Raw genomic sequence first — 57,671 nt, forward strand, 5'->3', positions numbered from 1 at the left:
ACACAGAGGGCAGAGAGGGCGCCGAGAGCGCCGAGAGCACTGAGAGCACTGAGGGGGGCTACGGTTCGGCGGCTGCGCCGGAGCGGGGGTCGGGGGATCAGCCTGGGGGCAGGGTGTCCCTGGGGAAGCGGGAACCGGACCCGTGGGCGGCTCCGGCGGAGACGGGCCCGCGGGACGCCGTGCCGGGGGATGCGGAACAGGGGGAGGCCGGGCCGGTTGCTCCGGCGCCGGTGAGCCCGTTCGCGCCGCCGTCCCACGCCGAAACCCAGGTGGACCCCTTCGCCGCGCCCTCCGCACCCACCTCGCCCAGCGAGCCGTACAACCCGTTCGCCCCGCCCTCCCCGGGCGCCGCGACGGCCCCCGGCCGCTGGTCACAACAGCCGCAACAGCCGCAACAGCCACACCAACCGCAACACCCGCACGCCCAGCCGCCGGGTGGCCCCTACGGCATGCCCCCCGGCTATCCGGCGGCGCAGGCCGGGGCCCCCTGGGCACCGGGGGCCAACCCCTTCGCGCCGCCCGGTGAGCCCGTGCCCCCGCCGCCCGTCTCGCCCGACGGGCCGGGGCAGATGCAGTACGGCTACCCGGCCGCCCCGTACGGCTACAACTACGGCTACGGTCGGCACGCGGCGACCGGCCCGGCCTCGATGGCCCACGGTGTTCCCGGCTACGGCTGGCCCGGGATGCAGCCGCAACCCGCCAACGGCATGGGCGTCGCCGCTCTGACGCTCGGGATCATCTCGGCCGCCGCCTTCATCCTGTGGCCGATCGCGATCATCGTCGGCGTCCTCGCCATCATCTTCGGCGCGATCGGCCGCGCGAAGGCGAGCCGGGGCGAGGCCACCAACCGTGGCCAGGCCCTGGCCGGACTGATCTGCGGCATCGCCGGTCTGGTGCTCGCGCTGGTCATGATGTTCTTCGTCATCGCATCCAGCGACTCGTCGAGCGGCAGCGACAGCAGTGACGACAGCGGCTACTCCGCCGCCCTGTAGGACACCGACAACGGGGGCCGGGCCGTCAGGCCCGGTCCGCCAGCCGCTCACGCGCCGCCATCAGCGCGAACCCCAGCAGATTGGGGCCACGCCACCGTCTCGGATCGGCGGCCGCCTCCGCGTCGGCCGCGAGACCGATGCCCCACACGCGGTCGAGCGGGCTGGCCTCGACCAGGACTCTCCCCCCACCCTTCGGCCGGGGGACCCCCCTCTCGCTTCGCTCGCCCGTCCCGAGCAGGAACTCCCGCAGATCCGCGTGCGCCGCGAACTTGTGCACGCTGCCCTCGACGACGATCCCGAACCGCTCGCGCGCCCAGACGTCCTCGTCGAAGCCGCGCACGAGGCGCCCCGCCTTCTTGGCCTGCGAGGGATGCGCCGCCCCGACGGCTCTGCGCTCGGCCTCGGCGTCACCGAACAGCCGGGCCTTCGCGGCCATCATCCAGTGCTCGGCCGTCGCGTACTCGACCCCGTCCACCGTGAACGGCGCGACCCACCACTGACTGAGGCAGCCCGCCCCGACCGTGCCGTCGGCCCGCGGCGTGTGCCCCCAGAAGTACAGGTACTTGACCTGTACACCCGCCTCCACCGCCCTGACCAGCGAGTCCTGATCGTGGATGGCCGCGGCCCCCTCAAGCTTGTCGATCTTCCCCATGCACGCGAGTCTGGCACGCACCACGGACACTCCGTCCTTGGTTTTTCTGGGGGACTCGACACCTGGTCGACAGATTCCGTCGCGTAACCAAAAGGCAACAACGGAATCACTTGTTGCGGTACATCGCCTCTGTCAGGATCGGCACTCAAATCGAGCTGGAGCTACGCCGGCCCCGCGGGACGGGGCTCCGGCGGAGGAGAGCGATAATGCACAACCCTGGCAACAGCACCCGCTTCCAGGCCCAGGACCGGTTCGCCGAAGGCGCCCAGTACATCGCGGGCCGCCTCACCAAGGGCACATCGGGCCGCACCCACGCAGTCGTCGACCCGGCCACCGGCCAGGACGTCTACACGTACGAGCTGGCCGGCACCGAAGACGTCGACGCCGCCGTGGCCGCGGCCCGCGAGGCCTTCCCCGGCTGGGCCGGCGCCACGCCGGGCGAGCGCTCCGACGCGATGCACCGCTTCGCGGGCGTCCTGGCCGAGCGCGCCGAGGACCTCGCCCAGGCCGAGTCCCTGCAGTGCGGCAAGCCCCTCAAGCTGAGCCGCGAGTTCGACGTCCCCGGGACCGTCGACAACACCGCGTTCTTCGCGGGCGCCGCCCGGCACCTCCAGGGCCAGTCCGCCGGCGAGTACAGCGGCGACCACACCTCGTACGTGCGGCGCGAGCCCATCGGTGTCGTCGGGTCCATCGCTCCCTGGAACTACCCGCTCCAGATGGCCGCCTGGAAGGTCCTTCCGGCGATCGCCGCGGGCAACACCATCGTGCTCAAGCCCGCCGAGCTGACCCCGCTCACCTCCCTCCTGTTCGCGCAGGCCGCGACCGAGGCGGGCATCCCCGACGGTGTCGTCAACATCGTCACGGGCGCGGGCAGGGACGCCGGCGAGCACCTTGTCGGACACCCCGACGTCGCCATGACCTCCTTCACCGGGTCGACGGGCGTCGGCAAGCGCGTCGCCGAGATCGCCACCTCCACCGTGAAGCGGCTGCATCTGGAGCTCGGCGGCAAGGCGCCGTTCGTCGTGTTCGACGACGCCGACCTGGAGGCCGCCGTGCACGGCGCGGTCGCGGGCGCCCTGATCAACACCGGCCAGGACTGCACCGCCGCCACGCGCGCGTACGTGCAGCGTCCCCTCTACGACGCCTTCGTGCAGGGCGTGGCGGACCTCATGGAGAGCGTCCGGGTCGGCGACCCGTTCGCGCCGGACACCGACCTCGGCCCGCTGATCTCGCACGCCCAGCGCGACCGCGTCGCCGGATTCGTCGACCGGGCCCGCTCCTACGCGCGCGTGGTCGCCGGCGGCGTCATCCCCCGGGGTGACCTCGAGCAGGGCGCGTACTACCGGCCGACCCTCGTCGCGGACGCCGCCCAGGACAGCGAGATCGTCCAGGCCGAGATCTTCGGCCCGGTGCTCGTGGTCCTGCCCTTCGACAGCGACGACGAGGGCATCCGCCTCGCCAACGACACCCCCTACGGCCTGGCCGCGTCGGCCTGGACCAGGGACGTGTTCCGTGCCAACCGCGCCACCCGCGACATCAAGGCGGGCTGTGTCTGGGTCAACGACCACATCCCGATCCTCAGCGAGATGCCGCACGGCGGATACAAGGCGTCCGGCTTCGGCAAGGACATGTCTGCCTACTCCTTCGAGGAGTACACGCAGATCAAGCACGTCATGTTCGACAACACCGCGGTCGCCCGAAAGGCCTGGCACCGCACGATCTTCGGGGACCGACCCTAGCCATCTGCGGCTGCCGCCGCGGGCAGCCGGCCGGCCGCCCGCGAGGGCGGCCATCTCTCCCGAAAGGGCACCCACGCGCATGGAGCAGTACGAGCCCGAAAGCCTGTCCTCGGCACAACTCGCCGCCATGCGGCGCAGTTTCCGCAACGGCAGGGCGGCCATGACCCGCCGCTCGCTGCTGCGCGCCTCCGCGGGCGGCGCGCTGGCCGTCGGCGGGATCGGGTCGCTGAGCGCCTGCGGCATTCCCGCGGCGAGCAAGGGCCAGGGCGACGTCTCGTCGGAGGACCACTCGGCCAAGGAGAAGGTCGTCAACTTCTCCAACTGGACGGAGTACATCGACCTCAGCGACGACGAGAAGCACCGGCCCTCCCTGGACGCGTTCACCAAGCGCACCGGGATCAGGGTCAAGTACACCGAGGACATCAACGACAACGTCGAGTTCTTCGGCAAGATCAAGCCGCAGCTCGCGGCGGGCCAGGACACCGGCCGGGACATCATCGTCCTCACCGACTGGCTGGCCTCGCGGCTGATCCGCTTCGGCTGGGTGCAGAAGCTCGACCCGGCCAACCTGCCCCATGCGTACGCGAATCTGTCCGCCCAGTTCCGCAGCCCCGACTGGGACCCGGGCCGTGCCTACTCGTACCCGTGGCAGGGCATCGCCACGGTCATCGCGTACAACGCCAAGGCCACGAACGGCAGGGAGGTCACCTCCGTCTCGCAGCTGCTCGACGACCCCAAGCTCAAGGGCAAGGTCGGCCTGCTCTCCGAGATGCGCGACAGCGTCGGCATGACCCTGCTCGACATGGGCAAGGACCCGGGCACCTTCACGTCCGACGACTTCGACGCGGCGATAGCCCGGATGCAGAAGGGCGTCGACAGCAAGCAGGTCCGCCGTTTCACCGGCAACGACTACATCGCCGACCTGAGCAAGGGGGACCTCGCGGCCTGTCTCGCCTGGGCGGGCGACATCGTCCAGCTCCAGGCGGACAACCCGGACGTCAAGTTCCATATCCCCGACGCCGGTTACATCTCGTCGACGGACAACATGCTGATCCCCAACAGGGCCCGTCACAAGACGAACGCCGAGAAGCTCATGGACTACTACTACGAGCTGCCGGTCGCCGCCGAACTCGCCGCCTGGATCAACTACGTGACGCCCGTCGACGGAGTGAAGCCCGAACTGGCCAAGATCGACAAGAGCATCGCGAACGACCCGCTGATCGTTCCCGACAAGACCATGGGTGCCAAGGCGCACGGTTTCCGCTCTCTCACCTCCAAGGAAGAGAAGGCGTTCGAAGAGAAGTTCGCCCAGCTCACCGGCGCGTGAGACCCGCAGCACCGAGCCCCCTGCCCCCTCGACTCCTTGGACTGCACCATGACGACAGAAAACGGCGGCGACGTCCGCCTTGCCGGGATCAGCAAGACCTACGGTTCCTTCACCGCCGTCCAGCCGCTGGACCTGACCGTGCCGCAGGGCTCCTTCTTCGCCCTTCTCGGCGCCTCGGGCTGCGGCAAGACCACGACCCTGCGGATGATCGCCGGGCTCGAGGAGCCCAGCTCCGGCACGGTCCTGCTCGGCGACCAGGACGTCACCGCGCTGCCTCCCTACAAGCGCCCGGTGAACACCGTCTTCCAGTCGTACGCGCTCTTCCCGCACCTCGACATCTTCGAGAACGTCGCCTTCGGCCTGCGCCGTCGCGGCATCAAGTCCGTGAAGAAGCAGGTCGGGGAGATGCTCGACCTGGTCCAGCTCGGCGAGCAGGCCCGCAAGAAGCCGCACCAGCTCTCCGGCGGCCAGCAGCAGCGCGTCGCCGTGGCGCGCGCCCTGATCAACCACCCGAAGGTGCTGCTCCTCGACGAGCCGCTCGGCGCCCTCGACCTCAAGCTGCGCCGCCAGATGCAGCTCGAACTCAAGCGCATCCAGACCGAGGTGGGCATCACGTTCATCCACGTCACGCACGACCAGGAGGAGGCCATGACCATGGCCGACACGGTCGCCGTGATGAACGCGGGCCGCGTCGAACAGCTGGGCGCTCCGGCGGACCTGTACGAGAACCCGGGGTCCACGTTCGTCGCCAACTTCCTCGGCACGTCCAACTTCATCGAGGCCGAGGTCGCCGGCCGCAGCGGCGAGGACCTCACCCTGAAGGCCGGCGACGGCAAGCTCGTGCTGCCCGCCGCCCGCTGTACGGCCGGCACCACCACCGGCGGGAAGGTCCTCGTCGGTGTGCGCCCCGAGAAGATCTCCCTCACCCACGCCGATGACGCGGGCTCCATACCCGACGGCCGCAACCGCATCACCGGCCGCGTCGCCGACAGCAGCTTCATCGGCGTCTCCACGCAGTACGTCGTGGACAGCCCGCTCTGCGACGCCTTCGAGGTCTACGCCCAGAACATCGAACGCGACACCCGGCTCACCCCCGGCGCCGAGGTCGTCCTGCACTGGAACCCCGCGCACACGTTCGGCCTCGACGCCGCCCAGGACATCGAGGCGGGCGCCGCGAAGGTCGAGGAGGACGCCGCCGCATGACGACCGTCACCGACACCCCCGCGGCGCCGCCGGCCGTCAAGACCGCGCGCCCGCCGCGCAAGCGCGGCCGCCTCGTCCCGTACTGGCTGCTGCTGCCCGGCCTGCTGTGGCTGGTCGTCTTCTTCGCCCTGCCGATGGTCTACCAGGCGTCCACGTCGATCCAGACGGGTTCCCTGGAGGACGGCTTCAAGGTCACCTGGCACTTCGCGACCTACTGGGACGCGCTCGCCGACTACTGGCCGCAGTTCCTGCGCTCGGTGCTCTACGCGGGCGCCGCCACGATCCTGTGCCTGGCGCTCGGCTACCCGCTGGCCTACCTCATCGCCTTCCGCGCGGGACGCTGGCGCAACGTCGTCCTCATCCTCGTCATCGCGCCGTTCTTCACCAGCTTCCTGATCCGCACGCTGGCCTGGAAGACGATCCTTTCCGACAGCGGCCCGGTCGTCAGCACGCTGAACGCCCTGCACATCCTGGACGTCACGAGCTGGATCGGCATGACGGACGGCGACCGCGTCCTCGCGACCCCGCTCGCCGTGATCTGCGGACTCACGTACAACTTCCTGCCGTTCATGATCCTGCCGCTCTACACCTCGCTGGAGCGCATCGACGGCCGGCTGCACGAGGCGGCGGGCGACCTGTACGCCTCGCCCGCCACCACCTTCCGCAAGGTGACGTTCCCGCTCTCCATGCCGGGTGTCGTCTCCGGCACGCTGCTCACCTTCATCCCCGCCGCCGGTGACTACGTCAACGCGGACCTGCTCGGCTCCACCGACACCCGCATGGTCGGCAACGTCATCCAGACGCAGTTCCTGCGCATCCTGGACTACCCGACGGCGGCGGCGCTCTCCTTCATCCTGATGGCCGCGATCCTGATCATGGTCACCGTCTATATCCGCCGGTCCGGAACGGAGGACTTGGTCTGATGCCCTTCGTACGCTGGCTGCGCCGCAATCTCGTCGTCATCGCGGGTCTGGTCACCCTCGGCTATCTGCTCCTGCCCAACGTCATCGTGACGGTGTTCTCCTTCAACAAGCCGAAGGGGCGCTTCAACTACGAGTGGCAGCAGTTCTCCCTCGACGCGTGGACGAACCCGTGCGGCGTCGCCGACATGTGCGGCTCGCTGTCCCTGAGCCTCCAGATCGCCCTGTGGGCGACGATCGGCGCCACCGTCCTCGGCACGATGATCGCCTTCGCCCTGGTGCGCTACCGCTTCCGGGCCCGCGGCGCCGTGAACTCGCTGATCTTCCTGCCGATGGCGATGCCCGAGGTCGTCATGGCCGCCTCGCTGCTCACGCTCTTCCTCAACATGGGCGCGCAGCTCGGCTTCTGGACGATCCTCATCGCCCACATCATGTTCTGCCTCAGCTTCGTCGTGACGGCCGTCAAGGCGCGCGTCATGTCGATGGACCCGCGCCTCGAACAGGCCGCCCAGGACCTCTACGCCGGTCCCGTCCAGACCTTCGTACGGGTCACCCTGCCGATCGCCGCGCCGGGCATCGCCGCGGGCGCGCTGCTCGCCTTCGCGCTCTCCTTCGACGACTTCATCATCACCAACTTCAACGCGGGCTCGACCGTGACCTTCCCCATGTTCGTCTGGGGATCGGCGCAGCGCGGTACGCCCGTTCAGATCAATGTCATCGGTACGGCGATGTTCATCGTCGCCGTGCTGCTGGTCCTTGCCGCAATGCTGATCGGCAAGCGAAAGAACAAGGCAGTTTGAGGGAGTTGAAATCATGGCCGCACGTGCCATGAACCGTGGTACCGACTGGATCAAGTCACTGGCGGACGCCAAGCCGCTGTCCTACTGGCTGGACGACCCCGGCAAGCCGCAGGCCCAGCCGGCGCTGACCGGCGACGAACGCTGCGACCTGCTCGTCGTCGGCGGCGGCTACAGCGGCCTGTGGACCGCGCTCCTCGCCAAGGAGCGCGACCCCGGGCGCGACGTGGTCCTGCTCGAAGGGCAGGAGGTGGGCTGGGCGGCCTCCGGCCGCAACGGAGGATTCTGCGCCGCCTCCCTGACGCACGGCGTCGCGAACGGGCTGGCCCGCTGGCCCGGCGAGATCGCGAAGCTGGAGGAGCTCGGCAACCGCAACCTCGACGCGATCGAGGAGGCGGTCGCCCGCTACTCCATCGACTGCGACTTCGAGCGCACCGGCGAACTGGACGTGGCCACCGAGCCGCATCAGGCCACCGAACTCCAGGAATTCCACCAGGAGTTGACCGAGGCGGGCCTCGCGGACGGCACCGAGCTGCTCGACGCCGACGCGACCCGCGAACAGGTCGACTCGCCGACCTTCCTCGGCGCCCTGTACGACCGGCGCGGTGTCGCGATGCTGCACCCCGCCAAGCTCGCCTGGGGCCTCAAGCAGGCCTGCCTCGACCTCGGAGTGCGCTTCTACGAGCACACTCCGGCGCTCGAACTCTCCTCGTCCGGCGCCGGGACCGCGGTCCGCACCCCCTACGGGCGCGTCTTCGCCCAGCACGTCGCGCTCGGCACGAACGTCTTCCCGTCCCTGGTCAAGCGCGTGCGCTCGTACACCGTCCCGGTCTACGACTACGCGCTGATGACCGAGCCCCTGACCGACGACCAGCTGGCCTCCATCGGCTGGAAGAACCGCCAGGGCCTCGGCGACTCGGCCAACCAGTTCCACTACTTCCGGCTCTCCGCGGACAACCGGATCCTGTGGGGCGGCTACGACGCGATCTATCCCTACGGCGGCCGGGTGCGCGCCGAGTACGACCACAGGCCCGAGACGTACGCGAAGCTCGCCGGCCAGTTCTTCACCTGCTTCCCGCAGCTGGAGGGGGCGCGCTTCAGCCACGCGTGGGGCGGCGCCATCGACACGTGCTCCCGCTTCTCCGCGTTCTTCGGCACGGCCCACAAGGGTCGCGTCGCGTACGCCGCCGGGTACACCGGCCTCGGCGTGGGCGCGACCCGCTTCGGCGCGGACGTGATGCTCGACCTGCTCTCCGGCGAGCGCACGGAGCGTACAGAACTGGAGATGGTCCGCACGAAGCCGCTGCCCTTCCCGCCCGAGCCGTTCGCCTACACCGGGATCGCGCTCACCAAGTGGTCCCTGGCGCGCGCCGACGACAACGGCGGCCGGCGCAACCTGTGGCTGAAGGCCATGGACAAGGCGGGCCTCGGCTTCGACAGCTGACAAGTCCCGAACCACCGGTCCGGATCGGCAAGTCCGGAACAACTCGTGGGCAGAACCCGCGTAATGCTCGCGGCCCGGCCTCCTCTCCCTGGTGACACGCACAGCTTTCGGCAACTGCGTACCAGGAAGAGGAGGTCCCGCCATGACTGGCTCGGGGGCGAAGTCGGCGGTCGAGTGGCTGGCGTCCGTGGCACCTGATCCGGACGCCTGCCGCTGGGAATGGGAGCGCAACCCCCTCGGGGTCGCGCTCCTTCCCGCGGGCAGGCTCTGGGACGTACTGATACTGCCCGGCGAGCTGGGGTATCCGACGCTCGACGTGCTCACCCGTGTCATCGACCGGCCGGGCCCCGTGCTCGCCGACTTCGGTGACGCCCGCATGGGCTTCTTCGTGCCCTCCGGCACGGCCACCCGCTGGCTCGGCACGGGGGTGCGCGGCGCGGGCCGTGGCACCTGGATCGTCGTGCCGCATCCCCTTCCCGGCCGCGCCGCCGGCGGAGTCCGCTGGCTGATCCCGCCCGACGGCTCGGGCACCCTCACCGACCCGACCGTCCTGGAACTGGCGATGCACGAGGCAGCCGCGCAGCTCGCCCGGGACGACATCCACGAGTAGCCCGAGGGGCCGGCCGGGTCAGCCGCGGGGCGCCCGGCCCGCCCACACCGCGCACATGACGTACAGCAGGACCACCGAGAGGCACCAGCCGCCGACGACGTCCAGCGGCCAGTGGTAGCCGCGCCGCATCAGACCGAGGCCGACGGCCGCGTTCAGGACCGTGTAGCCGATGACGAGTTCGCGGCGCGCGTAGGCGCCACGCACGTACGGCAGCAGGAGGAGCAGGCACGCTCCGTACGCGACCGCCGCCGTCGTCGCGTGGCCCGACGGGTAGAAGCCGGTGCCGGGGCCCATCACGGCCGGGCCCGTCCGGGCGACGGTCTCCTTGACCGGGACGACCAGGAGCGGGACGGCGGCCATCGTCAGCGCGGCGGTGACGGGGGGCTTCCACCAGCGGGGCACGCCGTCGCGACGGGCGCGCCAGGCGGCGTAGCCGAGGACGGCGGCGAGGACCGGGAGCGCGACGGCGATGTTGCCGAGGTCGGCGAGGAGTTCGGCGGCCCGGTTCGGCAGGCGGCTGGATCCGATCGCGTCACCGAGGCGTTCGTCCGCGCGGCGCAGCGCACCGCCGACGGCGATCTGCCAGGTGAGGAAGAGGAAGAGCAGGGCGCTCAGAACGGCGGCCCAGCGGAAAATGGTCGGCCGCCCCGGAACAGGGGGGGTAGTTCCGAGGCGGCCGATCTGATCGGTTTGCCGCACGCCCCGGGGGGTTTGGGGCGGGCGGCCATCCGATCGGTGAGGAGTTCCGGAGCCAGAAGCTCCGGGTGTGTGCGCGAGGGCACGACCAGGGCGGGGCTGGGGAGGCTCCGTCCCGGTTTCGCCCACAGTCCCCTGTGGGCGGGGTGTTTCTCTCATCTGCAGAAACCGTACGGCAGGGCGTGGGTGTCCGACAGCGGGAACAGCAACCCGTCATCGGCCCCGCACACGTTCTTCACACGCCCTGACCCTTGCCTGAAGTCGCCGGAGCGGCTCAGACGCCCGCGAACGCGGTCTCGATGATGTCCAGGCCCTCGTTGAGCAGGTCGTCACCGATGACGAGCGGGGGAAGGAAACGCAGCACGTTGCCGTAGGTGCCACAGGTGAGGACCAGCAGACCCTCGGCGTGGCAGGCCTTGGCGAGCCCGGCGGCGGCGGCCGGGTGCGGCTCCTTGGTGGCCTTGTCCTTGACGAGCTCGATGGCGATCATCGCGCCGCGGCCACGGATGTCGCCGATGATGTCGAACTTCTCGGCCATGGTGGCGAGGCGGGCCTTCATGATGGCCTCGATGTTCTTCGCCTTGGCGTTGAGGTCGAGCTCCTTCATGGTCTCGATGGCGCCGAGCGCACCGGCGCAGGCCACCGGGTTGCCGCCGTAGGTGCCGCCGAGGCCGCCCGCGTGCGCGGCGTCCATGATCTCGGCGCGGCCCGTCACGGCGGCGAGCGGCAGACCGCCCGCGATGCCCTTGGCGGTCGTGATCAGGTCCGGGACGATGCCCTCGTCCTCGCACGCGAACCACTGGCCGGTGCGGCAGAAGCCGGACTGGATCTCGTCCGCGACGAAGACGATGCCGTTGTCCGCGGCGAACTGGCGGATCGCGGGCAGGAAGCCCTTCGCCGGCTCGATGAAGCCGCCCTCGCCGAGGACCGGCTCGATGATGATCGCGGCGACGTTGTCGGCGCCGATCTGCTTGGTGATCTGGTCGATCGCCTGGGCGGAGGCCTCGGCGCCCGCGTTCTCCGCGCCGGTCAGCCAGCGGTAGCCGTAGGCCACCGGCACGCGGTAGACCTCGGGCGCGAACGGGCCGAAGCCGTTCTTGTACGGCATGTTCTTGCTGGTCAGCGCCATCGTCAGGTTCGTACGGCCGTGGTAGCCGTGGTCGAAGACGACGACGGCCTGGCGCTTGGTGTACGCACGGGCGATCTTGACGGCGTTCTCGACGGCCTCGGCGCCCGAGTTGAACAGCGCGGACTTCTTGGCGTGGTCACCCGGCGTCAGCTCGGCCAGCGCCTCGGCGACGGCGACGTAGCCCTCGTACGGCGTGACCATGAAACAGGTGTGGGTGAAGTCCTGCAGCTGGGCGGAGGCGCGGCGCACGACGGCCTCGGCGGAGGCGCCGACCGAGGTCACGGCGATGCCGGAACCGAAGTCGATCAGGCGGTTGCCGTCGACGTCCTCGATGATGCCGCCGCCCGCGCGGGCGGTGAAGACCGGCAGCGTGGAGCCCACGCCGGCCGCGACCACGGCGGTACGTCGGGCCTGCAGCTCCTGCGACTTCGGACCGGGGATGGCGGTGACGACGCGGCGCTCCTGCGGGACTGCGCTCATGCGGGGCTCCTGGGGGTGTTTCGGGTGCTTTCTTCGCAGGTTAGGGGCGAGGGGCGGGGTGGGGCATGCTCCATCCGGGCGCGGTTCGCGGTTTGCGTTGTCCGTCGTGGACATACAGCCGCTCCACGGGGATCGCCGCAGGTCCGGGCGCGTAACCGGTGAACTCCCCATGCAGGGGCACTAGATTGACCCGCGGACACGCAGACCGGCAGGTCAGGGGGCAGGGGCAATGGACACCGACGGCACGCAGGGCGCTGGCGGCACGCACGACGCTCGCGGCACACACGCCACACCGGTGCCGCGCCCTGCGGGGCCACCGAATCCTCCGGCGGTGTCGGCCGACCGGGGAGCGCGCAGCGGTTCGCCCGCGCGCGCCGGCACCCCGCCGCCCCGCCCCACGCACGCCCCCGGCGCCGCCGGAGCGTCCGCCGGGGCCGCCGGGGCCGCCTTCCTCGGGTGGCTGCGGGCCCCGCGGCCCGCCGCCGAGCCGGGCATCTGGCGGTTCGCGCACCGGCCGAGGCCCGCGCAGGAGCCCGAGGTCGTCCCGGCCCGGCAGCTGCTCAGCGGAGCGGTGATCGCGTTCCTGGTGGGGTGGCTCGTCTGGTCCCTGCTCTGGAACGGCTACCTCGGCGGCTGGTGGCTGCTCCCGCTGTACGCGATGGTCCCCGACTCCTGGGCCCAGCCGCACTCCGTCGGCTCGGTCGTCGTGGTCTACCTGTACTACGCCGTGTTCGCCGTCGGCATCATGATCGCCGTCGGCCGGCTCGGCCGTTGGGGTGAGGTCTGGCGCCGCTTCGGGCTGCCGGCCTGGCGCAAGGCCGTACCCGTGGCCCAGGAGCGCCCGCCCGCGCCCGAGGAGGACCCCGCGCGCTGGCCCCAGCTGCGGGCCGCGGGCGCCGCCGACGCCGCCGACCGGCTCGCCGCCGACGCCCGCGCCGGGCTGATGTGCGACGTCGACCAGGCCCGGATCGCCCGCGCCTGGCAGGGCGTGCGCCGAGGCAGCCACCCCCTCGCCTCGTTCAGCGCGGCCGTCGTGAAGGACGGCGCCGGCGCCTGCCTGCACCCCTCCGGCGCGCGCGACCTCCCCGCCCGCGCCGCCCGCCACGACCTCGCCACCGCCCAGGTCAGGATCGGCACGACCGCCGACGACGTCCGCAACCCCTACGCCTACCGCGGGACGGGCCTCGCCTTCGGGCCCGATCTGCTCGGCACCTCGCTGGTCGCCGTCGGCCCCGCGGGCGCCGGCAAGACCGGCAGCGTCGTCTGGCCGATCGCCGAGTCCCTGTGCCTGGGCGCGTTGGCCGGCCGCGCCGTCGTCGTGGTCGTCGGCCCCGCCGGGGCAGGCCTCGGCGCCGCCGACGGCTATGACGTCGTCATCCGCATCGGTCACCCGGAGTCCGTCCACGACCTGGACCTGTACGGCGGCACGAGCGACCCCGACGAGGCCGCCGCGGTGCTCGCCGAGGCACTCGTCGGGGACCTCGCCGACCCGCACCCCGGCGGCGACAGCCGGCGCTCCACCACCGTCATCGCCCAGCTCATCGGGCCGTACCACGCCGTCCACGGCCGCTTCCCCTCCGTGCCCGAGCTGCGCCGCCTCCTGGACGGCGCCCCGGAGCCGCTCGCCGCGCTGCGTCAGGCGCTCACCGACTCGGGCCACGAGGCGATGCTCCGCGAACTCGACGCGCGCGAGCGGCAGTTGGGGCACCCTGGGGACGTGGGTGCGGTCCTCGCCGACCGGGTGGCCCTCCTCGACCGGCCCGCCTTCGCCTCGTTCTTCGACACGACGGGCCGGGGCAGGCCGTTCTCGCTGCGCGCCCTCGACCGCCCCGTACGCGTCCGCATCGACCTGCCCGAACGCGGGCACGCCGACGCGTCGCGGATCCTCGCGCGTCTCGTGCTCGCCCAGTTCGTCGCCGGCGCGTCCGTCCGCGACGACCGCTCGCTCTTCGCCTGCCTGATCCTGGACGACGCGACCGGCGCCGTGACCCCGCAGGCCGTGCGCGGCATCCAGCGGCTGCGCTCCGCGAACGCGGGCGCCGTCCTGACCCTGCGCACCCTCGACGACGTGCCGCGGCCCCTGCGCGGACCGCTCCTCGGGGCCGTCGGCTGCCGCATGGCCCTGTCCGGCCTCACCCCGTGGGACGGCCAGGACTTCGCCGAGGTGTGGGGCAAGGAGTGGACCGAGACACGGGACGTCACCGACCGGCAGATCATCGCGGAGACCCCGCTCGGCAAGACCGTCCACATGCTGCGCCGCGTCATCACCGGCAACGCGCCCACCGCACGGGCTGTCACCGTGCGCCAGGTCGAGCGCGAGCGCTGGTCCGCCTCCGAACTGGCGCACGCCGTGCCGCCCGGCCACGCCGTCCTGTCCCTGACGACGGTGCGCGGCGAGCACGCGCCCCCGCTCCTGGTGGACCTGCGCGACTGAGGCGGCCCGGTGTGCGGGGAGGCCGCGGACGTACGTACGGTGAGGCAGAATCGACACTGGTCGTTCATACGTACCGGCCAAAAGATCCACAGGATCCACCCCGCACCCGAGCACCACCTGTCGCACACCTGAAGGCCTCATGCCGCCCACGCTCGCCTCCCTCGTCCATCACTCCGCGCTCAAGCTGACCGTGCGCGCCGGGGAGGAACGGCTGGACACCGCCGTGCGCTGGGCCCACGTCAGTGAGCTCGCCGACCCCGTGCCGTACATGGAGGGCGGCGAGCTGCTCCTGTTCACCGCGCTGAAGCTGGACGCGGAGGACCCGGAGGCGATGCGCCGCTATGTGAAGCGGCTCGCGGGCGCCGGAGTCGTCGGGCTCGGCTTCGCCGTCGGCGTCAACTACGACGCCGTCCCGCAGGCCCTCGTCGACGCGGCGCGCGAGGAGGAGTTCCCGCTCCTCGAAGTGCCGCGCCGCACCCCCTTCATCGCCATCAGCAAGGCCGTCTCCGCCGCCATCGCCGCCGACCAGTACCGCGCCGTCACCGCCGGGTTCGCCGCCCAGCGCGAGCTGACCAAGCAGGCGCTGAGCGGCGGGCCCGAGGGGCTGCTCGGCGCGCTCGCCGGTCAGGTCGACGGCTGGGCCGCGCTGTACGACGCCTCGGGCGCCGTGGTCGCGGCCGCGCCGGAGTGGGCCGGGCGCCGGGCGGCCCGGCTGGTCGGCGACGTCGAGCGGCTGCGCGAGCGGCCCGCCCCGGCCAGCGCGGTCGTCGGCGGCAGCGAACAGCACGGCGGCGGGGACGAGGACCGCGTCGAGCTGCACTCGCTCGGCACCGGGCGCAGGCCCCGCGCCGCCCTCGCCGTGGGCACCGCCGCGGCCCTCGGCACCGCCGAGCGTTACGCGCTGCACTCCGCCATCGCCCTGCTCACCCTCACCACCGAGCGCTCCCGCTCGCTGCACGCGGCCGAGCAGCGCATCGGCGCGGCGGTCCTGCGGATGCTGCTCGCGGGGGAGCCCGAGCACGCCAGGACCGTCGCCGGTGACCTGTACGGAGGGCTGCTCGACGCGCCCTTCCGGATGATCGTCGCCGAGGTCGCGTCCGCGTCGGCGGGCCGCGCGCACGCCGACGGGCACGCGCGCGTGGCCCTCGACAAGCCGGAGCGGCCCGCGCCGGGCACGGGGGCGGCGGCCGTCGCCGCCTCCGGGGACCCGCTCACCGGGCTCGCCGACGTCGTGGAGGCCGCCGCGGCCCGCTCCGGGGAGGCCGTCCTCGTGGTGCCCGACGGGGACCGGCTCGTGCTGCTCGCCGCCGACGGCGGCGCGGCGACGGGCGCCTGCACCCAGTACGCCGAGGCCCTGGAGACCGCCCGCCTGACGCAGCGCGAGCAGGGCGGCGCGGGTGAGGACGACGAACTCGTGGTGGGCCTGTCCGCACCGGCCGGGCCGATCGCCGCCGCGACCGCCTACAAGCAGGCCGAACAGGCCCTCTCCGTCGCCCGGCGGCGCGGGCGCTCTCTCGTCGAGCACGAGGAGGTCGCGGCGGGCTCCGTCGTGCCGCTGCTCGCCGACGACGCCGTACGCGCCTTCGCGGACGGTCTCCTGCGGGCTCTGAAGGACCACGACGCGACCGGCCGCGGAGACCTCGTGGCGTCGCTGCGCGCCTGGCTGTCGCGGCACGGCCAGTGGGACGCGGCCGCCGCCGACCTCGGCGTGCACCGCCACACCCTGCGCTACCGGATGCGGCGCGTCGAGGAGATCCTCGGCCGCTCGCTCGACGATCCGGACGTGCGCATGGAGCTGTGGCTGGCCCTCAAGGCGACGAGCGCGGGCGGCGAATAGGCCCACCGGGCCGCCCTTCCGGACAGAACCCGCGCCCGCCTCTGCCAAAGCGGCGCGCCGCACTCACGGACTCCGACACGTCGGACAAACACGGCTCCGCCCCCGCCCGCCTACCGTTGGTCCGGAAAGACCCCAGTACACACCCACTGCGGAAGGGCCGGGACCGACTATGACCGCCACTCACGCCTTCTGGCTCGCGGGCCGCGAGGCCACCGGTGACGCCACCTTCGACGTCACCAACTCCTACGACGGTCGGCTGGTCGGCAAGGTCAGCGTGCCCACGGACGCGCAGGTCGAGGAGGCCGTCGCCGCCGCGTACGCCGTCCGCGACGAGTTCGCCGCCACCCCCGCCCACGTACGGGCCAAGGCCCTCAACCACGTGGCCGACCGGCTGACCGAGCGCACCGAGGAGATCGCCCAGCTGATCTCCGCCGAGAACGGCAAGCCCATCAAGTGGGCGCGCGGCGAGGTCGGCCGTGCCGTCTCCGTCTTCCGCTTCTCCGCCGAGGAGGCCCGCCGCTTCAACGGCGGCGAGGCCCAGCGCCTCGACACCGACGCGGGCGGCACCGGCCGGCTCGCCCTGACCCGCCGCATTCCGCACGGCGTGGTCCTCGGCATCGCGCCGTTCAACTTCCCGCTGAACCTCAGCGCCCACAAGGTCGCACCGGCCATCGCCGTCGGCGCCCCGATCATCCTGAAGCCGGCCCCGGCCACGCCGATCTCCTCGCTGATCCTCGGCGAGCTGCTCGCCGAGACCGACCTCCCGGCCGGCTCATGGTCCGTCCTCACGGTCCCGAACGACCGCATGCCCGCCCTGGTCCAGGACGAGCGCCTGCCGGTCATCTCCTTCACCGGCTCGGGCCCCGTCGGCTACGCGATCATGGACAGCGTGCCGCGCAAGCACTGCACGCTGGAGCTCGGCGGCAACGGCGCGGCCGTCGTCCTCGGTGACTGGGCCTCCGACGAGGACCTGGACTGGGCGGCGACCCGTATCGCCACCTTCTCCAACTACCAGGGCGGCCAGTCCTGCATCTCCGTGCAGCGCGTCATCGCCGACGCCTCCCTGTACGAGCGGCTCCTGCCGAAGATCGTCGCGGCCGTCGAGGCGCAGGTCACGGGTGACCCCGCGGACGACGCCACCGACGTCGGCCCGCTGGTCAGCGAGGACGCCGCCAAGCGCGTGGAGTCCTGGGTCGACGAGGCCGTCGCCGCGGGCGCCTCGCTGCTCGCGGGCGGCAAGCGCGAGGGCGCCACGTACGCCCCGACCGTCCTCGCCGACGTGCCGGCCGACGTGACGATCTCCTGCGAGGAGGTCTTCGGACCGGTCCTCACGGTCAAGAAGGTCGACGGCGAGGCCGAGGCCTTCGCCGCGGTCAACGACTCCAAGTACGGCCTCCAGGCGGGCGTGTTCACGCACGACCTGCAGACCGCCTTCCGCGCCCACCGCGCCCTCGAGGTCGGCGGCGTGGTCATCGGCGACGTCCCGTCCTACCGCGCGGACCAGATGCCGTACGGCGGCGCCAAGCAGTCCGGCGTGGGCCGCGAGGGCGTGCGCTACGCGATGGACGACTACACGTACGAGCGCGTCCTCGTCCTGACGGGCCTCGCCCTCTAGGACCGGCAAGACCCCGGCGTACGCCTGATCCGTACGCCGGCCATGGACGGCCGGAGCCCACTGTGCGGGGGCTCCGGCCGTCCGCGTTCCCGGGCCCACCATTTGACGGCAGGCCCGGCGGACCCTTGTCCCCCGAATGCCGGTACGGATGACCCGATCGGTGCGCGAGGGGTGGTCGGGTTGCCGGTTTTCGGGTACATACGACCGAGTAGCACCCGTCGGTAGCCGATGCCGAACGGCCCCTACTCGCGTCGAGGTGAGCCCCCATGGCGGCCCCAACTTCCCAGCAGCCATCCGTATCGGAACGCGAGGCCCGGCAGGTCGCCGAGGCCGCGCGCGAACAGGGCTGGCGCAAGCCGAGCTTCGCCAAGGAGCTCTTCCTCGGGCGCTTCAGGCTGGACCTGATCCACCCGCATCCCCAGCCGGCGGGCGAGGACGTCCGGCGCGGCGAGGAGTTCCTCGCCAAGTTGCGCGACTTCTGCGAGACACGCATCGACCCGGCCCGCATCGAGCGCGAGGCGCAGATCCCCGACGAGGTGATCAACGGGCTCAAGGAGCTCGGCGCCCTCGGTATGAAGATCGACACCAAGTACGGCGGCCTCGGCCTCACGCAGGTCTACTACAACAAGGCCCTGGCCCTGGTCGGCACCGTGAACCCCGCGATCGGCGCCCTCCTGTCGGCCCACCAGTCCATCGGTGTGCCGCAGCCGCTGAAGATCTTCGGGACGCAGGAGCAGAAGGACACCTTCCTGCCGCGCTGCGCCAGCACCGACATCACCGCGTTCCTGCTGACCGAACCCGACGTCGGCTCGGACCCGGCGCGCCTCGCCACGACCGCGGTGCCCGACGGGGACTCGTACATCCTCGACGGCGTGAAGCTGTGGACGACGAACGGCGTCGTCGCCGATCTGCTCGTCGTCATGGCGCGGGTGCCGAAGGCGGAGGGGCGCAAGGGCGGCATCACGGCCTTCGTCGTGGAGGCCGACTCCGAAGGGATCACGGTCGAGAACCGCAACGCCTTCATGGGCCTGCGCGGCCTGGAGAACGGCGTGACCCGTTTCCACCAGGTCAGGGTCCCGGCCGCGAACCGCATCGGCCCCGAGGGCGCCGGCCTCAAGATCGCCCTCACCACCCTCAACACGGGCCGGCTCTCGCTGCCCGCGATGTGCGTGGGCGCGGGCAAGTGGTGCCTGAAGATCGCCCGCGAGTGGTCGGGCGCCCGCGAGCAGTGGGGCAAGCCGGTCGCGTTCCACGAGGCGGTCGGCCAGAAGATCTCGTTCATCGCGGCGACGACCTTCGCGCTCGAAGCCGTCGTCGACCTGTCCTCGCAGATGGCGGACGAGGACCGCAACGACATCCGCATCGAGGCCGCCCTCGCCAAGCTCTTCGGCTCCGAGATGGGCTGTCTGATGGCGGACGAGCTGGTCCAGATCCGCGGCGGCCGCGGCTTCGAGACCGCCGAGTCCCTCGCCGCGCGCGGCGAACGCGCCGTCCCCGCCGAGCAGCTCCTGCGCGATCTGCGCATCAACCGCATCTTCGAGGGCTCGACGGAGATCATGCACCTCCTCATCGCCCGCGAGGCCGTGGACGCGCACCTGTCCGTCGCCGGTGACCTGATCGACCCCGACAAGTCCCTGTCCGACAAGGCGAAGGCGGGCGCGAAGGCCGGCGGCTTCTACGCGCGCTGGCTGCCGAAGCTCGTCGCCGGACCCGGCCAGCTCCCCAACTCCTACAGCGAGTTCCACCCCGCGGGCCACGCCGACCTCTCCGGCCATCTGCGCTTCGCGGAGCGCTCGGCGCGCAAGCTGGCCCGCTCCACCTTCTACGCCATGTCCCGCTGGCAGGGAAAGATGGAGACCAAGCAGGGCTTCCTCGGCCGGATCGTCGACATCGGCGCCGAACTCTTCGCGATGAGCGCGGCCTGCGTACGGGCCGAGCACCTGCGCGGCGCCGGCGAACACGGCCGCGAGGCCTACCAGCTCGCCGACGTGTTCTGCAGCCAGTCCCGGGTCCGCGTCGACGAACTCTTCGGGCGCCTGTGGCACAACACCGACGAACTGGACCGCAAGGTCACCAAGGGCGTCCTCGGCGGTTCCTACACCTGGCTGGAGGAGGGCGTCATCGACCCCAGCGGCGACGGCGCGTGGATCGCGGACGCGACCCCCGGCCCCTCGAAGCGGGAGAACGTCCGGCGCCCCATCCGCTGAACCGCGCCCCGGGGCCCGCGGGTATCTTGCTCACCGCAAGTCCCACAGGCCCCGGGGGAGATGGCAGTCATGCGCGACGAGCGCAAGTACCGCAACGACCTGGAACGACGGTTCCGCGACAACGCGCTGAAGATGCGCACCCGCGGCTTCTGGCTGCTCGTCCTCTCCGCGCTGCTGTGGCTGTACGTCCTGGCCCGGCTCCTGCTGCCGCCGGGCTTCCTCCTCGCGTCCGGCGACGAACACGGCGCCGGCTGCGACGACGGGCTCCTCTTCGAGGAGATCCGCAGGAGCTACGACGACGGCATCTCCAACACCTGCGTCCTGGAGCCCTGGCCGATGATCTTCGCCGTCCTCGCGCTCTCGCTCCCCATCGGGATGGCCGGCGCGATCCTCTACGTGCGCGGCGTCCTCAGCGCCAACCTCAGTCACTACATCCGGTCCATGACCGGGCAGTGAACGGGCCCGCCTCCTTGCCTCAAAGGGCAACGAGGCGGACATTGGGTACAGGGGGGAGGCTCCTGTGCCGGGTACCGGGTTCGACCACATCACTTCCAGGATCATGCGCGCAGGCGAAGGCAGGATCCTGCACAAGCTCCAGCGCATCGCCGACCAGGTCAACTCCGTCGAGGAGGACTTCCTGGCGCTCACCGACGCCGAGCTCCAGGCCCTCACCGCCGAGTTCCGGCAGCGCCTCACCGAAGGTGAGAGCCTGGACGACCTCATGCCCGAGGCCTTCGCCGCGATCCGCGAGGCCGCGCGCCGCACGCTCGGCATGCGCCACTTCGACGTACAGCTGATGGGCGGCGCCGCGCTCCACCTCGGCAACATCGCCGAGATGCAGACCGGCGAGGGCAAGACCCTGGCCGCGACCCTGCCCGTCTACCTCAACGCGCTGGCCGGCAAAGGCGTCCACCTCGTCACCGTCAACGACTACCTCGCCGAGCGCGACGCCGCCTGGATGGGCCGGGCCTACCGGTTCATGGGCCTCACCGTCGGCGTCGTCAGGACCGACATGGACCCGGCCGACCGGCGCATCGCCTACGCCTGCGACATCACGTACGGCACCAACACCGAGTTCGGCTTCGACTACCTGCGCGACAACATGGCGTGGTCGAAGGACGAACTGGTGCAGCGCGGCCACCACTTCGCGATCGTCGACGAGGCGGACTCGATCCTCATCGACGAGGCCCGCACACCGCTGATCATCTCCGGCCCGGCCGACCAGCCCACCCACTGGTACGGCGTCTTCGCGGGACTGGTCCGGAACATGAAGGGCGTCCCGGTCCAGGACGAGCACTTCACCACCCAGGCCGACAAGGACCGGCTCGCCGAGCTGCGGGCCACGTACGACTACGAGTACGACCTGAAGAAGCAGACCGTGGCGATCCTGGACCGTGGGGTCTCCTACCTGGAGGACCAGCTCGGCATCGAGAACTTCTACGAGGCGGCCCACACCCCGCTCATCGGGCACCTGAACAACGCGCTCAAGGCCAAGGAGCACTTCAGGAACGACAAGGACTACGTCGTCATCGACGGCGAGGTCCTCATCGTCGACGAGCACACCGGCCGCATCCTCGCGGGCCGGCGCTACAACGAGGGCCTGCACCAGGCCATCGAGGCCAAGGAAGGGGTGGACATCAAGGACGAGAACCAGACGCTCGCCACGATCACCCTGCAGAACTTCTTCCGCCTCTACGCCAAGCTCGGCGGCATGACCGGCACCGCCATGACCGAGGCCGCCGAGTTCCACCAGATCTACAAGCTGCACGTCGTGCCCATCCCCACCAACCGGCCGATGATCCGCCGTGACGACCCCGACCTGATCTACCGCACCGCGAGCGCCAAGTTCGACGCGATCGTCGAGGACATCGCCGAGAAGCACGCCGCCGGGCAGCCCGTCCTCGTAGGCACCACCTCCGTGGAGAAGTCCGAGCTCCTGTCCGAACAGCTCCGCAGGCGCGGCATCCGGCACGAGGTCCTCAACGCCAAGAACCACCGCCGCGAGGCCCAGATCGTCGCCCAGGCGGGCCGCAAGGGCGCCGTCACCGTCGCCACGAACATGGCGGGCCGCGGCACCGACATCATGCTCGGCGGCAACCCCGAGGCGATGACCGCCGCCGCACTGGAAGAACGCGGCCCCGCCGAGGACGACGACTCCGACCGGCGCCACGCCGTCGAGGAGCGCGTCACCGCGTCCGCCGCCGCCGAGCACGACGAGGTGAAGGAGCTCGGCGGGCTCTACGTCCTTGGCACCGAACGGCACGAGTCCCGGCGCATCGACAACCAGCTGCGTGGCCGCTCGGGACGCCAGGGCGACCCCGGGGCGTCCCGCTTCTACCTGTCCCTGGAGGACGACCTGATGCGCCTGTTCCGCGCCCAGGCCGTCGACCGGGTCATGGCCATGGCGAACCTCCCCGAGTCCGTGCCCATCGAGAACAAGATGGTCACCCGCGCCATCGCCTCCGCCCAGTCCCAGGTCGAGCAGCAGCACTTCGAGACCCGCAAGGAAGTCCTCAAGTTCGACGAGGTACTCAACCGGCAGCGCACCCTCATCTACCGCGAACGCCGCCGCGTCCTGGAGGGCGAGGACATGCGCGCCCAGGTACTCCGCTTCATGGACGACACCGTCGGGGCGTACATCGCCAATGAGACCGCCGAGGGCTACCCGGAGGAGTGGGACCTCGACGTGCTCTGGGCCGCCTTCCACGAGCTCTACCCGTGCGGCATCACCGCCGACGAGCTCGACGAGGCGGCCGGCGGGCGCGCCGAGCTGACCGCCGGCCTCCTCGTCGACGCCGTCACCGAGGACATCCACGCCCGCTACGAGGAGCGCGAGAGCGAGCTCGGCGCCGAAGCCCTGCGCGACCTGGAACGCCTCGTCGTCCTCGCCGTCCTCGACCGCAAATGGCGCGAACACCTCTACGAGATGGACTACCTCCGCGACGGCATCGGCCTGCGCTACACCCTGGGCCGCGAGCCGATCTTCGAGTACGAACGCGAGGGGTTCGACCTGTTCACGGCCATGATGGACGCCATCAAGGAGGAGTCGGTCGGCTACGTCTTCAACCTCGACACCACTACCGACGCGCCGCCCTCCGACGCCCTCGACGCGGCCCGGCGCCCCGACCGTCTCCACTTCAGCGCGCCCACCCTGGACACCGCCGGGGGCAGACAGGAAGGCGACTTCGATGCCGCCCCCGACGAGGACGCACCGCGCGACGCGGAGCCGCCCGGGTCCTCCCCGCGGCCGTCCGCCTGAACGAAGGGCCGCCGCCGGCGCAGGCGATGACGAACCGCCGGGGGACGCGCTGTCCGAGGCGCCCGGAGGCCACGCCACAATGGGGGGTATGAGCGACAGCGCATCCCCCCTCGCGGACCCGCACCTCGTCTACGATCCCGCCGGCACGGACGGCCCGCGGGACGTCGTCATCCTCGGCTCCACGGGCTCGATCGGCACCCAGGCCATCGACCTTGTGCTGCGCAACCCCGACCGCTTCACGGTCACGGCGCTGTCGGCCGCCGGCGGCCGGGTCGGCCTGCTGGCCGAACAGGCCAGGCAGCTGCGCGTACGGACCGTCGCGGTCGCCCGCGAGGACGTCGTGCCCGCCCTGCGCGAGGCACTGAGCGCACAGTACGCCGACGGCGAGCCGCTCCCCGAGATCCTTGCCGGACCCGACGCGGCCACCCAGCTCGCCGCCTCCCCCTGCCACACGGTGCTCAACGGCATCACCGGATCCATCGGCCTCGCCCCGACGCTCGCTGCCTTGGAGGCCGGGCGCACCCTCGCCCTCGCCAACAAGGAGTCGCTCATCGTCGGCGGCCCCCTCGTCAAGGCGCTCGCGAAGCCGGGCCAGATCATCCCGGTCGACTCCGAGCACGCGGCGCTCTTCCAGGCCCTCGCGGCCGGCAAGCGCGCGGACGTCCGCAAGCTCGTCGTCACCGCGTCCGGCGGCCCCTTCCGGGGACGGACGAAGGCGGACCTCGCACACGTCACACCCGAGGACGCGCTCGCGCACCCGACCTGGGCGATGGGCCCGGTCATCACCGTCAACTCCGCGACTCTCGTCAACAAGGGCCTGGAGGTGATCGAGGCGCACCTCCTCTACGACATTCCGTTCGAGCGGATCGAGGTCGTCGTGCACCCGCAGTCCTACGTGCACTCCATGGTCGAGTTCACGGACGGCTCCACCCTCGCCCAGGCCACGCCGCCCGACATGCGCGGACCCATCGCCATCGGCCTGGGCTGGCCCGAGCGGATCCCCGACGCGGCGCCCGCGTTCGACTGGACGAAGGCGTCGAGCTGGGAGTTCTTCCCCCTCGACACCGAGGCCTTCCCCTCGGTCGGGCTCGCCCGGCACGTGGGCAAGCTCGCGGGGACGGCCCCGGCAGTGTTCAATGCCGCAAACGAGGAGTGCGTGGACGCGTTCCTGAACGGCGCGCTGCCGTTCAACGGCATCATGGACACCGTTACGAAGGTCGTCGAGGAACACGGCGCGCCTTCGGCAGCGGCGGCGGGAACTTCCCTGACCGTCGCGGACGTCCTCGAAGCGGAGACCTGGGCACGCGCCCGGACCCGTGAACTGACGGCACAGGCGACATCGACCGCGGAGGCTCGTGCATGACGACCCTGATGATGATCCTCGGCATAGTCGTCTTCGCGATCGGACTGCTCGTCTCGATCGCCTGGCACGAGCTGGGGCATCTCTCGACCGCGAAGCTCTTCAAGATCCGCGTGCCGCAGTACATGGTCGGCTTCGGCCCGACCGTCTGGTCGCGCAAGAAGGGCGACACGGAGTACGGCGTCAAGGCGATCCCGCTGGGCGGCTACATCCGCATGATCGGCATGTTCCCGCCCGGCCCGGACGGGAAGATCCAGTCCCGCTCCACCTCCCCGTTCCGCAGCATGGTCGAGGACGCCCGGGCGGCGGCCTTCGAGGAGCTCCAGCCCGGCGACGAGACGCGCCTCTTCTACACGCGCAAGCCGTGGAAGAGGGTCATCGTGATGTTCGCGGGCCCCTTCATGAACCTGATCCTCGCGGTCGGCCTGTTCTTCACCGTCCTGATGGGCTTCGGCATCACGCAGCAGACCACCACGGTCAGCTCGGTCCAGCAGTGCGTGGTCAAGCAGAGTGAGAACCGCGACACGTGCAAGAAGTCCGACCCCGCCTCCCCGGCCGCCGCGGCCGGACTGCGGGCCAAGGACAAGATCGTCTCGTTCAACGGCGTGAAGACCGACAAGTGGAACACCCTCTCCGACGAGATCCGCGCCAACCCCGGCAGGACGGTCGACATCGTCGTCCGGCGCGACGGCCAGGAGAAGGTCCTGCATGCCAAGATCGCCACCAACCAGGTGGCGAAGAAGGACGGCAGCGGCCAGATCGTCCAGGGCGAGTACATCAACGCCGGATTCCTCGGCTTCAGCGCCTCGACCGGTGTCGTGCGCCAGGACTTCGGCGACTCCGTGACCTGGATGGGAGACCGGGTCGGCGACGCCGTGAACTCGCTCGCCGCCCTGCCCGGCAAGATCCCGGCCCTGTGGGACGCCGCCTTCGGGGACGGCCCGCGTGAGCCGGACTCGCCGATGGGTGTGGTCGGCGCGGCCCGCGTCGGCGGGGAGATCTTCAACCTGGACATCCCGGCGACCCAGCAGCTCGGTATGGCCCTGATGCTCGTCGCGGGGTTCAACCTGTCGCTGTTCCTCTTCAACATGCTGCCGCTGCTGCCCTTGGACGGCGGGCACATCGCCGGCGCCCTGTGGGAGTCGCTGCGACGCAATGTGGCGAAGGTCTTCAAGCGGCCCGACCCCGGCCCGTTCGATGTGGCGAAGCTGATGCCGGTCGCCTATGTCGTGGCCGGAATCTTCGTCTGCTTCACCGTCCTCGTACTGATCGCGGACGTCGTCAACCCGGTCAAAATCTCGTAGTTACCCATAGTTCATGGCGGCCAGGCATGCTCTGTGCCCGGCCGCCTACCTTTGGGTGGACTTCCGGACGTGATGTGCTCGGCGCCGGGGCGGTGCCGTAATCTCGAAGCCTGGAGCCCGCTCACCACGGGACCCCGATCCGTGTCTTCTTCTCGGGTCTCGATTCCACACCTTGGGGTTGCACAGCAGATGACTGCGATTTCTCTCGGCATGCCGTCCGTTCCGACCAAGCTCGCCGAGCGCCGCAGGAGCCGGCAGATCCAGGTCGGCACCGTGGCGGTCGGCGGAGACGCACCGGTGTCGGTGCAGTCCATGACGACGACCCGTACGTCCGACATCGGCGCCACGCTGCAGCAGATCGCCGAGCTCACTGCGTCCGGCTGCCAGATCGTGCGGGTGGCGTGCCCCACGCAGGACGACGCCGACGCGCTCGCGACCATCGCGAGGAAGTCGCAGATCCCCGTCATCGCGGACATCCACTTCCAGCCGAAGTACGTCTTCGCCGCCATCGAGGCGGGCTGCGCCGCGGTCCGGGTGAACCCGGGCAACATCAAGCAGTTCGACGACAAGGTCAAGGAGATCGCGCAGGCGGCCAAGGACCACGGCACCCCGATCCGCATCGGCGTGAACGCCGGTTCCCTGGACGCCCGGCTCCTGAAGAAGTACGGCAAGGCCACCCCCGAGGCGCTCGTCGAGTCCGCCCTGTGGGAGGCGTCCCTCTTCGAGGAGCACGGCTTCCGCGACATCAAGATCTCGGTCAAGCACAACGACCCGGTCGTGATGGTGAACGCCTACCGCCAGCTCGCCGCCCAGTGCGACTACCCGCTGCACCTCGGCGTCACCGAGGCGGGCCCGGCCTTCCAGGGCACCATCAAGTCCGCCGTCGCGTTCGGCGCGCTGCTCTCCGAGGGCATCGGCGACACCATCCGCGTCTCCCTCTCGGCCCCGCCGGTCGAGGAGATCAAGGTGGGCAACCAGATCCTGGAGTCGCTCAACCTCAAGCCGCGCCGCCTGGAGATCGTCTCCTGCCCGTCCTGCGGCCGCGCCCAGGTCGACGTCTACAAGCTCGCCGAAGAGGTCACCGCGGGCCTCGACGGCATGGAGGTCCCGCTGCGCGTCGCCGTCATGGGCTGCGTGGTGAACGGACCGGGCGAGGCCCGCGAGGCCGACCTCGGCGTCGCCTCCGGCAACGGCAAGGGCCAGATCTTCGTGAAGGGCGAGGTCATCAAGACCGTCCCCGAGTCGAAGATCGTCGAGACCCTCATCGAAGAGGCGCTGAAGATCGCCGAGCAGATGGAACTGGACGGCGTCGCCTCCGGCGAGCCCACGGTCGCTGTCGCCGGGTGACCCATGTCACGCCTTGAGGCCCGTCGTCCCTTCGGGGACGACGGGCCTTGTCGTTGTGTGGGTGCGGCGCCGTCGTGGCCGGTCGCGCTCCGCGGCGGAGCCGCTGATGGACACGGCCCCGCGCCCCTTCGGTACACGGCTGCGCCGCTGCCTCATCGATGAGATGCCCTGGCGAAGCCAGTCATCTCAGGGACGCGGGGAACTGCGCGAGCAACCACACACCGCCCCGCACCCGCACGACAACGGCGACCCGGCAGACGAGAAGGCGCAGGGCCGCCGCAGGCAGGCCCCCCAAACAGCCGCTGCCGCAGAGGCAGAGGCGCCGCACAATTCCGACAGGTAAGGTGCGGAGATCAGCAGACCGTATGGTGAGGCCCCCGCACGTGTTGACTCAGACCACCACCCGGGTCCTCGAACCGAGTGACCTCGACGCCGCGCTCGCCGTGCTCGACCGCGAGCCGGTTGCCAATGCCTTCGTGGCGTCCCGCGTCCAGGCCGCGGGCCTCGACCCGTGGCGTCTGGGTGGCGAGATGTGGGGCTGGTACGAGGACGGGATGCTCGAATCCCTCTGCTACGCGGGCGCGAACCTGGTCCCGATCTGCGCCACCCCGAGGGCCGTGCGCGGGTTCGCCGACCGGGCCCGCCGGGCCGGGCGCCGCTGCTCCTCCATCGTCGGCCCCGCCGAGCCCACCGCCCAGCTGTGGCGGCTGCTCGAACCGAACTGGGGCCCGGCCAGGGACGTACGCGCCCAGCAGCCCCTCATGGTCGCGGACCGGCTCCCCGACGGCATCGCCCCGGATCCGTACGTCCGCCACGTCCGCAAGGACGAGATGGAGACGATCATGCCGGCGTGCGTGGCGATGTTCACGGAGGAGGTCGGTGTCTCGCCGCTGGCCGGTGACGGGGGCCTGCTGTATCAGGCGCGGGTGGCCGAGCTGGTCGGAAGCGGGCGTTCGTTCGCCCGGCTCGACGAGCACGGCAAGGTGATCTTCAAGGCCGAGATCGGCGCCGCGACGACGCGGGCCTGCCAGATCCAGGGCGTGTGGATCGCCCCCGAACACCGCGGCCGCGGCCTCGCCGCCCCTGGCATGGCGGCGGTCCTGCGCTATGCGCTCGCGGATTTCGCGCCGCTGGTCAGCCTGTACGTGAACGACTTCAACACCCCGGCGCGGGCCGCGTACCGCCGGGTCGGATTCGAGGAAGTCGGCGCCTTCATGAGCGTCCTGTTCTGAGGCGCTCACGCGCTCCCGGTGGCACGTGTCTCACATATTTGGCGCCGTTTGACATTAGCGCCCCTTATGGAAGATAAAGAAGCTCCTTTGGTTCAAGCTTCACCCAGTGTGACCAGCTTCCCTGCGCACCGGTGTGGACGCTGATGAGTTTCTACGCGAATGAGTGCCGCCATGCCCGACCGTGCCAGTGACCCCTCCCAGGCCTGGGAGGAGTGGCGCGCCGAGCGGCACCGCTCCGTCACCGGCGCCACCGGGAACCTTGCTCTCGTCGAGACCCGCTGGCTGCCCGCGGGCGAGCGCCCGGACCTCACGGCGGCCCGCGCCGGACAGCGCGACGGTGTGACCGTCACGACCGTCGAGCGCACCGACCTGGCGACCGGCGAGCCCGAGTACGCGCTGCGCTTCTGGGACGCCGAGTCCCCCGCGATCCGGGACTTCGAGCGCACCGACGCCTTCCCGTTCGACCCGGCCTGGGTCCTGGACGCCACGTACACCCCCGTCGAGGACGCCCGCCGCGTCGCCTTCGAGCACATCCGGGACAACGGCGGCACCCGTGATCTCGCCGTCCCCGGCGACATCGCGCTCACCGTCGACGGCACCGACTACACGCTCAGCGCCTTCGACGACGACGGCACGCTGCTGCTCGTCTTCGGCGACCCGACCAACGGGACGGTCACCTACGGCGCGGGCCGGTTCCTCTTCGTCGAGCACACGGGAGAGGGGCGGGTGCGGCTCGACTTCAACCGCGCGTTCGTCCCGCCGTGCGGCTTCTCCGATCAGTACAACTGTCCGATGCCGCCGCGGCAGAACCGCTTCCATCTCCCCGTGGAAGCGGGCGAGAAGCTCCCCGTCTTCCGCGACGGCTTCGCCGACCAGCACTGATCTCTCGCGCGCCCCTCCCGCGCCCGCACGAAGGCAGCCCCATGAACCTCCCCAAGAAGTCCCTGTCCGCCGGTGTGCTCACCGTCGCCCTCGCCGTGACCCTCGCCGCGTGCGGTGGCTCCGGCGACAACAACAGCAGCGGCGGCAGTGGCGCGTACGACAAGAACGCCACGGTCAACATCGGCTCCCTGTACGAGCCGCAGAACCTGGACAACACCGGGGGCGGCGGCCAGGGCGTCACCGAGGCGCTCAACGGCAATGTCTACGAGGGCCTGTTCAAGCTCACCGACGACGGCAAGGTCGAGAACCTCCTCGCCAAGGACTACAAGGTCTCCGGCGACGGACTCACCTACACGTTCACCCTGCGCGACGGCGTGAAGTTCCACAGTGGCAAGGCGCTGACCAGCAAGGACGTCAAGTACAGCCTGGAGAAGGTGATCGCGCCGGACTCGCAGTCCGCGCGCAAGAGCAATCTCGAGGTCATCAAGTCGGTCGACACCCCCGACGCGAAGACCGTGCAGGTCACGCTGAAGCAGAAGTCGATCTCCTTCGTCTACAACCTGTCCTACGTCTGGATCATCAACGACCAGGCGAAGAACCTGAAGACGACCGAGGACGGCACGGGCCCGTACAAGCTGGGCAAGTGGACGCGCGGCTCGGCGCTCAGCCTCGACCGGTTCCCCGGCTACTGGGGCACCGCCGCCACGAACAAGCAGGTCGTCCTCCACTACTACAAGGACGCGACCGCGCTGAACAACGCGCTCATGACGAACGCCGTCGACGTCGTCACCAGCGAGCAGTCGCCCGACGCCCTCGACCAGTTCAAGTCCAACCAGAACTACAAGGTCAACGACGGCGACTCGACGACCAAGCTCCTCCTCGCCTTCAACGACAAGGCCAAGCCCTTCACGGACGTCAGGGTCCGCAAGGCCGTCTCGTCCGCAATCGACGACAAGAAGCTCCTCGAGTCCGTCTGGGGCGGCTACGGCAAGGAGATCGGGTCGATGGTGCCGCCCACCGACCCCTGGTACGAGGACCTGACCAAGGTCAACGCGTACGACCCGACCGAGGCCAGGAAGTTGCTGAAGGAAGCCGGTTACGCGAAGGGCTTCAGCTTCACGCTGGACACCCCGAACTACGACCCGCACCCGACGGCCGCCACCTTCATCAAGTCGCAGCTCGCCAAGGTCGGCATCACCGTCAAGATCAACACGATCACGCCCGACGAGTGGTACACGAAGGTCTACAAGAACCACGACTTCTCGGCCACGCTCCAGGAGCACGTGAACGACCGCGACCTCGTCTGGTACGGCAACCCCGACTTCTACTGGGGCTACGACAACAAGCAGGTCACCAGGTGGGTCGAGGACGCCGAGAAGGCATCGTCGACGGGGGCGCAGACCGACCTCCTCAAGAAGGTCAACCGCAAGACCGCCGAGGACGCCGCCAGCGACTGGCTGTACCTGTACCCGCAGATCGTCGTGGCGAGCAGCAAGCTGTCCGGCTACCCGGTCAACGGCCTGAACTCGCAGTTCTTCGCGTACGACATAAAGAAGGGCTGATGACCGGCTATCTCCTGCGCCGCCTCGCCTTCCTGGTCGTCTCCCTTGTCCTCGCGAGCGTCGTGCTGTTCGTACTTCTGAGGATGCTGCCCGGCGACCCGGCGAACGCGCTCACCTCCGTGGGCGCCTCGCCGGAGCAGATCGCGGCGGCGCGGCACTCCATAGGCTCCGACAAACCGCTGCCCGAGCAGTTCACCCACTGGGTAGGGCAGCTCGCGACCGGCGACCTCGGCACGTCCTTCGTCAGCTCGCTCCCCGTCGGACCCGAGGTCACCCAGCGCCTGAGCGTCACCGTGCCGCTGACCCTGTCCGCGTTCGTGCTCGCCGTACTGATCGCGGTCCCGGCCGGCTTCGTCGCCGCGTACAAGCGCCGGACCTGGTACGGCGCCCTGCTCAGCGGAGTGTCGCAACTGGGCATCGCCGTCCCGGTGTTCTGGCTCGGCATGATCCTCGTCGCCGTGTTCGCGCTGAACGCGGGCTGGCTGCCGTCCGGCGGCTTCCCGCAGGACGGCTGGTCCGACCCCGCGCAGGCGATCCGCTCCCTCGTACTGCCCGTCGTCACCATCGCCCTGGTCATGTCGGCGTCCCTGATCCGCTACGTCAGATCGGCGACGCTCGACGTCCTCGACAGTGACTACCTGCGCACCTCGCGCGCCCTCGGCTCCTCCTTCGGACAGGCCATGTGGCGGCACGGACTGCGCAACGCCTCCGTGCCGGTCATCTCGATCCTCGGCATCGAACTCGCGTCGACCCTGCTCGGCGCCGTCGTCGTCGAGTCCGTGTACGCGCTGCCGGGGCTCGGCTCCCTGCTCGCCACCGGCATTGCCCAGCACGACTACCCCGTCATCCAGGGCGTCCTGTTCGTCTCCACCCTCGCGGTGCTGCTCATCGGCTTCGCCGCCGACCTCGTGCAGCGGATCGTCGACCCACGGCTGCGCCACCGGCTCTCGGGAGGCGCACGATGAAGCGTTCCGCGACCCTGTGGACGGGGGGCGTCCTCGCCGGACTCATCGCCCTCGTCGCGCTCGTCTCCCTGTTCTGGCTGCCGTACGACCCCTCGGACACCTCCGGCGGACGGCTCGCCGGACCCGGCGACGGACACCTGATAGGCACCGACAAACTCGGCCGCGACCTGCTGACGCAGCTCATGGCCGGATCCAGGATCGCGATCGCGGCCGGGCTCGGCTCCGTCGTGATCGCCGCCGTCGTCGGCATCACGCTCGGCCTCATAGCCGCGTTCGCGCAGGGCTGGTTCGACGACACCGTCTCGGCCCTGCTCGACATCCTCATCGCGTTCCCCACGCTGCTGCTCGCCATGCTGATCGTCTCCGCCCGCTCGGCGACCCTCACCTCGGCCGTCCTCGCGATCGGAATCGCGCAGAGCGCGATCGTGGCGCGGCTGACCCGGATCCTCGCCAAACGCGTCCTTGCGCAGGACTACATCACCGCGTCCCGCACCTCCGGCACCTCCTGGCCGCGGATCGTCGGCGCGCACGTGCTGCCCAACATCTGGCCGACGCTCGTGGTCAACCTGGCGCTCCAGTTCGGCCTCGCCGTCCTCGCCGAGGCGAGCCTGTCCTACCTCGGCCTCGGCGCCCCGCCGCCCAACGCCTCGTGGGGACGCATGCTCCAGGAGGCCCAGGCGACGTTCACGACCGCGCCGGCGGGGGCGCTCGCGCCCGGCATCCTCCTCGTCCTCCTCGTCATCGGCGTCAACCTCGTCGCCGACGGCCTGCGCGACACCCTCGACCCGGCCCGGCGCAGGAGGACGGCGGCATGAGCCTGCTCGACGTACGCGACCTCACCATCCGCACGAGCGACGGCCGCGAGCTCGTCTCCGGCCTCAGCTTCTCCGTCGACCGGGGCGAACGGCTCGGCCTCATCGGCGAGTCCGGGTCCGGCAAGTCACTCACCACCCTCGCCGTGCTCGGCCTGCTCCCCGACGGGATGACCGCCACGGGCAGCGTCGAACTCGACGGCACCCAGATCGTCGGGGCGAGCGAGAAGCGGCTCGTGGGCGTCCGCGGCAGCGCCGCCGCGATCGTCTTCCAGGAGCCGCTGACCGCGCTCGACCCGCTGATGCGCGTGGGCAGACAGCTCGCCGAACCGCTGCGCCGCCGCCGCGGCCTCAAGGGCGACGCGCTCCACAAGGCCGTCGCCGAAGCCCTCGAACAGGTCAGGCTGCCCGAACCCGGGCGCATCGCCCGCGCGTTCCCGCACGAGATCTCCGGCGGCCAGCGCCAGCGCGTGGCCCTCGCCATGGCGCTCGCCTGCGAGCCCGACCTGCTCATCGCCGACGAGCCGACCACCGCGCTCGACGTCACCGTGCAGTCCGAGATGCTCGTACTCCTCGACACCCTCGTCGGCGAGCGCCAGATGGCCGTCCTCTTCGTCAGCCATGACCTGGCCGTCGTCTCACGCGTCACCGACCGCGTCCTCGTGATGAAGGACGGGCGTGCCGTCGAGGACGGGACGGTACGCGACCTGGTGCGCGCGCCCCGGCAGGCGTACACGAAGGCGCTCGTCGACAGCGCGCGGAAGCTCGAATCCGCCCTGGACCTGGGAGAGCCCCGATGACCGCCGTACTCGAACTCGACTCGGTCGGACACACCTACCGGGGGGCCGCGGCGCCCGTCGTCGAGGACGTCTCCCTCACCGTCGACGCGGGCCACAGCCTCGCGCTCGTCGGCGAGTCCGGGGCCGGCAAGACGACCCTGCTCCGGCTGCTCCTCGGCCTCGCCCGCCCCACCACCGGAACCGTCCGCTTCGACGGGGACCCGCTGCGGCTCGGCGACCGTGCGCAGATGCGGCGCTTCCGCCGCTCCGTGCAGTGCGTCTTCCAGGACCCGTACGCCTCCCTCGACCCGCGCCAGCGCGTCAGCCGCATCGTCGCGGAGCCGCTGCGCTCGCTCGGCGTGGCCACCGGCGCCGCCGCGCACGCGAAGGTCGCCGAGGCCCTCGAACAGGTCGGGCTCCCGGCGGACGCGGCGTCGCGCTACCCGCACGAGTTCTCCGGCGGGCAGCGCCAGCGCATCGCCATCGCCAGGGCCACCGTGTGCGACCCGCGCGTCCTGCTCGCCGACGAACCCGTCAGCGCGCTCGACGTCACCACCCGCGTCAAGGTCGTCGACCTGCTCGGCGAGCTCAAGCGGGAGCGGGGCCTGACCATCGTCATGGTCTCCCACGACCTGTCCGTGGTGGCCGCCCTGTGCGAGCGGACCGCCGTACTCGAACGCGGACGCGTCGTCGAGCAGGGCCAGACCCGTGACGTGCTCGGATCGCCCGAACACCCCTACACGCGGCGGCTGCTCGACAGCGTTCCCCGGCTGCCTGTTTGATCAGCTGAGCGCCGCCGGACGGCCCTGTAGTCTCCCCGTCATGACCCAGGACGACGGCGTCACCATCGGGCCTCTCGACCTCGCGGAACACGTGGACGAGGCACTGGCCGTGCAGGCGTACGCCTTCGGCCTGAGCGACGACGAGATCGCCGTGCGCCGCCAGATCGTGCTGCGGCACCTCACCTACCCCGGAGCGCGCGCCCTCGGCGCGCACACCGAGGGCGGCCGACTCGTCGGCTTCGTCTACGGCATGCCGAACGACCGCGCCCACTGGTGGTCCACCGTGGTGGAGCCCTATCTGCGCACGCGCGCGCTGGACCGGTGGCTCGACGACTCCTTCGTGATCACCGAGCTGCACGTCCACCCCCGCTACCAGAACCGCGGGATCGGCCGGTCCCTCATCACGACCATCACGGACAGCGCCGACGAGCCCAAGTCGATCCTCTCGGCCATCGACTTCGACAGCCCGGCCCGCGGCCTGTACCACTCCCTCGGCTACGAGGACCTCGCCCGGCAGGTGCTCTTCCCCAGCGCTCCCCGGCCCTACGCGGTCATGGGTGCACCGCTCCCGCTGCGTCGCTGAAGGCAGCCGATTTCCGGGCGCGGGACGGACCCGGCTAACCTCCTGCACATCCCTATCTTTCGCAGCAGGAGTCAAAATCATGGCCCAGGTCCAGCGCATGTCCAAGTTGATGGTCAAGACACTGCGTGACGACCCGGCCGACGCCGAGACGCTCAACCACAAGCTGCTCGTCCGGGCCGGGTACGTGCGCCGCACGGCCGCCGGTATCTGGTCCTGGCTGCCGCTGGGCAAGAAGGTCCTCGAGAACGTCGCCCGCGTGGTCCGTGAGGAGATGGACGACATGGGCGGTCAGGAGGTCCTGCTCCCGGCCCTGCTGCCCAAGGAGCCCTACGAGGCGACGGGCCGCTGGGAGGAGTACGGCCCCGAGCTGTTCCGCCTCAAGGACCGCAAGGGCGCGGAGTACCTCCTCGGCCCGACCCACGAGGAGATCTTCACGCAGCTGGTCAAGGACCAGTGCTCGTCCTACAAGGACCTGCCCGTGATCCTCTACCAGATCCAGGCGAAGTACCGCGACGAGGCCCGCCCGCGCGCCGGCATCCTGCGCGGCCGCGAGTTCCTCATGAAGGACTCGTACTCCTTCGACACCACCGACGAGGGCCTGGCCGAGTCGTACGCCCTGCACCGCGAGGCGTACATCAAGATCTTCGAGCGCCTCGGCCTGGACCACCGCATCGTCTCCGCCGTGTCCGGCGCGATGGGCGGCTCGGCCTCCGAGGAGTTCCTCGCCCCGGCCCCGGCCGGCGAGGACACCTTCGTCGACTGCCCGGCCTGCGACTACGCCGCCAACACCGAGGCCGTCACCTTCGCCGCCCCGGCCCCCGCGAGCGCCGAGCACCCGGCCGTGGAGGAGCTCGACACCCCCGACACCCCGACCATCGAGACCCTCGCCGCCCACCTCGGCGTCCAGGCGTCGGCCACCCTGAAAAACCTCCTGGTCAAGGTCGACGGCGAGATCGTCGCCGTGGGCGTGCCCGGCAACCGCGAGGTGGACCTCGGCAAGCTCGGCGAGCACCTCTCCCCGGCCGTCGTCGAGCTCGTCACGGCCGAGGACTTCGAGGGCCGCGACGACCTCGTACGCGGTTACGTCGGCCCGCAGGGCCTGGCGAAGGTCCGCTACATCGCCGACCCGCGCATCGCCGCCGGCACGGCCTGGATCACCGGCGCCAACAAGCCGGGCAAGCACGCGAAGAACGTCGTCGCGGGCCGCGACTTCGAGGTCGACGACTACCTCGACGTCGTCGTGGTGGAGGCGGGCGACCCCTGCCCCAAGTGCGGCACCGGTCTGCGCCTCGACCGCGCCATCGAGATCGGCCACATCTTCCAGCTCGGCCGCAAGTACGCCGACGCCTTCCAGCTCGACGTCCTCGGCAACCAGGGCAAGCCGGTCCGCGTGACCATGGGCTCGTACGGCATCGGCGTCTCCCGCGCCGTGGCCGCCCTCGCCGAGCAGACCGCGGACGACAAGGGCCTGTGCTGGCCCAAGGAGATCGCCCCGGCCGACGTCCACGTGGTCGCCGCCGGCAAGGCCCTCCAGACGGAGCTGGCGCTCGACGTCTCCCAGAAGCTGGGCGCCGCCGGCGTCCGCGTCCTGGTCGACGACCGCGCCGGTGTCTCGCCGGGCGTGAAGTTCACCGACGCCGAGCTCATCGGCGTCCCGCAGATCCTCGTCGCCGGCCGCCGCTCGGCCGAGGGCATCGTGGAACTGAAGGACCGCAAGACGGGCGAGCGCGAGGAAGTAACGGTCGAGGAGGCCGTCGCCCGCCTCACGGCCTGATCCGCAAGCACTGAGGGCCGGGACGTTCTGTCCCGGCCCTCAGTCGTCCCCCGAAGGGGCGCGGGGAACTGCGCGACCAGCCACCGACGGCCCGCACGCGACCACCGTCAGAGCCAGCCCGCAAACTCCAGCAACAACTCCGCATCCCGCCCACGCCCCACGCGCAGTGCCCGTACACCGGACTCCACCGCCCGGAACAGCGTCCACCCGCGCAGCCGCTCCTGGTCCACATCGAGGGACTCCGCGAGCCGCTTCACGCGCCGCCGCGTCGTCGCCGCACCGGACGGCGACGCGATCAGGTCCTCCACCCGGTCCCTGACGAGCCGCGCGAGGTCGAAGGCGCACTCGCCGACCACCGGGTCGGGACCGACCGCGAGCCACGGCGTCCGCTCCCCGGCCAGCACCTTGCTCTGCCGGAACGTCCCGTGCAGCAGCCGTAGTTCAGGCGGCGCCACGAGCAGTTCGTCCCGCGCCGTGAGGGCCGCGTCCACCAGGGGCACGACATCCGGCTCCGCGGCGGCGGTGGCGCGCATCGCCGCGGCCTGACGGCCCGTCCGGTCGGCGACCGTCTCGCAGGAACGCCACGACGGAGGTTCCACCCACAGCCTGCGCAGCGTGCCGGCCGCCTCAAGGAGCGCCTTCGCCTCGGGCAGCGAGCGCACCGACACCTCGGGGTGCAGCCTTTCCAGGAGCAGGTCACCGCCGTCGCCGAGGAGTTGCACCGCCCCCAACCCGTTCCAGTGCGTGAGAGCCGCGTGCTCGGCCTCCGGGCGGAAGCGCTCCGGCGCCAGTTTGAGGACGGCGGGCGTTCCGTCGGCCCGCCGCACCAGGACGACGAGACTGCTGCGCCCACCCGGCACATGCACCCGCTCGACCGTCAACTCGAGCCGTTCCACGGCCTCCTGAAGAATCTCCGGCACCCTCGCCAGCCACGCGGACGCCCCGTCGTCCCGCACCTCGCCGAGCGCGTTGACCAGCCGCTTCGGCGGTTCGAAAGACATGTGCGAGCAACTCCCTTCCCCGTGACCGTCCCCGTGACGGCGGACGGTACGTGTGACCGTGGCGGCTACGCCTGCGGTGTCGCGGACGCTTGGGGCGCCGCGGCCCGCTCGGCGAGACCAGGGAAGGCTACGCTGCCGCCCCGCCACCGCACCGCGCGCACCGCCGCCTCCCGCAGCGCGTCCGCCGCGCCCCTGCGCCGCGCGCCCTCGGAGGCCCGCACCAGGTCCGAGTAGACGCCGGCGACGCGGTCCTCGATGTCCGCCGCGAGCCGCGCCGCCGCCGCCGAGTCCGGCACGGGGAAGGGCAGCGCGTAGGCACCTGCCGAGGGCTCGGGCTCGCCGCCGAGGTCGCGGACCGTGCGCCGCAGGTCGTCACGGCGCGCCCGGTGGGAGTCGTACGCGGTGCGCGCCTCGGGCCTGCGGCTCTCGCTGATCCGGCCGCCGACGACGCCGTACCCGTAAACAGCCGCGTGCTCGGCGGCCAGTGCCGCCTGGACCGCGGAGAGAAGCTGCTTGTCGCCCTTGTCGCCCTTGTCGGCCATGTCAGTCCTTCGTCAGCAGATACGCGTGTCCGGCGCCCGCGGCGGCCACCGAGGCGAGCAGGCGCGCCAGTTCGGCGGGGGCGTCGACCAGGGCGGCCGCACGACGGTCGGCGAGTTCCCGCTCGGCCGTCGCCAGCGCCCGCACGGTGTCCTTCTCGGAGGCCGGAGAGGCGGACGGCGACGGCGACGGCGAGGCCGAGGCCGGTGCGGCCGGGCGCGCCGCGGCACCGAAGCTCTTCGCGTGCCGGGCCACCTCGTCGCGCAACGGCCCGAGCCGTGCGGCCAGGGCGGGATGGGCCGCGAGCGCGGCCTCGTAACGGTCGAGCAGGTCGCCGCTGTCGCGGGCCGCGCGCGCCTTGATCCGCTGCGCGGCGGACACGCTGCGCGCGCCCCTGGCACTGTCCGAAGCGGGGTCCTCGCCGTCGGAACAGCCCGTCAGGAGCGCGGCCCCGCCCACCGAGGCCAGCAGGCTCCTTCTACGCGGCCCCGCGGGGGCCCCATTGGTCAACGGCACGGCAGACGTCCTCGGCAGGAAGGATGGCAGGAAGGATTCAGCAGGAGCGGCGGGCGGCAGGCCCGGTGATCACCGTACCTTCGGCCCACGTCGGGTGGACGGCAACACCCCCCTGGACCGGATACCCTTTGACCTGACACACGACGAGACCACAACAGCACACGCGGCCGAGGAGTCACCCGGATGAGCACCACCCAGAGCGAGAGGCTGCGGTCACTACTGGAACCGCTCGTGAGCTCTCAGGGCCTCGATCTCGAAGAGATCGAAGTGGCATCGGTCGGGCGTAAGCGAGTGCTGCGAGTCGTCGTCGACTCCGATTCCGGAGCCGATCTGGACCAGGTCGCCGATGTGAGCCGCGCGCTCTCGGCGAAGCTCGACGAGACGGACGCCATGGGCGAGGGCGAGTACGACCTCGAGGTGGGCACCCCCGGCGCCGAGCGGCCGCTGACGGAGCACCGGCACTACATGCGCGCGGTCGACCGCCTGGTGAAGTTCCAGCTGGCCGACGGCGCCGACACCGAGCTCGTCGCGCGGATCCTGAAGGTCGACGACGAGGGCCTGGACCTCGAGGTGCCCGGCGTGAAGGGGCGCAAGCCCACCGCCCGCAGGCTCACCTTCGACGACATCGCCAAGGCGCGCGTCCAGGTCGAGTTCAACCGTAAGAACAAGAACGAAGAGAATGCAGAGGAGGCGTAGCCGTGGACATCGACATGAGTGCCCTGCGGGGTCTGGTGCGAGAGAAGGAGATCTCCTTCTCCCTGCTGGTCGAAGCGATCGAGTCGGCCCTCCTCATCGCCTACCACCGCACCGAGGGAAGCCGTCGCCACGCGCGCGTGCGCCTCGACCGTGAGAGCGGACATGTGACGGTGTGGGCGAAGGAGGACCCGGCGGACCTCGAAGAGGGCCAGGAGGCCCGGGAGTTCGACGACACCCCGTCCGACTTCGGCCGCATCGCCGCGACGACCGCGAAGCAGGTCATCCTGCAGCGGCTGCGCGACGCCGAGGACGACGCGACGCTCGGCGAGTACGCCGGCCGCGAGGGCGACATCGTGACGGGCGTGGTCCAGCAGGGCCGCGACCCGAAGAACGTGCTCGTCGACATCGGCAAGCTCGAGGCCATCCTGCCGGTGCAGGAGCAGGTCCCGGGTGAGGACTACCAGCACGGCCTGCGCCTTCGCTCGTACGTGGTGCGCGTCGCGAAGGGTGTGCGCGGTCCATCCGTGACCCTGTCGCGCACGCACCCGAACCTGGTGAAGAAGCTGTTCGCGCTCGAGGTCCCCGAGATCGCCGACGGCTCCGTCGAGATCTGTGCCATCGCGCGCGAGGCCGGGCACCGCACGAAGATCGCGGTCCGCTCGACCCGCTCCGGCCTGAACGCCAAGGGCGCCTGCATCGGCCCGATGGGTGGCCGTGTGCGCAATGTCATGGCCGAGCTCAACGGCGAGAAGATCGACATCGTCGACTGGTCCGACGACCCGGCGGACATGGTGGCCAACGCCCTGTCCCCGGCGCGCGTGTCCAAGGTCGAGGTCGTGGACATGGCCGCCCGCTCCGCGCGGGTGATCGTGCCGGACTACCAGCTGTCGCTCGCCATCGGCAAGGAGGGCCAGAACGCCCGCCTCGCCGCACGGCTCACCGGCTGGCGGATCGACATCCGTCCGGACACCGAGCAGCAGCCGGCGGAGTAGCCACCACAAAGATCACGACAACAACCGTTCGATTTTTGCCCCAAAGGGGTGAGGTCGGTGCGGGGAGGTAGACTTAAGCGTGTCTGGCCGGACGCATGCCCGTGCATGCCCAGAGCGCACGTGTGTGGGGTGCCGGGAGCGAACGGCCAAGAGCGATCTGCTGCGCATCGTGGTGATCGAGGGTGAATGTGTCCCCGATCAGCGCGGTACGCTGCCCGGCCGGGGTGCGTATGTGCATCCCGCCCTGGTCTGTCTCGACCTGGCGGTCCGCCGCCGGGCGTTCCAGCGGGCGTTCAAAGCCCCTGGACCGTTCGATACGGAGGCCCTGCGCCACCGCGTCGAGCAGGTAACACCGTAGAACGTGCCGTACGGGACCCCGTGCGGTCCTGGTACCCCCGCGAGTTGGAAGTAGGTCGAGATTGCGATGAGCACTCGATGAGCACGCGATGAGTACGCCCATGAAGTAGCGACGGTCCGGCGTAACCCGGACCTAAAAGGAGCGAAGTGGCTAAGGTCCGGGTATACGAACTCGCCAAGGAGTTCGGGGTGGAGAGCAAGGTCGTCATGGCCAAGCTCCAAGAACTCGGTGAATTTGTCCGTTCGGCGTCCTCGACGATCGAGGCGCCTGTAGTACGCAAGCTGACTGACGCCCTCCAGCAGGGCAGTGGCGGCGGCAAGCCCGCCGCCCGCAAGGCCGCGCCCGCGAAGCCCTCGCCGGCCCGTCCGTCTCCGGCGCAGGCCGCAAAGCCTGCTGCTCCGCGCCCGCCGGCTCCCAAGCCTGCCGCCGCGGAGAAGCCCGCTGCCGACGCCCCGGTGACCCCGGCCGCCGGTCAGCGTCCGACGCCCGGCCCGAAGCCGGCTCCGCGTCCCGCGGCTCCGGCCCCGGCCGCGCCCGAGTTCACGGCGCCGCCCGCGGCTCCGGCCGCTCCCGCTGCCCAGGCCCCCGCGGCCTCCCCGGCAGCCGGCCCGCGTCCGGGTGCCCGTCCCGGTGCCCCCAAGCCCGGTGGCGCCCGTCCGGCCGGTCCCGGCCAGGGTGCTCAGGGTCAGGGCCGTGGCGAGCGCGGCGACCGTGGCGACCGTCAGGGTGCTCCGCGCCCCGGCGGCCAGGGTCAGGGCCAGCGTCCCGGCGGTCGTCCCGCCGGCCCGCGTCCCGGTAACAACCCGTTCACCTCTGGTGGCTCCACCGGCATGGCGCGCCCCCAGGCGCCCCGTCCCGGCGGTGCCCCGCGTCCCGGCGGCGGCCAGGGTGGCCCCGGCGGCCCGCGTCCGCAGGGTGGCCCCGGCGGCGCCCCGCGTCCGCAGGGTGGTCAGGGCGGCGCCCGTCCGACTCCGGGCGGCATGCCCCGTCCGCAGGCCGGCGCTCCGCGTCCGGGTGGCGCCCCCGGTGGTAACCGTCCGAACCCGGGCATGATGCCGCAGCGTCCCGCTGCCGGCAGCCCGCGTCCCGGTGGTGGCCCCGGCGGTGGCCGTGGTCCCGGCGGCGGCGGTCGCCCGGGTGGTGGCGGCGGCGGTCGTCCCGGTGGCGGCGGCGGCTTCGCCGGTCGTCCGGCCGGTCCCGGTGGCGGCGGCGGCGGTTTCGCCGGTCGTCCCGGTGGCGGCGGCGGCGGTTTCGCCGGTCGTCCCGGTGGCGGTGGCGGTTTCGCCGGTCGTCCCGGTGGCGGTCGTCCCGGTGGTCCCGGTGCCCGTGGTGGCACGCAGGGTGCGTTCGGCCGTCCCGGCGGGCCCGCCCGTCGTGGCCGTAAGTCGAAGCGGCAGAGGCGCCAGGAGTACGAGGCCATGCAGGCCCCGTCGGTCGGCGGCGTCATGCTGCCTCGCGGCAACGGGCAGTCCGTCCGTCTGTCGCGCGGTGCCTCCCTCACCGACTTCGCGGAGAAGATCAACGCCAACCCGGCGTCGCTCGTCGCCGTGATGATGAACCTCGGCGAGATGGTCACTGCCACGCAGTCCGTCTCCGACGAGACGCTGAAGCTCCTCGCGGATGAGATGAACTACATCCTCGAGATCGTCAGCCCCGAGGAGGAGGACCGCGAGCTGCTCGAGTCCTTCGACATCGAGTTCGGCGAGGACGAGGGTGGCGAGGAGTTCCTCGTCGCGCGTCCGCCGGTCGTGACCGTCATGGGTCACGTCGACCACGGTAAGACCCGACTGCTCGACACCATCCGCAAGACGAACGTCGTCGCGGGCGAGGCCGGCGGTATCACGCAGCACATCGGTGCGTACCAGGTCTCCACCGAGGTCAACGAGGAAGAGCGTCGGATCACCTTCATCGACACCCCGGGTCACGAGGCGTTCACCGCCATGCGTGCCCGTGGTGCGAAGTCGACCGACATCGCGATCCTCGTGGTCGCGGCCAACGACGGCGTCATGCCTCAGACGATCGAGGCGCTCAACCACGCGAAGGCGGCCGGCGTGCCGATCGTCGTCGCGGTCAACAAGATCGACGTCGAGGGTGCCGACCCGACCAAGGTGCGCGGTCAGCTCACCGAGTTCGGCCTGGTGGCCGAGGAGTACGGCGGCGACACGATGTTCGTCGACATCTCCGCCAAGCAGGGTCTGAACATCGACTCCCTGCTCGAGGCCGTGGTCCTGACCGCGGACGCCTCGCTCGACCTGCGGGCCAACCCGGAGCAGGACGCGCAGGGTATTGCGATCGAGTCCCACCTCGACCGTGGTCGCGGTGCCGTCTCGACCGTCCTCGTCCAGCGCGGCACGCTGCGCATCGGTGACACGATGGTCGTCGGCGACGCGTACGGCCGTGTCCGCGCGATGCTCGACGACAACGGGAACAACGTCGAGGAAGCGGGTCCCTCGACCCCCGTCCTCGTTCTCGGTCTCACCAACGTCCCGGGTGCCGGCGACAACTTCCTGGTGGTCGACGAGGACCGTACGGCCCGTCAGATCGCCGAGAAGCGTGCCGCTCGCGAGCGCAACGCCAACTTCGCGCGGCGTGGCGTCCGGTTCTCCCTGGAGAACCTGGACGAGGCCCTCAAGGCCGGTCTGGTGCAGGAACTCAACCTCATCATCAAGGGCGACGCGTCCGGTTCGGTGGAGGCTCTCGAGTCCTCGCTGCTCCAGCTCGACGTCGGCGAAGAGGTCGACATCCGCGTCCTGCACCGCGGCGTGGGTGCCGTCACCGAGTCGGACATCGACCTGGCGACCGGCTCCGACGCGATCGTCATCGGCTTCAACGTCCGCGCTGCGGGCCGCGCGGCCCAGATGGCGGACCGCGAGGGCGTCGACGTCCGCTACTACTCGGTGATCTACCAGGCCATCGAGGAGATCGAGGCGGCCCTCAAGGGCATGCTCAAGCCGGAGTACGAAGAGGTCGAGCTCGGCACGGCGGAGATCCGCGAGATCTTCCGCTCGTCCAAGCTGGGCAACATCGCCGGTGTGCTCGTCCGGTCCGGCGAGGTCAAGCGCAACACCAAGGCGCGCTTGCTCCGCGATGGCAAGGTCATCGCGGAGAACCTCAACATCTCCGGTCTGCGTCGCTTCAAGGACGACGTCACCGAGATCCGCGAAGGCTTCGAGGGCGGTATCAACCTCGGAAACTTCAACGACATCAAGATCGACGACGTCATCGCGACGTACGAGATGCGCGAGAAGCCGCGCGCCTGATCCGCGCACGGTGAAGGTCGGGGCCGGTCGGCGGGAGGAAATCCCGTCGATCGGCCCCGGCCGTTGCGTGTACGGTTCTGGTGTCCCTGCCAAGTGGTTGGCGGGGCCACGAACCCGAACCGGCGGGACATCCGGACACACATGTATGTGGGGACTCTGTCCTTTGATCTGCTCCTCGGCGACGTTCATACGCTGAAGGAGAAACGCTCCGTGATCCGCCCGATAGTTGCCGAACTCCAGCGCAAGTACGCGGTGAGTGCGGCGGAGACCGGGAACCAGGAACTTCACCGCAGGGCCGAGATCGGCCTGGCGATGGTCTCCGGGGACACGGGGCACCTCACGGACGTACTGGACCGGTGCGAGCGTCTCATCGCCGCCCGTCCCGAGGTGGAGCTGCTCTCCGTTCGACGCAGGCTCCACGGCGACGAAGACTGACTTTAAGAGCAAGGCGAAGAAGGAGACGGCGCAGTGGCCGACAACGCGCGGGCGAAAAGGCTGGCGGACCTCATCCGAGAGGTGGTGGCCAAGAAGCTCCAGCGGGGGATCAAGGACCCGCGGCTCGGTACGCACGTGACCATCACCGACACCCGGGTGACGGGTGACCTGCGGGAGGCGACCGTCTTCTACACGGTCTACGGCGACGACGAGGAGCGTGCCGCTGCCGCGGCCGGCCTCGAGAGCGCCAAGGGCGTACTCCGTTCGGCGGTGGGCCAGGCGGCCGGCGTGAAGTTCACGCCGACCCTGGCCTTCGTGGCGGACGCCCTGCCGGACAACGCCAAGGCCATCGATGACCTCCTCGACAAGGCCAGGATCTCGGACGCGAAGGTCCGGGAGGCGTCGGCCGGTGCCGAGTTCGCCGGGGGCGCGGACCCGTACCGCAAGCCCGAGGACGAGGACGGCGCGGACGAGGACGGCGAAGCCTCGGAATGACGCAGAAGAACACCCCGACGCCCGACGGTCTTGTCATTGTCGACAAGCCGTCGGGCTTCACTTCGCACGACGTGGTGGCCAAGATGCGCGGGATCGCGAAGACCCGCCGCGTCGGCCACGCGGGCACGCTCGACCCCATGGCGACCGGTGTCCTGGTCCTCGGCGTGGAACGGGCGACCAAGCTGCTCGGCCATCTCGCGCTGACCGAGAAGGAGTACCTGGGCACGATCCGGCTCGGCCAGAACACGCTGACCGACGACGCCGAGGGCGACCTCACGTCGTCCACCGACGCGTCCGGCGTGGCCCGCGACGCGATCGACGCCGGGGTCGCCAAGCTGACCGGCGCCATCATGCAGGTCCCGTCCAAGGTCAGCGCCATCAAGATCAACGGCGTGCGTTCCTACAAGCGGGCCCGCGAGGGCGAGGAGTTCGAGATCCCGGCGCGGCCGGTCACCGTCTCGTCCTTCACCGTCTACGACATCAGGGACGCGGTCGCCGAGGACGGCACCCCGGTCCTCGACCTGGTCGTCTCGGTGGTCTGCTCGTCAGGGACGTACATCCGGGCCCTCGCCAGGGACCTGGGCGCCGACCTCGGCGTCGGCGGTCACCTCACGGCGCTGCGGCGCACGCGGGTCGGCCCCTACAAGCTGGACTCCGCGCGCACCCTCGACCAGCTCCAGCAGGAGCTGACCGTGATGCCCGTCGCGGACGCCGCGACCGCCGCGTTCCCCCGCTGGGACGTGGACGCCAAGCGCGCCAAGCTGTTGCTCAACGGGGTCCGTCTGGAGGTGCCCGGCGAGTACGCGGGCGCCGGGCCCGTCGCCGTGTTCGACCCCGAGGGCGTGTTCCTCGCGCTCGTGGAGGAGTCGAAGGGCAAGGCGAAGAGCCTCGCCGTCTTCGGCTGATCTCTTCGCCGGCCCCCCGCCGTGGAGCGGCGCGCGCAGTCAGCCGCGTGCCGCTCCACGATCCCCCTCCCCAAGGGTCTATCCATCACCCCCGATCTGTTCACCCCTTCGGGCGGGCGCTCGGAGTGAACCGAGGGAGTGGAAGGGGGCGCGTTCGCTCCGGCGCCTGTTCCGCTGATCACCGCGCGCCTACCGTCGGTCCTACGGGGCGTGGCGGGAGGTTCGACGATGGCGGGACTGGGCCCCCGGGCCGGAGACGGGGACGCGACGGGTCCCGGGACCGGTCCGCCCCTCGTCCATGTCTTCGATCTGGCCGGACGCCCGCGCGGCGTCGGCTTCGTCGCCGACGACCACGGGACCGTCGTCACGAGCCATGAAGTCGTGGACGGACTCGGCCGCGTCGTGCTGCGCGCGCCCGGCGGGATCACCTGTGTCGTGGGCGCCGCCGATGTCGTCCCGCTGCCCGAGTCGGCCCTCGCGCTCATCCGCACCGACGCGACGGAGGGCCTCGGTATGCGCCCGCTGCCGGTGGCCGTCCGGGGCCCGGCCGGGGCCGGGGCGTATGTGCTGATCGCCGCCGGGGGCTGGCGCGAGGCGCGCGTCCTCGGCCATGTCGACGTCACGTACACCGCGACCGACGGCTTCCATGTCGTCCCCGGGGCCATGGAGCTGGCCATCGGCACGGACGGCCGCGACGCGCTGCGGCTCGGGGGAGGGGCCGCCGGGGGACCCGTCGTCGACGCCGCTTCAGGCTCCGTCCTCGCCGTTCTCGGCACGGCACTCGAGGCCGGACACCGCGCCGCCGGGTTCGCCGTGCCGCTGCGGGAGGCCGCTGCCGCCGCCCCGGACGGGCCGCTCGCCGCACTCCTCGCGCGGAACGCGGCCACCGTGCCGGTGTACGGGGACGAACTCAACCTGGCGGGCTCACTCCAGCTGACGGCCACGTCGGTCGGGTCCGACGGGCCGGGCGCGGTCCTCGACCCGGGGCCGGTCGAACGGCCCGAAGTGGCAAGGGAGTTCGCCGAGTTCGAGATGTCCGACACGGCCGTCCTCGCCCTCGTGGGAGCGCCGGGCAGCGGCCGTACGACGGAGCTCGCCGCGTATGCCGCGCGACGCGGACGTGGCGCCCACCCCGCCCCCACCCTCTGGCTGCGCGGCGCGGATCTGCACGGCGATGACCGGAGCGTGGCGGACGCCGCGCGGCGGGCGCTGGTCAGGGCCGGGCGCATCGTCGCGGCATCACTGCCCGGGGCCGTCCCCGGACAGACCGGGGAGCCCGAGGGCCCGGAGCCCGGCGGTGCCGGCGTCGGTGATGTGTCGCCGGAGCGGATCGCGGCGCCCGCACGCGCCGCCGGCCGGCCCCTCGTGCTGCTCCTCGACGGGCCCGAGGAGATGCCGCCCGTACTGGCGCACCGGCTGGCGGAGTGGACCGAGGGCACGGCGCGCTGGCTGCGGGAGACCGGCGTGCGGCTCGTCGTGGCGTGCCGGGGGGAGTACTGGGAGCGCGCGGGCGAGCTGTTCCCGGCCCGTGTGCTGTACGGGCGGACGGGGCGGCTGCCCGCCTGTGTCCCGCTGGGGGAGCTGACCGGGGATCAGGCCCGCGTGGCGTGGGAGCGGTACGGGCTGCCCGAGGACGCGCTCGCCGGCCGCGACGCACGGCATCCGCTCGCGCTGCGGCTCCTCGCCGAAGTGCGGGCTGCGCTGCCCGGGCCCGTGCCGGGCAGCGCCGACCGGGACGCCGTCTTCGCCGCGTATCTCGACCTCATGTGCCTGCGCGTGGCGGTGCGCCTCGCCGCGGTGAACGGGCTGCGCGGCACGGCCGTGCGCAGGCTCGCCGCCCGGGTGTCCGGGCAGGTCCACGAGGCGGCGCGGCGCTGCCTGGGGCCGGGACAGGGGGAGTTGGACCGCGAGGCGTTCGAGGAGGTGTTCCCCTGGGGCGCGCTGCCGGGGCGGCGCGGCGGCGGCGTCACGGCGTGGGCCCCGGCCGTCCTCACCGAAGGCGTACTCGTCCCCGCGGGGCGCGGCTACCGGTTCGCGCACGAGGAGGTCGCCGACTGGATCCAGGGCATGCACCTGGACCTGGACGAGGCGCTCCGGGCGCTCGTGTACCGCGACCGGGGCGCCGGCCGGGCCGCGCCCACGGTGCCCGTTCCCCGGCACCGCGCGGGCCCCGTCGTCCAGGCCCTCCTCCTCGTCGAGCGGCAGCGGGGGCCGGCCCAACTCGGCGGATATCTGGCCGAGTTGGCGCTCAGGTCGCTCACGCCTGGCGACGCCGACGCCTCCTGGTGGGCGGCCCACCTCGTCGAGGAGGCGCTCCTGCGCGTGCCCGACGCCACTCCCTATCTCGGGGTGCTCGAACCGCTCGCCGACCGCGGTCGCCTCGACCCCTCGTTCTGGCGCCGGATCCCTGTCACGGACGCCGACCGCCTCGGCCTCCTGCGCCGTCTCGTCGTGCACGATCCGCCGCCCGGTAGCCACGCCCGCCACCTGGACACCGTCGCCGACCTGCTCGCCGCCGACCCGGCCGGTGTCCAGGTCCACCTCACCCGCTGGTTCGACGACGCGCGGCCGCTGCCCGCCCTGCCCGACGCGACCGTCGCCACCGCGGCTCAGGCTCTCCTGCACACGCACCGGCACCGCGCCGTCGACGACCTCACCGAGGCGCTCGCCGACTGTGCGCACCCGCACGGCGACGAACTCCTCGCCGTGCTCGCCCACGAGGAGCCGTCCGCGCTGTGCCGCGCCGTCGACCGCTGGGCCCACGACGAGCGCCCCGCCCGCCGCGCGTCCGCCGTCGCCCACGCCCTGCGGGTCGCCCCGCACGTCGCCACCGACGCCGACCGCAGCCTGCTGCGCTATGCCGCGCTCGCCCTGCTCGCCCGCACCGCCGACGGCGCCCCGCACGGCACCGCCCTCGCCCTCCTCGTACGCGACCCGCAGACCCGCGGCAAGTATCTGGCGCCCGCCCTGGAGCGGTTCGCGGACGGCGAACCGCAACTGCCCGTGAGCGCGCTCGCCGCCGCCCTCGCCACGCACCCCGAGCCCGTCCTCCGCGCCTTCCGGGACCGCGCGCGGGAGCCGGGCGGCGCGGCCGACGTGCTGGAGACCCTCGCCGCCGTGACCGCGCCCGCACTCGCGCGGCGGGCGGCCGCCCTCGTCGAGGACCTCTCGGCGGACCGGCCCGACGCCGCTGTGGACATCGCCGCGTACGTCGACCGTTGCCTGGAACACGGGCCGGCCGGGCGAGCTGTCCTCTTCCCCCTCGTCACGAGGCTGCTCCGCACCTGTCCGGGCCCCGGGCGGGCCGCGCTCGCGCCCGTCCTCGCCGCACCCGGCACCGGCGCCTCACGCGCCCTGCGCGGCGAGCTCCTCGACGTACTGCTCGCCCACGAGGACGACCCGGACGTGCTCGACGCCGTCCTGCGGACCGCCGCCCGCAGCGCCGGGGGAGCCGGGGCGACCCGCACCCGCGACCTGGTGCGGCGCACCGGACAGCGGCTCGTCCGCACCCCGGAGGGAGCCGCACGCTTCGACCGCGGGCTCGTCGCGGCCGCCGACTCGGTGCCTGGGTTCGCCGCCCTTCTCATCCAGTGGCTGGAGGGGGCGCCGCGCGAGTGGGCCGCCCTCGTCGGGCCGAGCGCCCGCCGTGTGATCGAGGGCCTGGGGCCCTTCGTCTCGGTCACGCCCGATCAGGGAGCGGGGTCCGGTGCCGCGCATCGCAAGGAGGAGGAGGGGGTCGACGGGATGAGGGTCCCCCTTGCTCGAGCGCAGCCCAGAGCTTGGGGGAGCAGGAGACCGGCGGCAACGCCACGAGGCGCGGCACCGGACCCCGCGACCCCGGCGTGATCCAAGCGAGAGGCCCCTGGCCGGGGTACGCGTGCCCGCCTGACCTGCCCATGCCGGTCCGGCGCCTCCCGATGCGGGGCGTGGGCGCTCGGCATGGCACTCTTAGACCTGCGTATTCGGCAAAGAGACGTAACAGTCGTACACAGGTTCGCGAGGAGCAATCACCGTGCAGCGCTGGCGTGGCTTGGAGGACATCCCCCAGGACTGGGGGCGCAGCGTCGTCACCATCGGCTCCTACGACGGAGTGCACCGCGGCCATCAGTTGATCATCGGCCGGGCCGTCGAGCGGGCCCGTGAGCTCGGTGTGCCCGCCGTCGTGGTCACCTTCGACCCGCACCCCAGCGAGGTCGTGCGCCCCGGCAGCCACCCTCCGCTGCTCGCCCCGCACCACCGGCGGGCGGAGCTGATGGCCGAGCTCGGCGTCGACGCCCTGCTGATCCTTCCGTTCACCACCGAGTTCTCGAAGCTGTCGCCGGCCGATTTCGTCGCGAAGGTCCTGGTCGACAAGCTGCACGCGCGCCTCGTCGTCGAGGGGCCGAACTTCCGCTTCGGCCACCGCGCCGCGGGCAATGTCGCGTTCCTCGCCGAGCAGGGGACGACGTACGACTTCGAGGTCGAGGTCGTCGATCTGTACGTGAGCGGCTCGGCGGGCGGCGGCGAGCCCTTCTCGTCCACGCTGACCCGGCGGCTCGTCGCCGAGGGTGACATGGAGGGCGCGCGCGAGATCCTCGGCCGCCCGCACCGCGTCGAGGGCGTGGTCGTGCGCGGCGCCCAGCGCGGCCGCGAGCTGGGCTTCCCGACCGCCAACGTCGAGACGCTCCCGCACACCGCGATCCCGGCGGACGGCGTCTACGCGGGCTGGCTGCACGTGGGGGACGAGGCGATGCCCGCCGCGATCTCCGTGGGCACCAACCCGCAGTTCGACGGCACCGAGCGCACCGTCGAGGCCTACGCCATCGACCGCGTGGACCTCGACCTGTACGGGCTGCACGTCGCCGTCGACTTCCTCGCCTATGTGCGCGGCATGGCGAAGTTCGACTCGATCGAGTCGCTCCTTGTCGCCATCGCGGACGACGTGAAGCGGTCGCGGGAATTGGTCGAGGCGTACGAGGGCGAGTAGGCGGGATCGGCCGAGGTCGCGGGGGCGCTGCCCCCGGACCCCTGGTCCTCAAGCGCCGGACGGGCTGGATTTGGGCCGGCCGGCCTGGGCCGACGCCCAGTGGCAGGCCACCTGGGTCGTGCTCGCGCCCGACAGCACCGGCAGGTCCTCCCCGCGGCAGCGGTTCGCCACGCCCGACCGTTCCGCCTCGCCCGACGCCAGGATCTGGCAGCGGGCGTGGAAGCGGCAGCCGGACGGGATGCGCGACGGGTCCGGCGGCTCGCCCGTCAGGACGACCGGATCACCCGGCGCTTCCGGCAGAACCGACAACAGAGCCTGCGTGTACGGGTGTTGAGGTGCCGTCAGGACCTCCTCCACCGTTCCCGTCTCCACGATCCGGCCCAGATACATCACCGCCACCCGGTCCGCGATGTTCCAGGCGAGACCCAGGTCGTGCGTCACCACGAGGGCGGACAGGCCCAGTTCGTCGCGCAGCCTGAGCAGCAGCGCGAGGATCTCGCCGCGCACCGACGCGTCGAGGGACGCCACGGGCTCGTCCGCGACGATCAGTTCGGGGTCGAGGACGAGCGCGCCCGCGATCACGACACGCTGCCGCTGGCCGCCCGACAGCTCGTGCGGGTAGCGCAGGAAGAAGCGCTCCGGCGGGCGGAGTCCGGCTCGCGACAGGGCGTTCGCCACCGCCTCGCGCTCGTCGCCCGCGCACCCGTGGATGCGCAGGCCCTCGGCCACCGCGTCGTACACCGTGTGCCGCGGGTTCAGCGAACCGCTGGGGTCCTGGAGGACCAGCTGCACGCGCTTGCGGTACGCCTTGAGGGCGCGCGAGGAGTAGTCGAGGGGCTTCCCGTCGAACGTGACCCGGCCGGACGTCGGCGGTACCAGGCCGAGCAGGGAGCGGGCGAGCGTCGTCTTGCCGCAGCCCGACTCGCCCACCAGCGCCACGATCTCGCCGGGCGCGATGTCGAGGTCGACGCCGTCCACGGCCCGCGCGGGGTCGGCGCCACGGCGGCCGGGGAAGGTGACGTGCAGCGCGCCGGCCGTGAGGAGGGGGGACGTACTGGTCATGCTGTGGTGCTCCTTGCCTCGGCGCCGGCGGCGTCGTCCGGATCGGTGGCGCCGCCCACGTGCACACAGGCCGCCAGCCGGGCCGTGCCCGCGTCCCGCAGCTCCTGGTCCTCACTGATGCAACTGTCGAGCGCCACCGGGCAGCGCGGGTGGAACGTGCAGCCCGTGGGCAGCGCCGACGGGTCGGGCGGGTCGCCGGGCAGACCGCGCGGCGCGAACCGGGACGCGATGTCGCCGATCCGCGGGAACGCCGCCGACAGGGCCTTCCCGTAGGGGTGTTGCGCGTTCTCGTAGACCTCGGAGGCGGGGCCCTCCTCGACGACGCGGCCCGCGTACATCACCGCGAGGCGGTCGCAGGTGTCCGAGAGGACGGCGAGGTCGTGGCTGATCATGATGAGGCCGAGGTCCTGGTCGGAGACGAGCTGCTCGATCAGGCGGAGGATCTGCGCCTGGATCATCACGTCGAGGGCCGTCGTCGGCTCGTCCGCGATGATCAGGCCCGGGTCGCAGGCGAGCGCCATCGCGATCATCACGCGCTGGCGCTGGCCGCCGGACAGCTCGTGCGGATACGCGTCCGCGCGGGCGGCGGGCAGGCCGACGTGCTCCAGGAGCTCCGCGACCTTCTTCTTCGCGCCCGCCGGCGTCGCCTTCCTGTGCAGCAGGATCGGCTCGGCGATCTGGTCGCCGATGCGGTGCACGGCGTTGAGCGAGTGCATCGCGCCTTGGAACACGATCGAGGCACCGGCCCAGCGCACGGCCCTGACCTGGCCCCACTTCATCGTGAGGACGTCCTCGCCGTTCAGCAGGATCTCGCCGGAGACCTTCGTGCCGGCCGGCAGGAGACGCAGCAGCGCGAGCGCGAGCGTCGACTTGCCGCAGCCGGACTCGCCGGCGATACCGAGCTTCTGGCCCGCGTCGACACTGAGGTTCACACCGCGCACGGCCCGCGCCCCGCCCGCGTACGTCACTTCGAGGTTTCTGACGTCGAGAAGGCTCACCTGGCCACCCCCAGCTTCGGATTGAGGACGGCTTCGATGGCACGGCCGCACAGTGTGAACGCGAGCGCGACCAGCGCGATGGCGAGTCCGGGCGGCGCGAGATACCACCAGTCGCCCGCGCTGACCGCGCCCGCCTCGCGCGCGTCCTGGAGCATGCCGCCCCACGATGTGATCGTCGGGTCGCCGAGGCCGAGGAAGGCGAGCGTGGCCTCGGTGAGGATGGCGCTGGAGATCACGAGCGTGGTCTGCGCGAGGACGAGCGGCATCACGTTCGGCAGGACGTGGCGGAGCATGATGTGCCCGTGCCCGCCGCCGAGCGCGCGGGCCCGCTCGATGTACGGCCGCGACTCCACGGCGAGCGTCTGGGCGCGGACCAGACGGGCCGTCGTCGGCCACGTCGTCACGCCGATCGCCAGGATGACCGTCCAGATGGAGCGGGACATCACGGTGGCGAGCGCGATCGCGAGGACCAGCGTCGGCATCACCAGGAACCAGTCGGTGACCCGCATCAGGACTGTCGAGTACCAGCCACGGAAGTGGCCCGCGACGATGCCGACGACCGTGCCGATCGCCACACACAGGAACGCGGCCAGCAGGCCCACGGTGAGGGACACGCGCGCACCCCACACCAGCAGGGCGAGCACGCTGCGGCCGAACTGGTCGGTGCCGAGCGGGAATTCGCCGCTGGGAGCTTCGAGTGCGCCGCCGGGAGCGTCGGTGACGCTCTGCGAGTCCGCGCCGACGAGCAGAGGCGCGCAGATCGCGATGAGGGCGATCAGGATCAGACCTGCGAGGCCCCACAGCCCGCTCCGGTGGGTGCGGTACTCGCGCCAGAAGCGGGCGGCGGAGCGGCGCTTGCGGGCCCGCGCCAGGGCCCGCGCGCTCTTCTCGGCCGGCGGCGGGAGCTGCGCGGTGTCGAGGTCGTTCGTGTCGGCAGTCATCGGCCCACCCGGGGATCGAGCAGCGGATACAGCACGTCGGCGAGGGTGTTCGCCAGGATCACCGCGGTGGCGAAGACGAAGAACAGCCCTTGGACGAGCGGCAGGTCGGGCACGCTGAGTGCCGAGTAGAAGAGGCCGCCGAGCCCGGGCCAGGAGAAGACCGTCTCGACGAGGATCTGCCCGGCCACGACGTGCCCGAGGTTCACGAACATCAGCGTGAACGTGGGCAGCATCGCGTTCGGGACGGCGTGCTTGCGGCGTACGACGTCGTCACGCAGGCCCTTCGCGCGCGCTGTCGTCAGATAGTCGCTGCCCATCTCGTCGAGCAGCGAGGAGCGCATCACGAGGAGCGTCTGCGCGTAGCCGACCGCGACCAGCGTGACCACCGGCAGGACCAGATGGTGCGCGACGTCCAGGACGTACGCGAACCCGCTCTCGCCGCCCGACTCCAGACCGCCCGTCGGGAACAGACCCGGGATCGGGCCCAGCCCCACAGAGAAGACGATGATGAGCAGCAGACCGAGCCAGAACGACGGGATCGAGTAGAGCGTGAGCGCGAACGCGGTGTTGAAACGGTCGCTGCGCGATCCGTTGCGCCAGGCGGTGCGCGTGCCCAGCCAGATGCCGAGCGCGGTGTAGAGGACGTAGGCCGTTCCGGTCAGGAGCAGCGTCGCCGGGAGCGCCTCGGTGATCTTGTCGATGACCGGGGTGTGGAACTGGTACGACGTGCCGAAGTCGCCGGTCAGCGCGTCACCGATGTAGTTGGTGAACTGCTGCCACATCGGCAGGTCGAGGCCGAACTGGTGGCGGAGCGATTCGAGCTGCTGCGCCGAGACGCGGCGCCCGCCGGTCATCTGCTTCACCGGATCGCTGGGGATCAGGCGGAACAGGAAGAAGCTGGTGACCAGGACCGCGAAGAGCGACACGATCGCCCCCGCGATCTTGCCCGCCACGTACTGGAGATAGGCCTTGGTGTTGCGCGCCCGTGGACCGCGGGCCGCCGACGGCCCGGCTTGCGCCGGGCCGTCGGTGTCCGCACTCTGCACGAGCGCCGGAGTGCTCTCTGCTGTCATGTGGAACTCTCGTTACTCGTGCGGTACTTGCGACGCCTGCGGACGGACGTGACGCGCTCTCTCCTGACCGGGTGCTGCTACTCGCGGTCGTCCGCCGAGGTGCGGCGGCGCTTCGTGAGGAACAGTCCGCCGCCGCCGAGGATGACGACTGCCGCGACGATACCGATGATCACGCCGGTGGAGCTGGAACTGCTCTTACCGCCCGAGTCGGTCGTGGCGCCGGCGGGAACGGCCGACCACCAGCTCCAGTACCCGTCCTGGCCGTAGATGTTGCCGGCCTCGGTGGGCATGGTCTGGATCGACTTGATCTGGTCGGTGCGGTACGCCTCGACGGCGTTCGGGTACGCGATGACGTTCATGTACCCGGAGTCGTACAGCCAGGACTCCATCTGCTTGACGATGTCCGCGCGCTTGGCCGGGTCGTACTCGGCGAGCTGCTTCTTGTACAGGTCGTCGTACGTCTTGTCGCAGATGAAGTTGTCCGTCTGGGCGCTCTCCTTGGCCTTGACGGGCAGCGCGGCGCAGGTGTGGATGCCGAGGACGAAGTCCGGGTCGGGGTTGACCGACCAGCCGTCGAACGCGAGGTCGTACTCACCTGCGTACCAGGGCACCGAGACGTCGTCGAGGCAGTCGACCTTCAGGCCGATGCCGAGCTTGCCCCACCACTCCTTGAGGTACTTGCCGATCGCCTTGTCGTTCGGGTCCGTGGCGTGGCACAGGATGCGGAAGTTGAGCGGCTTGCCGTCCTTGCCGACGCGCTCGCTGCCCTTCATCTTGTACCCGGCCTCGTCGAGCAGCTTGCCCGCCTTGTCGGGGTCGTACCCGAGGGCCTGGCTGGCGGACGGCTTCCAGAAGTAGTCGCCGAAGCGCGGCGGGATGTAGCCCTCGCCCTCGACGGCGTGGCCCTGGAAGACCTTGTCGACGATCGCCTTGCGGTCGATCGACAGGAACAGCGCCTGGCGCACCTTCTGGTCGAGAAGGGCCTTGTTGCCGTTGCCGAACTTCTTGCGGTCCTTGGTCTGCGCGCCCGGGTTCGTGGCGAGCGCGAAGAAGCGGCGGCCGGGGCCCTCGTTGACCTTGATGTTCTGCTCGCCCTTGAGCGAAGCCGCCTGAGCGGGCGTCAGGGCGGGGGAGCCGGCCACGAAGGAGACCTCGCCCTTGCGCAGGGCTGCGACCGCGGCGTCCTGGTCCTTGTACGTCTTGAAGACGACCTCGTCGAACTTGGGCGCGCCGCGCCAGAAGTCCTTGTTGGCCTTCAGTTTCACGTACTGGTCGACCTTGTAGTCGGTCAGCACGAACGGGCCGTTGCCGACGACCGGGAAGGTCTTGTCGTTGTTGAACTTCGAGAAGTCCTTGACGTTCTTCCAGATGTGCTCCGGCACGATCGGGACGTCGAGCGCGGCCATCGTGGCCTGCGGCTTCTTCAGCTCGATGACCAGCTGGGTGGCGCTGGGAGCGGTGACCTTCTCGAAGTTGGAGACGAAGCTGCCGTTCGCCGTCGCGGCGCCCTCGTCCGTCATCATCTTGTTGAAGGTGAAGGCGGCGTCGGCGGCGGTGGCCTGCTTGCCGTCGGACCACTTCGAGTCGGACCTGATGGTGTAGGTCCAGGTGAGCTTGTCCGCGGACGGCTTCCAGTCGGTGGCGAAGCCCGGGACGGCGTGGTTGTCCTTGGGGTCGTAGTTGACCAGGTACTCGTACATCATCCGGTGGATGCTCGTACTGACCAGTCGCTGGGCGAGGAACGGGCTCAGCGAGTCGACGCTCTGGGCGAGGGCGACGGTGAGGACCTTCTTGCCGCCGTCGGCCGCCTTGGCCTCTTGGGGTGCGGGGTTGAGCGGCGTGGCGAGGCCGGCCGTCAGGGTGAACGCCGCGGCGCCGGCGGCCAGGAGGACCCGCAGGGTCCGGCGGGGCGCGCGCCGTGGGGAACGGGAGAAGAGCGGAGCGTGTGCTCTCTTGGGCTGATCTTTTGTGTCCATGGGTCGGTGACCTCGCGTCGTTGCTCACGCAGGAGTGGCAGGTTGATCATGGGACGCCAGCTGGTTGATGTGTGTGTCTATCAGCGGCGGTCTGCGCACGTCAACGACACATGAACCCCATGTGGCCTGCGGAAATAACGAGTTGACCCGCATTTCACGCACATTGGTCGAGACCTCTGACGCTTTGCAGGCCAGGGCGTGATGCCCGTTGCGCTCAACGATGGGTGCCTGGTGGGTATTTGAGGGAGTTTCGGCAGGCAAGGGAATGGCCCGCACCGTGGTGTCGGTGCGGGCCATTCGTGTGCCCAGGGGGCCGGAATATCAGCCTTGTTACTGCTGAGGCGGCTGGGGCTGTGCGGTGTACGGGGGGAGGGGCTGGCCGGGCTGACCGGGAGCGGGCGGCTGGCCGGGTGCGGGCTGGCCCGGCTGGGCCGGCGCGGGGGGCTGCTGCTGCCACATCTGAGGGGGGCCGGGCCGGCTCGGCTGACCCGGCTGCTGGGGCTGGCCGGGGGCGCCGGCCTGGGCCTGGCCAGGCTGCTGTGGATACGGCTGGCCCGGGTACGGCTGACCCGGGAACTGCTGCCCCGGAGCGGGCTGTTGCCCCGGCGCGGGCGGCTGGGGCGTGCCCGGCTGCCCCGGATACGGCTGGCCCGGGTAAGGCTGCTGCGCGGGGTACGGCTGCTGCTGGTGACCCGGCACCGGGGGGGCCATGGTGGGCGGCGGGTTGCCGTCCG

At 71.2% G+C, this 57,671-nt stretch carries 47 protein-coding genes (1 of these 47 cut by a window edge); 35 read left to right on the forward strand and 12 right to left on the reverse strand.

Going from position 1 to position 57,671, the window contains the following annotated elements; all coding sequences use genetic code 11:
- Nucleotides 1-113 precede the first annotated feature (113 nt).
- On the forward strand, nt 114-992 hold the full coding sequence (locus CG723_RS47650) for a DUF4190 domain-containing protein (RefSeq protein ID WP_234374439.1): 879 nt from the start codon (nt 114-116) through the stop codon (nt 990-992).
- 25 nt (nt 993-1,017) lie between these two features.
- Here the strand turns inward: CG723_RS47650 and CG723_RS21520 are convergent, their stop codons facing one another.
- Entirely contained in the window at nt 1,018-1,644 is a 627-nt protein-coding gene (locus CG723_RS21520; protein ID WP_199841837.1) for an NADAR family protein, read from the reverse strand.
- 206 nt (nt 1,645-1,850) lie between these two features.
- Between CG723_RS21520 and CG723_RS21525 the strand changes: the two genes are divergently transcribed.
- From CG723_RS21525 to CG723_RS21555, 7 genes are all read left to right on the forward strand, one after another.
- A complete protein-coding gene (locus CG723_RS21525; RefSeq protein ID WP_100595101.1) occupies nt 1,851-3,383 on the forward strand; it encodes a gamma-aminobutyraldehyde dehydrogenase in 1,533 nt (510 codons plus the stop codon).
- A gap of 79 nt (nt 3,384-3,462) precedes the next feature.
- Nucleotides 3,463-4,710 carry a polyamine ABC transporter substrate-binding protein gene (locus CG723_RS21530; RefSeq protein ID WP_100595102.1) on the forward strand — a complete coding sequence of 416 codons (1,248 nt, stop codon included), beginning with the start codon at nt 3,463-3,465 and terminating at the stop codon, nt 4,708-4,710.
- A gap of 48 nt (nt 4,711-4,758) precedes the next feature.
- Entirely contained in the window at nt 4,759-5,913 is a 1,155-nt protein-coding gene (locus CG723_RS21535; RefSeq protein ID WP_100595103.1) for an ABC transporter ATP-binding protein, read from the forward strand.
- Nucleotides 5,910-6,836, forward strand: a complete 927-nt coding sequence (locus tag CG723_RS21540; RefSeq protein WP_100595104.1) for an ABC transporter permease — start codon at nt 5,910-5,912, stop codon at nt 6,834-6,836. The genes CG723_RS21535 and CG723_RS21540 overlap by 4 nt, the downstream gene beginning before the upstream one ends.
- Nucleotides 6,836-7,633, forward strand: coding sequence for an ABC transporter permease (locus tag CG723_RS21545; RefSeq protein ID WP_100595105.1), 798 nt, complete (start codon nt 6,836-6,838; stop codon nt 7,631-7,633). The genes CG723_RS21540 and CG723_RS21545 overlap by 1 nt, the downstream gene beginning before the upstream one ends.
- Nucleotides 7,634-7,646: 13 nt before the next feature.
- A complete protein-coding gene (locus CG723_RS21550; protein WP_100595106.1) occupies nt 7,647-9,074 on the forward strand; it encodes an NAD(P)/FAD-dependent oxidoreductase in 1,428 nt (475 codons plus the stop codon).
- A 142-nt stretch (nt 9,075-9,216) separates the two neighbouring features.
- Complete coding sequence (locus CG723_RS21555; protein WP_100595107.1) at nt 9,217-9,684, forward strand: hypothetical protein; 468 nt, start codon at nt 9,217-9,219, stop codon at nt 9,682-9,684.
- Nucleotides 9,685-9,702: 18 nt separating this feature from the next.
- Here the strand turns inward: CG723_RS21555 and CG723_RS21560 are convergent, their stop codons facing one another.
- Both CG723_RS21560 and gabT read right to left on the reverse strand, forming a co-directional pair.
- Nucleotides 9,703-10,383, reverse strand: a complete 681-nt coding sequence (locus tag CG723_RS21560; RefSeq protein WP_100595108.1) for a phosphatase PAP2 family protein — start codon at nt 10,381-10,383, stop codon at nt 9,703-9,705.
- A 271-nt stretch (nt 10,384-10,654) separates the two neighbouring features.
- A complete protein-coding gene (gabT, locus tag CG723_RS21565) occupies nt 10,655-11,989 on the reverse strand; it encodes a 4-aminobutyrate--2-oxoglutarate transaminase (RefSeq protein ID WP_100595109.1) in 1,335 nt (444 codons plus the stop codon).
- Between the two features lie 229 nt (nt 11,990-12,218).
- Here gabT and CG723_RS21570 point away from each other — a divergent pair, with 229 nt between their 5' ends.
- The 18 genes from CG723_RS21570 to CG723_RS21655 all read left to right on the forward strand — a co-directional run bounded on the left by CG723_RS21570 (nt 12,219) and on the right by CG723_RS21655 (nt 36,723).
- Nucleotides 12,219-14,423, forward strand: a complete 2,205-nt coding sequence (locus CG723_RS21570) for an ATP-binding protein (RefSeq protein ID WP_100595110.1) — start codon at nt 12,219-12,221, stop codon at nt 14,421-14,423.
- Between the two features lie 139 nt (nt 14,424-14,562).
- The gene (locus CG723_RS21575; protein ID WP_100595111.1) at nt 14,563-16,260 is read left to right on the forward strand and encodes a PucR family transcriptional regulator; all 1,698 of its coding nucleotides are present in this window, start codon (nt 14,563-14,565) and stop codon (nt 16,258-16,260) included.
- A gap of 169 nt (nt 16,261-16,429) precedes the next feature.
- On the forward strand, nt 16,430-17,875 hold the full coding sequence (locus CG723_RS21580; RefSeq protein WP_100595112.1) for an aldehyde dehydrogenase family protein: 1,446 nt from the start codon (nt 16,430-16,432) through the stop codon (nt 17,873-17,875).
- A 266-nt stretch (nt 17,876-18,141) separates the two neighbouring features.
- Nucleotides 18,142-20,082, forward strand: a complete 1,941-nt coding sequence (locus tag CG723_RS21585; protein ID WP_100595113.1) for an acyl-CoA dehydrogenase family protein — start codon at nt 18,142-18,144, stop codon at nt 20,080-20,082.
- 69 nt (nt 20,083-20,151) lie between these two features.
- On the forward strand, nt 20,152-20,538 hold the full coding sequence (locus CG723_RS21590) for a hypothetical protein (protein WP_100595114.1): 387 nt from the start codon (nt 20,152-20,154) through the stop codon (nt 20,536-20,538).
- Nucleotides 20,539-20,641: 103 nt separating this feature from the next.
- Nucleotides 20,642-23,341, forward strand: coding sequence for a preprotein translocase subunit SecA (gene secA / locus CG723_RS21595; RefSeq protein ID WP_100595187.1), 2,700 nt, complete (start codon nt 20,642-20,644; stop codon nt 23,339-23,341).
- Between the two features lie 88 nt (nt 23,342-23,429).
- The gene (gene dxr, locus CG723_RS21600; protein WP_100595115.1) at nt 23,430-24,704 is read left to right on the forward strand and encodes a 1-deoxy-D-xylulose-5-phosphate reductoisomerase; all 1,275 of its coding nucleotides are present in this window, start codon (nt 23,430-23,432) and stop codon (nt 24,702-24,704) included.
- Complete coding sequence (locus tag CG723_RS21605) at nt 24,701-26,005, forward strand: M50 family metallopeptidase (protein ID WP_100595116.1); 1,305 nt, start codon at nt 24,701-24,703, stop codon at nt 26,003-26,005. Before dxr ends, CG723_RS21605 begins: the two co-directional genes overlap by 4 nt.
- Before the next feature lie 189 nt (nt 26,006-26,194).
- Nucleotides 26,195-27,352 carry a flavodoxin-dependent (E)-4-hydroxy-3-methylbut-2-enyl-diphosphate synthase gene (gene ispG / locus CG723_RS21610; RefSeq protein WP_100595117.1) on the forward strand — a complete coding sequence of 386 codons (1,158 nt, stop codon included), beginning with the start codon at nt 26,195-26,197 and terminating at the stop codon, nt 27,350-27,352.
- A gap of 383 nt (nt 27,353-27,735) precedes the next feature.
- Nucleotides 27,736-28,584 (forward strand): GNAT family N-acetyltransferase, encoded by an 849-nt coding sequence (locus CG723_RS21615; RefSeq protein ID WP_199841839.1) that lies wholly within the window; start codon nt 27,736-27,738, stop codon nt 28,582-28,584.
- 159 nt (nt 28,585-28,743) lie between these two features.
- Nucleotides 28,744-29,466, forward strand: a complete 723-nt coding sequence (locus tag CG723_RS21620; RefSeq protein WP_100595118.1) for a DUF1684 domain-containing protein — start codon at nt 28,744-28,746, stop codon at nt 29,464-29,466.
- A 41-nt stretch (nt 29,467-29,507) separates the two neighbouring features.
- Nucleotides 29,508-31,028, forward strand: a complete 1,521-nt coding sequence (locus CG723_RS21625) for an ABC transporter substrate-binding protein (RefSeq protein ID WP_100595119.1) — start codon at nt 29,508-29,510, stop codon at nt 31,026-31,028.
- Nucleotides 31,028-31,993, forward strand: a complete 966-nt coding sequence (locus CG723_RS21630; protein WP_100595120.1) for an ABC transporter permease — start codon at nt 31,028-31,030, stop codon at nt 31,991-31,993. The genes CG723_RS21625 and CG723_RS21630 overlap by 1 nt, the downstream gene beginning before the upstream one ends.
- Nucleotides 31,990-32,808, forward strand: coding sequence for an ABC transporter permease (locus CG723_RS21635; protein WP_100595121.1), 819 nt, complete (start codon nt 31,990-31,992; stop codon nt 32,806-32,808). Before CG723_RS21630 ends, CG723_RS21635 begins: the two co-directional genes overlap by 4 nt.
- A complete protein-coding gene (locus tag CG723_RS21640) occupies nt 32,805-33,605 on the forward strand; it encodes an ATP-binding cassette domain-containing protein (protein ID WP_100595122.1) in 801 nt (266 codons plus the stop codon). The genes CG723_RS21635 and CG723_RS21640 overlap by 4 nt, the downstream gene beginning before the upstream one ends.
- Complete coding sequence (locus tag CG723_RS21645) at nt 33,602-34,366, forward strand: ABC transporter ATP-binding protein (protein WP_100595123.1); 765 nt, start codon at nt 33,602-33,604, stop codon at nt 34,364-34,366. The genes CG723_RS21640 and CG723_RS21645 overlap by 4 nt, the downstream gene beginning before the upstream one ends.
- 40 nt (nt 34,367-34,406) lie before the next feature.
- Entirely contained in the window at nt 34,407-34,949 is a 543-nt protein-coding gene (locus tag CG723_RS21650) for a GNAT family N-acetyltransferase (RefSeq protein ID WP_100595124.1), read from the forward strand.
- A 79-nt stretch (nt 34,950-35,028) separates the two neighbouring features.
- Nucleotides 35,029-36,723 (forward strand): proline--tRNA ligase, encoded by a 1,695-nt coding sequence (locus CG723_RS21655; protein ID WP_100595125.1) that lies wholly within the window; start codon nt 35,029-35,031, stop codon nt 36,721-36,723.
- A gap of 107 nt (nt 36,724-36,830) precedes the next feature.
- Here the strand turns inward: CG723_RS21655 and CG723_RS21660 are convergent, their stop codons facing one another.
- The 3 genes from CG723_RS21660 to CG723_RS21670 form a co-directional block, all read right to left on the reverse strand.
- Nucleotides 36,831-37,724 carry an aminoglycoside phosphotransferase family protein gene (locus CG723_RS21660; protein WP_100595126.1) on the reverse strand — a complete coding sequence of 298 codons (894 nt, stop codon included), beginning with the start codon at nt 37,722-37,724 and terminating at the stop codon, nt 36,831-36,833.
- Between the two features lie 65 nt (nt 37,725-37,789).
- Complete coding sequence (locus CG723_RS21665; RefSeq protein WP_100595127.1) at nt 37,790-38,266, reverse strand: ferritin-like domain-containing protein; 477 nt, start codon at nt 38,264-38,266, stop codon at nt 37,790-37,792.
- A 1-nt stretch (nt 38,267) separates the two neighbouring features.
- Nucleotides 38,268-38,780 carry a hypothetical protein gene (locus CG723_RS21670; RefSeq protein WP_100595128.1) on the reverse strand — a complete coding sequence of 171 codons (513 nt, stop codon included), beginning with the start codon at nt 38,778-38,780 and terminating at the stop codon, nt 38,268-38,270.
- A 183-nt stretch (nt 38,781-38,963) separates the two neighbouring features.
- Here CG723_RS21670 and rimP point away from each other — a divergent pair, with 183 nt between their 5' ends.
- The 9 genes from rimP (at nt 38,964) to CG723_RS21715 (ending at nt 50,887) form a co-directional block, all read left to right on the forward strand.
- Nucleotides 38,964-39,476, forward strand: a complete 513-nt coding sequence (gene rimP, locus CG723_RS21675) for a ribosome maturation factor RimP (protein WP_100595129.1) — start codon at nt 38,964-38,966, stop codon at nt 39,474-39,476.
- Nucleotides 39,477-39,478: 2 nt separating this feature from the next.
- On the forward strand, nt 39,479-40,468 hold the full coding sequence (gene nusA / locus CG723_RS21680; protein ID WP_100595130.1) for a transcription termination factor NusA: 990 nt from the start codon (nt 39,479-39,481) through the stop codon (nt 40,466-40,468).
- 79 nt (nt 40,469-40,547) lie between these two features.
- Entirely contained in the window at nt 40,548-40,826 is a 279-nt protein-coding gene (locus CG723_RS21685; RefSeq protein WP_100595131.1) for a YlxR family protein, read from the forward strand.
- A 146-nt stretch (nt 40,827-40,972) separates the two neighbouring features.
- Nucleotides 40,973-44,086 carry a translation initiation factor IF-2 gene (gene infB, locus CG723_RS21690; protein WP_100595132.1) on the forward strand — a complete coding sequence of 1,038 codons (3,114 nt, stop codon included), beginning with the start codon at nt 40,973-40,975 and terminating at the stop codon, nt 44,084-44,086.
- A gap of 141 nt (nt 44,087-44,227) precedes the next feature.
- Nucleotides 44,228-44,521, forward strand: coding sequence for a DUF503 domain-containing protein (locus CG723_RS21695; RefSeq protein WP_100595133.1), 294 nt, complete (start codon nt 44,228-44,230; stop codon nt 44,519-44,521).
- Nucleotides 44,522-44,554: 33 nt separating this feature from the next.
- Entirely contained in the window at nt 44,555-45,016 is a 462-nt protein-coding gene (rbfA, locus tag CG723_RS21700) for a 30S ribosome-binding factor RbfA (protein ID WP_100595134.1), read from the forward strand.
- On the forward strand, nt 45,013-45,921 hold the full coding sequence (gene truB / locus CG723_RS21705; RefSeq protein WP_100595135.1) for a tRNA pseudouridine(55) synthase TruB: 909 nt from the start codon (nt 45,013-45,015) through the stop codon (nt 45,919-45,921). Before rbfA ends, truB begins: the two co-directional genes overlap by 4 nt.
- A gap of 228 nt (nt 45,922-46,149) precedes the next feature.
- The gene (locus tag CG723_RS21710) at nt 46,150-49,767 is read left to right on the forward strand and encodes a serine protease (protein WP_234374435.1); all 3,618 of its coding nucleotides are present in this window, start codon (nt 46,150-46,152) and stop codon (nt 49,765-49,767) included.
- 166 nt (nt 49,768-49,933) lie between these two features.
- Nucleotides 49,934-50,887 carry a bifunctional riboflavin kinase/FAD synthetase gene (locus CG723_RS21715; protein WP_100595136.1) on the forward strand — a complete coding sequence of 318 codons (954 nt, stop codon included), beginning with the start codon at nt 49,934-49,936 and terminating at the stop codon, nt 50,885-50,887.
- 48 nt (nt 50,888-50,935) lie between these two features.
- On the opposite strand, the gene CG723_RS21720 is transcribed toward CG723_RS21715, so the two are convergent.
- The 6 genes from CG723_RS21720 to CG723_RS21745 all read right to left on the reverse strand — a co-directional run.
- Complete coding sequence (locus CG723_RS21720) at nt 50,936-51,949, reverse strand: oligopeptide/dipeptide ABC transporter ATP-binding protein (protein ID WP_100595137.1); 1,014 nt, start codon at nt 51,947-51,949, stop codon at nt 50,936-50,938.
- Nucleotides 51,946-52,947 carry an ABC transporter ATP-binding protein gene (locus CG723_RS21725; protein WP_100595138.1) on the reverse strand — a complete coding sequence of 334 codons (1,002 nt, stop codon included), beginning with the start codon at nt 52,945-52,947 and terminating at the stop codon, nt 51,946-51,948. Before CG723_RS21725 ends, CG723_RS21720 begins: the two co-directional genes overlap by 4 nt.
- Nucleotides 52,944-53,888, reverse strand: coding sequence for an ABC transporter permease (locus CG723_RS21730; protein ID WP_100595139.1), 945 nt, complete (start codon nt 53,886-53,888; stop codon nt 52,944-52,946). Before CG723_RS21730 ends, CG723_RS21725 begins: the two co-directional genes overlap by 4 nt.
- Complete coding sequence (locus CG723_RS21735) at nt 53,885-54,961, reverse strand: ABC transporter permease (protein ID WP_100595140.1); 1,077 nt, start codon at nt 54,959-54,961, stop codon at nt 53,885-53,887. The genes CG723_RS21730 and CG723_RS21735 overlap by 4 nt, the downstream gene beginning before the upstream one ends.
- A gap of 77 nt (nt 54,962-55,038) precedes the next feature.
- Nucleotides 55,039-56,937: an ABC transporter substrate-binding protein gene (locus CG723_RS21740; protein ID WP_100595141.1), complete on the reverse strand. Its 1,899-nt coding sequence runs from the start codon at nt 56,935-56,937 to the stop codon at nt 55,039-55,041.
- Between the two features lie 330 nt (nt 56,938-57,267).
- Nucleotides 57,268-57,671, reverse strand: the 3' end of a protein-coding gene (locus CG723_RS21745) for an SCO5717 family growth-regulating ATPase (protein ID WP_100595142.1). The gene runs 2,542 nt beyond the window's last position; the window shows 404 of its 2,946 coding nt (coding positions 2,543-2,946); its start codon lies beyond the right edge, outside the window — the gene reads right to left on this strand; its stop codon occupies nt 57,268-57,270.

This window comes from Streptomyces sp. CB01635, from assembly GCF_002803065.1.
Classification (GTDB): domain Bacteria; phylum Actinomycetota; class Actinomycetes; order Streptomycetales; family Streptomycetaceae; genus Streptomyces.

Coding starts and splice junctions, on each gene's coding strand:
- CG723_RS21520 (WP_199841837.1), bottom strand. CDS start 1,644: ATGGGGAAGATCGACAAGCTTGAGGGGGCCGCGGCCATCCACGATCAG.
- CG723_RS21525 (WP_100595101.1), top strand. CDS start 1,851: ATGCACAACCCTGGCAACAGCACCCGCTTCCAGGCCCAGGACCGGTTC.
- CG723_RS21530 (WP_100595102.1), top strand. CDS start 3,463: ATGGAGCAGTACGAGCCCGAAAGCCTGTCCTCGGCACAACTCGCCGCC.
- CG723_RS21535 (WP_100595103.1), top strand. CDS start 4,759: ATGACGACAGAAAACGGCGGCGACGTCCGCCTTGCCGGGATCAGCAAG.
- CG723_RS21540 (WP_100595104.1), top strand. CDS start 5,910: ATGACGACCGTCACCGACACCCCCGCGGCGCCGCCGGCCGTCAAGACC.
- CG723_RS21545 (WP_100595105.1), top strand. CDS start 6,836: ATGCCCTTCGTACGCTGGCTGCGCCGCAATCTCGTCGTCATCGCGGGT.
- CG723_RS21550 (WP_100595106.1), top strand. CDS start 7,647: ATGGCCGCACGTGCCATGAACCGTGGTACCGACTGGATCAAGTCACTG.
- CG723_RS21555 (WP_100595107.1), top strand. CDS start 9,217: ATGACTGGCTCGGGGGCGAAGTCGGCGGTCGAGTGGCTGGCGTCCGTG.
- gabT (WP_100595109.1), bottom strand. CDS start 11,989: ATGAGCGCAGTCCCGCAGGAGCGCCGCGTCGTCACCGCCATCCCCGGT.
- CG723_RS21570 (WP_100595110.1), top strand. CDS start 12,219: ATGGACACCGACGGCACGCAGGGCGCTGGCGGCACGCACGACGCTCGC.
- CG723_RS21575 (WP_100595111.1), top strand. CDS start 14,563: ATGCCGCCCACGCTCGCCTCCCTCGTCCATCACTCCGCGCTCAAGCTG.
- CG723_RS21580 (WP_100595112.1), top strand. CDS start 16,430: ATGACCGCCACTCACGCCTTCTGGCTCGCGGGCCGCGAGGCCACCGGT.
- CG723_RS21585 (WP_100595113.1), top strand. CDS start 18,142: ATGGCGGCCCCAACTTCCCAGCAGCCATCCGTATCGGAACGCGAGGCC.
- CG723_RS21590 (WP_100595114.1), top strand. CDS start 20,152: ATGCGCGACGAGCGCAAGTACCGCAACGACCTGGAACGACGGTTCCGC.
- secA (WP_100595187.1), top strand. CDS start 20,642: ATGCGCGCAGGCGAAGGCAGGATCCTGCACAAGCTCCAGCGCATCGCC.
- dxr (WP_100595115.1), top strand. CDS start 23,430: ATGAGCGACAGCGCATCCCCCCTCGCGGACCCGCACCTCGTCTACGAT.
- CG723_RS21605 (WP_100595116.1), top strand. CDS start 24,701: ATGACGACCCTGATGATGATCCTCGGCATAGTCGTCTTCGCGATCGGA.
- ispG (WP_100595117.1), top strand. CDS start 26,195: ATGACTGCGATTTCTCTCGGCATGCCGTCCGTTCCGACCAAGCTCGCC.
- CG723_RS21620 (WP_100595118.1), top strand. CDS start 28,744: ATGAGTGCCGCCATGCCCGACCGTGCCAGTGACCCCTCCCAGGCCTGG.
- CG723_RS21625 (WP_100595119.1), top strand. CDS start 29,508: ATGAACCTCCCCAAGAAGTCCCTGTCCGCCGGTGTGCTCACCGTCGCC.
- CG723_RS21630 (WP_100595120.1), top strand. CDS start 31,028: ATGACCGGCTATCTCCTGCGCCGCCTCGCCTTCCTGGTCGTCTCCCTT.
- CG723_RS21635 (WP_100595121.1), top strand. CDS start 31,990: ATGAAGCGTTCCGCGACCCTGTGGACGGGGGGCGTCCTCGCCGGACTC.
- CG723_RS21640 (WP_100595122.1), top strand. CDS start 32,805: ATGAGCCTGCTCGACGTACGCGACCTCACCATCCGCACGAGCGACGGC.
- CG723_RS21645 (WP_100595123.1), top strand. CDS start 33,602: ATGACCGCCGTACTCGAACTCGACTCGGTCGGACACACCTACCGGGGG.
- CG723_RS21650 (WP_100595124.1), top strand. CDS start 34,407: ATGACCCAGGACGACGGCGTCACCATCGGGCCTCTCGACCTCGCGGAA.
- CG723_RS21655 (WP_100595125.1), top strand. CDS start 35,029: ATGGCCCAGGTCCAGCGCATGTCCAAGTTGATGGTCAAGACACTGCGT.
- CG723_RS21660 (WP_100595126.1), bottom strand. CDS start 37,724: ATGTCTTTCGAACCGCCGAAGCGGCTGGTCAACGCGCTCGGCGAGGTG.
- CG723_RS21665 (WP_100595127.1), bottom strand. CDS start 38,266: ATGGCCGACAAGGGCGACAAGGGCGACAAGCAGCTTCTCTCCGCGGTC.
- rimP (WP_100595129.1), top strand. CDS start 38,964: ATGAGCACCACCCAGAGCGAGAGGCTGCGGTCACTACTGGAACCGCTC.
- CG723_RS21695 (WP_100595133.1), top strand. CDS start 44,228: ATGTATGTGGGGACTCTGTCCTTTGATCTGCTCCTCGGCGACGTTCAT.
- truB (WP_100595135.1), top strand. CDS start 45,013: ATGACGCAGAAGAACACCCCGACGCCCGACGGTCTTGTCATTGTCGAC.
- CG723_RS21710 (WP_234374435.1), top strand. CDS start 46,150: ATGGCGGGACTGGGCCCCCGGGCCGGAGACGGGGACGCGACGGGTCCC.
- CG723_RS21720 (WP_100595137.1), bottom strand. CDS start 51,949: ATGACCAGTACGTCCCCCCTCCTCACGGCCGGCGCGCTGCACGTCACC.
- CG723_RS21730 (WP_100595139.1), bottom strand. CDS start 53,888: ATGACTGCCGACACGAACGACCTCGACACCGCGCAGCTCCCGCCGCCG.
- CG723_RS21735 (WP_100595140.1), bottom strand. CDS start 54,961: ATGACAGCAGAGAGCACTCCGGCGCTCGTGCAGAGTGCGGACACCGAC.
- CG723_RS21740 (WP_100595141.1), bottom strand. CDS start 56,937: ATGGACACAAAAGATCAGCCCAAGAGAGCACACGCTCCGCTCTTCTCC.